The organism is Streptomyces sp. NPDC055400 (assembly GCF_053644375.1).
The window spans coordinates 145,644-202,300 of sequence record NZ_JBSHLM010000016.1 but is presented as its reverse complement, the minus strand read 5'-3'; the positions used below and the strand labels follow the sequence as shown (position 1 = coordinate 202,300).

General features: G+C 71.3%; 52 protein-coding genes, 1 tRNA gene and 1 pseudogene (2 of these 54 cut by a window edge). 23 read left to right on the top strand and 31 right to left on the bottom strand.

Annotated features, from left to right (window positions below; genetic code table 11):
• From ACWIGU_RS34995 to ACWIGU_RS34970, 6 genes are all read left to right on the top strand, one after another.
• Nucleotides 1-802, top strand: partial view of a thiamine pyrophosphate-binding protein gene (locus ACWIGU_RS34995; RefSeq protein WP_454405696.1) — the final stretch only. It extends 827 nt beyond the left edge of the window; the window shows 802 of its 1,629 coding nt (coding positions 828-1,629); its start codon lies beyond the left edge, outside the window; it ends in the stop codon at nt 800-802.
• Between the two features lie 15 nt (nt 803-817).
• Nucleotides 818-1,762, top strand: coding sequence for a PDR/VanB family oxidoreductase (locus ACWIGU_RS34990; protein WP_454405694.1), 945 nt, complete (start codon nt 818-820; stop codon nt 1,760-1,762).
• Between the two features lie 20 nt (nt 1,763-1,782).
• Nucleotides 1,783-2,007 (top strand): recombinase-like helix-turn-helix domain-containing protein, encoded by a 225-nt coding sequence (locus tag ACWIGU_RS34985; RefSeq protein ID WP_454405693.1) that lies wholly within the window; start codon nt 1,783-1,785, stop codon nt 2,005-2,007.
• A 4-nt stretch (nt 2,008-2,011) separates the two neighbouring features.
• Nucleotides 2,012-3,010 carry a Rieske 2Fe-2S domain-containing protein gene (locus ACWIGU_RS34980; RefSeq protein WP_454405692.1) on the top strand — a complete coding sequence of 333 codons (999 nt, stop codon included), beginning with the start codon at nt 2,012-2,014 and terminating at the stop codon, nt 3,008-3,010.
• A 135-nt stretch (nt 3,011-3,145) separates the two neighbouring features.
• Nucleotides 3,146-3,817 (top strand): FadR/GntR family transcriptional regulator, encoded by a 672-nt coding sequence (locus ACWIGU_RS34975; RefSeq protein ID WP_454405691.1) that lies wholly within the window; start codon nt 3,146-3,148, stop codon nt 3,815-3,817.
• A 183-nt stretch (nt 3,818-4,000) separates the two neighbouring features.
• A complete protein-coding gene (locus ACWIGU_RS34970; RefSeq protein ID WP_454405690.1) occupies nt 4,001-5,041 on the top strand; it encodes a PAC2 family protein in 1,041 nt (346 codons plus the stop codon).
• 166 nt (nt 5,042-5,207) lie between these two features.
• On the opposite strand, the gene mshC is transcribed toward ACWIGU_RS34970, so the two are convergent.
• From mshC to ACWIGU_RS34945, 5 genes are all read right to left on the bottom strand, one after another.
• Nucleotides 5,208-6,437 carry a cysteine--1-D-myo-inosityl 2-amino-2-deoxy-alpha-D-glucopyranoside ligase gene (gene mshC / locus ACWIGU_RS34965; RefSeq protein WP_454405689.1) on the bottom strand — a complete coding sequence of 410 codons (1,230 nt, stop codon included), beginning with the start codon at nt 6,435-6,437 and terminating at the stop codon, nt 5,208-5,210.
• 92 nt (nt 6,438-6,529) lie between these two features.
• Nucleotides 6,530-6,970: an SRPBCC domain-containing protein gene (locus ACWIGU_RS34960; RefSeq protein ID WP_454405688.1), complete on the bottom strand. Its 441-nt coding sequence runs from the start codon at nt 6,968-6,970 to the stop codon at nt 6,530-6,532.
• 135 nt (nt 6,971-7,105) lie between these two features.
• Nucleotides 7,106-7,942 (bottom strand): SCO1664 family protein, encoded by an 837-nt coding sequence (locus ACWIGU_RS34955; protein ID WP_454405687.1) that lies wholly within the window; start codon nt 7,940-7,942, stop codon nt 7,106-7,108.
• Entirely contained in the window at nt 7,906-8,496 is a 591-nt protein-coding gene (locus tag ACWIGU_RS34950) for a DUF3090 domain-containing protein (RefSeq protein ID WP_356289389.1), read from the bottom strand. The genes ACWIGU_RS34955 and ACWIGU_RS34950 overlap by 37 nt, the downstream gene beginning before the upstream one ends.
• A 100-nt stretch (nt 8,497-8,596) precedes the next feature.
• A complete protein-coding gene (locus tag ACWIGU_RS34945; protein WP_356289387.1) occupies nt 8,597-9,283 on the bottom strand; it encodes a histidine phosphatase family protein in 687 nt (228 codons plus the stop codon).
• Between the two features lie 137 nt (nt 9,284-9,420).
• Here ACWIGU_RS34945 and corA point away from each other — a divergent pair, with 137 nt between their 5' ends.
• Nucleotides 9,421-10,419, top strand: coding sequence for a magnesium/cobalt transporter CorA (gene corA, locus ACWIGU_RS34940; RefSeq protein ID WP_454405686.1), 999 nt, complete (start codon nt 9,421-9,423; stop codon nt 10,417-10,419).
• 18 nt (nt 10,420-10,437) lie between these two features.
• On the opposite strand, the gene ACWIGU_RS34935 is transcribed toward corA, so the two are convergent.
• On the bottom strand, nt 10,438-11,226 hold the full coding sequence (locus ACWIGU_RS34935) for a ferritin-like domain-containing protein (protein ID WP_454405685.1): 789 nt from the start codon (nt 11,224-11,226) through the stop codon (nt 10,438-10,440).
• Between the two features lie 234 nt (nt 11,227-11,460).
• Entirely contained in the window at nt 11,461-12,516 is a 1,056-nt protein-coding gene (locus ACWIGU_RS34930; RefSeq protein WP_356289381.1) for an LLM class F420-dependent oxidoreductase, read from the bottom strand.
• A 128-nt stretch (nt 12,517-12,644) separates the two neighbouring features.
• Between ACWIGU_RS34930 and ACWIGU_RS34925 the strand changes: the two genes are divergently transcribed.
• Together ACWIGU_RS34925 and ACWIGU_RS34920 are read left to right on the top strand one after the other, a co-directional pair.
• Complete coding sequence (locus tag ACWIGU_RS34925) at nt 12,645-13,628, top strand: aldo/keto reductase (protein ID WP_454405684.1); 984 nt, start codon at nt 12,645-12,647, stop codon at nt 13,626-13,628.
• On the top strand, nt 13,625-15,892 hold the full coding sequence (locus ACWIGU_RS34920; protein WP_454405683.1) for a helix-hairpin-helix domain-containing protein: 2,268 nt from the start codon (nt 13,625-13,627) through the stop codon (nt 15,890-15,892). Before ACWIGU_RS34925 ends, ACWIGU_RS34920 begins: the two co-directional genes overlap by 4 nt.
• A gap of 98 nt (nt 15,893-15,990) precedes the next feature.
• On the opposite strand, the gene ACWIGU_RS34915 is transcribed toward ACWIGU_RS34920, so the two are convergent.
• Complete coding sequence (locus tag ACWIGU_RS34915) at nt 15,991-16,689, bottom strand: hypothetical protein (protein WP_454405682.1); 699 nt, start codon at nt 16,687-16,689, stop codon at nt 15,991-15,993.
• A gap of 47 nt (nt 16,690-16,736) precedes the next feature.
• Between ACWIGU_RS34915 and ACWIGU_RS34910 the strand changes: the two genes are divergently transcribed.
• Nucleotides 16,737-16,925, top strand: coding sequence for a DUF5703 family protein (locus tag ACWIGU_RS34910; RefSeq protein WP_067429589.1), 189 nt, complete (start codon nt 16,737-16,739; stop codon nt 16,923-16,925).
• 76 nt (nt 16,926-17,001) lie between these two features.
• Here the strand turns inward: ACWIGU_RS34910 and ACWIGU_RS34905 are convergent, their stop codons facing one another.
• The 3 genes from ACWIGU_RS34905 to ACWIGU_RS34895 all read right to left on the bottom strand — a co-directional run bounded on the left by ACWIGU_RS34905 (nt 17,002) and on the right by ACWIGU_RS34895 (nt 19,571).
• The gene (locus ACWIGU_RS34905; RefSeq protein WP_454405681.1) at nt 17,002-17,718 is read right to left on the bottom strand and encodes a chaplin; all 717 of its coding nucleotides are present in this window, start codon (nt 17,716-17,718) and stop codon (nt 17,002-17,004) included.
• A 141-nt stretch (nt 17,719-17,859) separates the two neighbouring features.
• Nucleotides 17,860-18,093: a chaplin gene (locus tag ACWIGU_RS34900; protein WP_100599074.1), complete on the bottom strand. Its 234-nt coding sequence runs from the start codon at nt 18,091-18,093 to the stop codon at nt 17,860-17,862.
• Nucleotides 18,094-18,245: 152 nt separating this feature from the next.
• On the bottom strand, nt 18,246-19,571 hold the full coding sequence (locus ACWIGU_RS34895; RefSeq protein ID WP_389483617.1) for a M20/M25/M40 family metallo-hydrolase: 1,326 nt from the start codon (nt 19,569-19,571) through the stop codon (nt 18,246-18,248).
• Between the two features lie 188 nt (nt 19,572-19,759).
• Between ACWIGU_RS34895 and ACWIGU_RS34890 the strand changes: the two genes are divergently transcribed.
• Nucleotides 19,760-19,847: transfer RNA gene (locus tag ACWIGU_RS34890), tRNA-Leu, on the top strand.
• A gap of 67 nt (nt 19,848-19,914) precedes the next feature.
• Here the strand turns inward: ACWIGU_RS34890 and ACWIGU_RS34885 are convergent.
• From ACWIGU_RS34885 to tkt, 15 genes and pseudogenes are all read right to left on the bottom strand, one after another.
• Nucleotides 19,915-21,075, bottom strand: a pseudogene (locus ACWIGU_RS34885) (ROK family protein); the annotation flags it as partial.
• Nucleotides 21,072-22,058 (bottom strand): ABC transporter ATP-binding protein, encoded by a 987-nt coding sequence (locus tag ACWIGU_RS34880; protein ID WP_454405679.1) that lies wholly within the window; start codon nt 22,056-22,058, stop codon nt 21,072-21,074. The gene ACWIGU_RS34880 and the pseudogene ACWIGU_RS34885, both read right to left, overlap by 4 nt.
• The gene (locus tag ACWIGU_RS34875; RefSeq protein ID WP_454405678.1) at nt 22,055-23,026 is read right to left on the bottom strand and encodes an ABC transporter ATP-binding protein; all 972 of its coding nucleotides are present in this window, start codon (nt 23,024-23,026) and stop codon (nt 22,055-22,057) included. The genes ACWIGU_RS34880 and ACWIGU_RS34875 overlap by 4 nt, the downstream gene beginning before the upstream one ends.
• Nucleotides 23,019-23,942, bottom strand: coding sequence for an ABC transporter permease (locus ACWIGU_RS34870; protein WP_454405677.1), 924 nt, complete (start codon nt 23,940-23,942; stop codon nt 23,019-23,021). Before ACWIGU_RS34870 ends, ACWIGU_RS34875 begins: the two co-directional genes overlap by 8 nt.
• A 7-nt stretch (nt 23,943-23,949) precedes the next feature.
• Nucleotides 23,950-24,939 (bottom strand): ABC transporter permease, encoded by a 990-nt coding sequence (locus tag ACWIGU_RS34865; RefSeq protein ID WP_406107937.1) that lies wholly within the window; start codon nt 24,937-24,939, stop codon nt 23,950-23,952.
• A 10-nt stretch (nt 24,940-24,949) separates the two neighbouring features.
• Nucleotides 24,950-26,644 (bottom strand): ABC transporter substrate-binding protein, encoded by a 1,695-nt coding sequence (locus tag ACWIGU_RS34860; RefSeq protein WP_454405675.1) that lies wholly within the window; start codon nt 26,642-26,644, stop codon nt 24,950-24,952.
• A 31-nt stretch (nt 26,645-26,675) separates the two neighbouring features.
• Nucleotides 26,676-27,542, bottom strand: coding sequence for an ROK family protein (locus tag ACWIGU_RS34855; protein ID WP_454405674.1), 867 nt, complete (start codon nt 27,540-27,542; stop codon nt 26,676-26,678).
• Between the two features lie 218 nt (nt 27,543-27,760).
• A complete protein-coding gene (locus ACWIGU_RS34850; protein ID WP_454405673.1) occupies nt 27,761-29,452 on the bottom strand; it encodes a fibronectin type III domain-containing protein in 1,692 nt (563 codons plus the stop codon).
• A gap of 112 nt (nt 29,453-29,564) precedes the next feature.
• Entirely contained in the window at nt 29,565-30,164 is a 600-nt protein-coding gene (locus tag ACWIGU_RS34845) for a histidine phosphatase family protein (RefSeq protein WP_454405672.1), read from the bottom strand.
• A 19-nt stretch (nt 30,165-30,183) separates the two neighbouring features.
• Nucleotides 30,184-31,065 carry a phosphogluconate dehydrogenase (NAD(+)-dependent, decarboxylating) gene (gnd, locus tag ACWIGU_RS34840; protein WP_454405758.1) on the bottom strand — a complete coding sequence of 294 codons (882 nt, stop codon included), beginning with the start codon at nt 31,063-31,065 and terminating at the stop codon, nt 30,184-30,186.
• A 17-nt stretch (nt 31,066-31,082) separates the two neighbouring features.
• Nucleotides 31,083-32,729 carry a glucose-6-phosphate isomerase gene (gene pgi, locus ACWIGU_RS34835; RefSeq protein WP_454405671.1) on the bottom strand — a complete coding sequence of 549 codons (1,647 nt, stop codon included), beginning with the start codon at nt 32,727-32,729 and terminating at the stop codon, nt 31,083-31,085.
• Nucleotides 32,722-33,657, bottom strand: a complete 936-nt coding sequence (opcA, locus tag ACWIGU_RS34830) for a glucose-6-phosphate dehydrogenase assembly protein OpcA (protein ID WP_454405670.1) — start codon at nt 33,655-33,657, stop codon at nt 32,722-32,724. The genes pgi and opcA overlap by 8 nt, the downstream gene beginning before the upstream one ends.
• Nucleotides 33,654-35,186, bottom strand: coding sequence for a glucose-6-phosphate dehydrogenase (gene zwf / locus ACWIGU_RS34825; RefSeq protein ID WP_454405669.1), 1,533 nt, complete (start codon nt 35,184-35,186; stop codon nt 33,654-33,656). The genes opcA and zwf overlap by 4 nt, the downstream gene beginning before the upstream one ends.
• A complete protein-coding gene (gene tal / locus ACWIGU_RS34820; protein ID WP_454405668.1) occupies nt 35,183-36,319 on the bottom strand; it encodes a transaldolase in 1,137 nt (378 codons plus the stop codon). Before tal ends, zwf begins: the two co-directional genes overlap by 4 nt.
• 41 nt (nt 36,320-36,360) lie before the next feature.
• On the bottom strand, nt 36,361-38,445 hold the full coding sequence (gene tkt / locus ACWIGU_RS34815) for a transketolase (protein ID WP_454405667.1): 2,085 nt from the start codon (nt 38,443-38,445) through the stop codon (nt 36,361-36,363).
• A gap of 193 nt (nt 38,446-38,638) precedes the next feature.
• On the opposite strand from tkt, the gene ACWIGU_RS34810 reads away from it, so the two are divergent.
• The 8 genes from ACWIGU_RS34810 to ACWIGU_RS34775 all read left to right on the top strand — a co-directional run bounded on the left by ACWIGU_RS34810 (nt 38,639) and on the right by ACWIGU_RS34775 (nt 48,553).
• Nucleotides 38,639-39,553 (top strand): AraC family transcriptional regulator, encoded by a 915-nt coding sequence (locus ACWIGU_RS34810; RefSeq protein ID WP_454405666.1) that lies wholly within the window; start codon nt 38,639-38,641, stop codon nt 39,551-39,553.
• A 181-nt stretch (nt 39,554-39,734) separates the two neighbouring features.
• Nucleotides 39,735-41,012 carry an ABC transporter substrate-binding protein gene (locus tag ACWIGU_RS34805; protein ID WP_454405756.1) on the top strand — a complete coding sequence of 426 codons (1,278 nt, stop codon included), beginning with the start codon at nt 39,735-39,737 and terminating at the stop codon, nt 41,010-41,012.
• Between the two features lie 40 nt (nt 41,013-41,052).
• On the top strand, nt 41,053-41,991 hold the full coding sequence (locus ACWIGU_RS34800) for a carbohydrate ABC transporter permease (protein WP_454405664.1): 939 nt from the start codon (nt 41,053-41,055) through the stop codon (nt 41,989-41,991).
• 14 nt (nt 41,992-42,005) lie between these two features.
• Entirely contained in the window at nt 42,006-42,851 is an 846-nt protein-coding gene (locus ACWIGU_RS34795) for a carbohydrate ABC transporter permease (RefSeq protein WP_454405663.1), read from the top strand.
• Nucleotides 42,848-43,885 (top strand): LacI family DNA-binding transcriptional regulator, encoded by a 1,038-nt coding sequence (locus tag ACWIGU_RS34790; RefSeq protein WP_454405661.1) that lies wholly within the window; start codon nt 42,848-42,850, stop codon nt 43,883-43,885. The genes ACWIGU_RS34795 and ACWIGU_RS34790 overlap by 4 nt, the downstream gene beginning before the upstream one ends.
• Before the next feature lie 33 nt (nt 43,886-43,918).
• A complete protein-coding gene (locus ACWIGU_RS34785; RefSeq protein WP_454405660.1) occupies nt 43,919-45,853 on the top strand; it encodes a glycoside hydrolase 5 family protein in 1,935 nt (644 codons plus the stop codon).
• The gene (locus ACWIGU_RS34780; protein WP_454405659.1) at nt 45,850-48,111 is read left to right on the top strand and encodes a glycoside hydrolase family 3 N-terminal domain-containing protein; all 2,262 of its coding nucleotides are present in this window, start codon (nt 45,850-45,852) and stop codon (nt 48,109-48,111) included. Before ACWIGU_RS34785 ends, ACWIGU_RS34780 begins: the two co-directional genes overlap by 4 nt.
• 49 nt (nt 48,112-48,160) lie before the next feature.
• Nucleotides 48,161-48,553 (top strand): YchJ family protein, encoded by a 393-nt coding sequence (locus ACWIGU_RS34775; RefSeq protein ID WP_454405658.1) that lies wholly within the window; start codon nt 48,161-48,163, stop codon nt 48,551-48,553.
• Nucleotides 48,554-48,568: 15 nt separating this feature from the next.
• Here ACWIGU_RS34775 and ACWIGU_RS34770 read toward each other — a convergent pair whose 3' ends face one another.
• Nucleotides 48,569-49,270: a FadR/GntR family transcriptional regulator gene (locus tag ACWIGU_RS34770; RefSeq protein ID WP_454405657.1), complete on the bottom strand. Its 702-nt coding sequence runs from the start codon at nt 49,268-49,270 to the stop codon at nt 48,569-48,571.
• A 130-nt stretch (nt 49,271-49,400) separates the two neighbouring features.
• On the opposite strand from ACWIGU_RS34770, the gene ACWIGU_RS34765 reads away from it, so the two are divergent.
• Genes ACWIGU_RS34765 through ACWIGU_RS34750 form a run of 4 tightly spaced genes read left to right on the top strand, consistent with a single transcriptional unit; the run spans nt 49,401 to nt 53,262 of the window.
• A complete protein-coding gene (locus ACWIGU_RS34765) occupies nt 49,401-49,952 on the top strand; it encodes a gluconokinase (RefSeq protein ID WP_356280352.1) in 552 nt (183 codons plus the stop codon).
• 34 nt (nt 49,953-49,986) lie between these two features.
• Nucleotides 49,987-51,384: a GntT/GntP/DsdX family permease gene (locus tag ACWIGU_RS34760; protein ID WP_454405656.1), complete on the top strand. Its 1,398-nt coding sequence runs from the start codon at nt 49,987-49,989 to the stop codon at nt 51,382-51,384.
• 46 nt (nt 51,385-51,430) lie between these two features.
• On the top strand, nt 51,431-52,204 hold the full coding sequence (locus tag ACWIGU_RS34755) for an SDR family oxidoreductase (protein WP_454405655.1): 774 nt from the start codon (nt 51,431-51,433) through the stop codon (nt 52,202-52,204).
• Between the two features lie 26 nt (nt 52,205-52,230).
• On the top strand, nt 52,231-53,262 hold the full coding sequence (locus tag ACWIGU_RS34750) for an L-idonate 5-dehydrogenase (RefSeq protein WP_454405753.1): 1,032 nt from the start codon (nt 52,231-52,233) through the stop codon (nt 53,260-53,262).
• Between the two features lie 10 nt (nt 53,263-53,272).
• On the opposite strand, the gene ACWIGU_RS34745 is transcribed toward ACWIGU_RS34750, so the two are convergent.
• The 4 genes from ACWIGU_RS34745 to ACWIGU_RS34730 form a co-directional block, all read right to left on the bottom strand.
• Nucleotides 53,273-53,917 (bottom strand): cytochrome b/b6 domain-containing protein, encoded by a 645-nt coding sequence (locus tag ACWIGU_RS34745; protein WP_454405654.1) that lies wholly within the window; start codon nt 53,915-53,917, stop codon nt 53,273-53,275.
• Complete coding sequence (locus ACWIGU_RS34740) at nt 53,901-54,644, bottom strand: molybdopterin-dependent oxidoreductase (RefSeq protein ID WP_454405653.1); 744 nt, start codon at nt 54,642-54,644, stop codon at nt 53,901-53,903. Before ACWIGU_RS34740 ends, ACWIGU_RS34745 begins: the two co-directional genes overlap by 17 nt.
• A 63-nt stretch (nt 54,645-54,707) precedes the next feature.
• Entirely contained in the window at nt 54,708-56,270 is a 1,563-nt protein-coding gene (locus ACWIGU_RS34735; RefSeq protein WP_454405652.1) for an APC family permease, read from the bottom strand.
• A 71-nt stretch (nt 56,271-56,341) separates the two neighbouring features.
• Nucleotides 56,342-56,657, bottom strand: partial view of a hypothetical protein gene (locus tag ACWIGU_RS34730; protein ID WP_454405651.1) — the end only. Its footprint extends 644 nt past the window's final position; 316 of the gene's 960 nt are visible here — the last part of the coding sequence; its start codon lies off the right edge, out of view; it ends in the stop codon at nt 56,342-56,344.

The window sequence follows — 56,657 nt, the reverse complement described above, 5'->3', positions numbered from 1 at the left end:
GTCCAACGAGACAGCCGACTACGGCCTCCAGCTCCCCGCGGCCCACATCCAGATCGACCTGGACGCGGCCGCGCTCGGCCGCGTGTACCCGGCCCGGCACGCGCTCCACGGCGACGCCGCCGGCGTACTGGAGCGGCTCCTCCCGTACGCGAAGCCCGCCGAGCCGGGCTGGACGGCGCGGGTCACCGCTGTCCGCGACGACGTGCGTGCCACCCTGCACGACAACATCGGCCCGCAGGCCGCCATCTGCGACGCGATCCGGGCCGCGCTCCCGCGCGAGGCCGTCGTCGCCCGCGACGTCACCATCCCGTCGAGCAGCTGGGGCAACCGGCTCCTCGACATGTACGACCCGCGCGACAACGTCTTCCCGCGTGGGGGCGGCATCGGGCAGGGCCTCGGCATGGGCATCGGCGCCGCGCTCGCGAGGCCCGACGCGCCCACGGTCGTCATCGCCGGTGACGGCGGGCTCGCCGTGCACCTCGGCGAGCTGCTCACCCTCGCCCAGGAGCGCCCGCGCCTCACCCTCCTCGTGTTCAACGACGGCGGCTACGGCGTCCTGCGCAACATGCAGGACCGGCACAGCGACCGGCGCTCCGGCGTCGACCTCGCCACGCCCGACTTCGAACTCCTCGCCCGGGCCTGCGGGTTGCCGTATCTGCGGATCGCGGCTGCCGAGCACGCCGAGCCCGTCATCTGCGAGGCCGTCGCCTCCGAGGGGCCGACGCTCGTCGAGGTCGACCTCGCGTCGCTCGGCCCGATGAAGAACCCGTTCACCCCGCCCGTGAAGATCCCCACCGCGTAGGGAGGCCCCGCAGCCATGACCGCAACCGACGAGACCCTCCTGGACCTCCTCGTACACCGCATGACCTGGGAGGCCGACGGCGTCCTGTCCGTCGAACTGACCCACCCGGACGGCAAGCCCCTGCCCGCGTGGGAGCCCGGCGCGCACCTCGATGTCCACGTGGGCGGGCAGGTCCGCCAGTACAGCCTGTGCTCGGACCCCCGCACCCCGGCGTCGTACCGCATCGGTGTCCTCGACGAGCCGTCGTCACGCGGGGGTTCGCGCCATGTGCACACGAAGCTGCGTCCCGGCGGGCGGGTCACCGTGTCGGCGCCGCGCAACCACTTCGCGCTCGAGGACGCGCCGGGCTACGTCTTCGTCGCGGGCGGCATCGGTGTGACGCCGATCCTCGCCATGGCCCGTGAGGCCGCGCGCCGGGGCGCCGCGTGGCGCATGGTGTACGGAGGTCGCAGCCGTGCGTCGATGGCGTTCGTCGACGAACTCACCGCGCTGGGCGGCGATCTGACGGTGGTGCCGCAGGACGAGCAGGGCCACATCGACCTCGCGTCCGCTCTCGCCGGGCTGCCGGACGGGACGCTCGTCTACTGCTGCGGTCCCGAGCCGCTGCTCGCCGCCGTCGAGGCCCTCTGTCCCGCGGACCGGCTGCGCGTCGAGCGGTTCGCGGCCCCGGTCGTCGAGCGCTCCGCGGACGACGAGGGCTTCGAGGTCGAGTGCCGCACCTCCGGGCTCACTCTCACGGTCGGCGCCGACACCTCGATCCTGGAGGCGGCGGAGGCGGCAGGTCTGGACGTGACCAGCTCCTGCCGCGACGGGATCTGCGGGTCCTGCGAGACCCGGGTCCTCGACGGCACGCCCGACCACCGCGACTTCCTGCTCTCCGATGCCGAGCGGGCCGCGGGCGCCTCGATGATGATCTGCGTCTCGCGCTGCGCCTCCGGCCGCCTGGCCCTCGACCTGTAACCCCTTCCCTGGAGGCACGTGTGACCACCACCTGGCCGTACCTGGACGTCCACCAGTCCCGTACGCACGAACCCACCCCCTACGAGTACAAGCTGGCCGCCACCCTCGAAGAGGTCTTCACCAAGGACGGCCACGAACTCACCGATGTCATCCACGGGCTGAACGCCCGTCAGGTCCACGCCCCCGACGGCGCCCCGTGGACCGAGGACTCGTTCCGCGCCGAGATGCAGCGACTGGGAGCGTGACCTGATGACCGCCGACCACATCTACGCGACGGGCCTGCGCAACCAGTGGCACCCCGTCGTGCCGTCCTCGTTCGTCGCGCCCGGCGCCATGCGCAAGGTGACCGCACTCGGCGAGCAGTGGCTGCTGTTCCGCCGCTCCGACGGCACGCTGTCCATGCTCGCGGACCGCTGTCCGCACCGCGGCGCGCCCCTGTCGCTCGGCAAGCACCTCGGCGACCGGGTGGCGTGCTGGTACCACGGCGTCGAGGTCGAGGGCGACGGCACCGTCTCCTCGGTGCCCGGCCTGCCCGGCTGCAATCTGGAGGGCAAGAAGCTCGTCAGGTCGCTGCCGGTGCGCGAGGCCGGCGGCGCGATCCTCGCCTACTTCGGCGACGAACAGCACCCGGAACCGGCCGAGTTGACGCTCCCCGAGCCGCTCACCGACCCCGGCACCGACGCGATCCTGTGCTACGCGGAGTGGGACGTGCCGTGGCGCTACGCCGTCGAGAACCTCCTCGACCCGATGCACGGCGCCTTCCTGCACCACGACTCGCACACCATGTACGACGGTGACACCACCGCCAAGTTCCGCATCCGGGAGACCGACCGGGGCTACTTCTTCGAGAAGACCGACCAGCGGGGCGTCAACTTCGACTGGGTCGAGCTGTGCCACACCGGCATCGACTGGGTCGACCTGTCGATCCCGTACCCGCCGTCGGCCGGCCCCGGCGGCCCGTTCGGCATCGTCGGCATGGTCTGCCCGGTCGACGAGCAGCGCTGCGGCGTCTTCTTCTGGCGCTACCGCCGGGTCGAGGGCTGGCAGCGCGACACCTGGCGTTTCCTCTACAGGACCCTCATCGAGGAGCGCCACTGGGAGGTGCTCGAACAGGACCGCGTGATGCTGGAGGCCATGCCGGCGGACGCCGACCAGCGCGAGAACCTCTACCAGCACGACCTGGGCGTGGTGCGCCTGCGCCGGATGTACCGGGCGGCCGCGCAGGCCCAGGCGGGCACCGCGGGCTGACGTCCGGGCGCGGTGCCGGTCCGAGTACGCCGGCCCCGGCACCGCGCGCCCCTCACTACCCACATAATGGGCCGATACATCGGAGGTATCGGTGCTCCAGACGGTGGCGCTCCGACCGAGGACAGGGAGGCCGCCATGGCTGTCACCGACGAGGCCATCGAGAAGATCAAAGGCATGATCGTCTCCGGCGCCCTGCGCCCGGGCGACCGCCTCCCGAAGGAGAGCGAACTCGCCGCCGACCTCGGCCTCTCCCGCAACTCCCTGCGCGAGGCCGTCCGCGCCCTGTCCCTCATCCGCATCCTCGACGTGCGGCAGGGCGACGGGACGTACGTCACGAGCCTCGACCCCCAACTCCTCCTCGAAGCCCTGAGTTTCGTCGTGGACTTCCACCGCGACGACACCGTCCTCGAATTCCTCGCGGTGCGCCGCATCCTGGAGCCGGCCGCGACCGCGATGGCCGCGACGCGGATCGACGAGGCGCGGCTCGACACGCTCGCGGCCCAGCTCGACGCGCTCGGGCCCGCGCCCTCGGTGGAGGAACTCGTCGCCTCCGACCTGGAGTTCCACCGCGGAATCGTGCAGAGCTCGGGCAACTCGGTCCTGTGCTCGCTCCTCGACGGCCTGTCCGGCCCGACGACCCGGGCCCGCGTCTGGCGTGGCCTGACGCAGGAGGACGCGGTCAGCCGGACCCTGCACGAGCACCGGGCGATCCTGGCGGCGCTGCGCGACGGTGACGCGGAGGCGGCCCGGTCGTGGGCGACGGTGCACATCGCGAGCGTGGAGCAGTGGCTGCGCTCGACGCTCTGACACGGGTTCCGCTACGGGCGTGAAAGGGGAGTGCGAGGGCGGATCGTGGGGCAGTGATCCGGTCACTCCCCCGTACAAGGGGGCTGCGGATGGCCCTCTCGGACGCCGTAAGGTGGGCAGGTACGCGATGGGGGTACCTCCCAGGCCGTCAGGGCACTGGGGGACGTCGGAAGGAGGCGCTGGGTGATCGAGCTCGAGGGGGTTCCCGAGCTGGTCGACCCGGTCATGGTGGCCGCGTTCGAAGGCTGGAACGATGCCGGTGACGCCGCCTCCGCCGCGGTCGCGCATCTCGACAAGGAGTGGAAGGGCGAGGTGTTCGCGGCACTCGACGCCGAGGACTACTACGACTTCCAGGTCAACCGGCCGACGGTGTGGCTCGACGGCGGCGTGCGCAAGATCACCTGGCCGACGACCCGGCTCTCCGTGGTCAGGGTCGGCGGCGACAAGCCGCGCGACCTGGTCCTGGTCCGGGGCATCGAGCCGTCGATGCGGTGGCGTTCGTTCTGCAACGAGCTGCTCGGGTTCGCGCACGAGCTGGGCGTCGAGCTGGTCGTCATCCTGGGCGCGCTGCTCGGCGACACCCCGCACACACGGCCCGTACCGGTCAGCGGCGTCACGTCCGACGCGGACCTGGCGCGCACCATGGACCTGGAGGAGACCAAGTACGAGGGTCCGACGGGCATCGTCGGCATCCTCCAGGAGGCCTGCACACACGCGGGCGTCCCCGCGGTCTCCCTGTGGGCGGCGGTGCCGCACTACGTGTCGCAGCCGCCGAACCCGAAGGCGACGCTGGCGCTGCTCAACCGGCTGGAGGACCTGATCGACCTGCGCATCCCGCTGGGCGAGCTGGCCGAGGACTCCCGGGCGTGGCAGCTGGGCGTGGACCAGCTGGCGGCGGAGGACAGCGAGGTCGCCGAGTACGTGCAGTCGCTGGAGGAGGCCCGGGACACGGCGGAGCTTCCCGAGGCGTCCGGCGAGGCGATCGCCCGTGAGTTCGAGCGCTATCTGCGGCGCAGGGACGGCGGCGGCCCTCCGGGCGGTCCGGCCGGCCACGCGACGGACGGCGGCGACACGGCGCCGTACCTGCGGGACACCCCGAGCGAGCGCACCCGGCCGCCGCGGCCCCCGCGCCCCGATCCGGGCACGGACACCCCCGGCGGGACGGGGGACACGGACACGTCCCCGGACTCCGGGGACGATTCCTCCGAGGACTCGCCGGAGTAGGGCGACGACGGCTCAGCAGGGGCGGTGCACACGCGGTGTGCACCGCCCCTTCGCCGTGCGGCCGCCAGGGCCCGGGGCAAAGGTGACCGCCCCCGAACTCCGTGGAGTTCGGGGGCGGTTGAGGTTGTCTGCGTCCCGGGGCGGGCCGGGCCCGGGACCCGGGTCTCTAGAGCGCCACTCCGAGCAGGGCGTCGACCGCGCGGGACACCACGCCGGGCGCCCCCTCGTCCTCGCCGCCCCGCTCCGCCTGAAGGGCGGCCCAGCGGTCCACGGCGAGCAGCGCCGCCGGTGCGTCGAGGTCGCTCGACAGCGCCTCGCGGATCTCCTCGACGAGCGCCGCGGCGGACGGTCCGTCGGGCCGGGAGACGGCGGCACGCCACCGGCCGAGCCGCTCGACAGCGTCGCTCAGGACCTGGTCGGTCCACTCCCAGTCGGCCCGGTAGTGGTGCGCGAGGAGCGCGAGGCGGATCGCGGCCGGGTCGATCCCGTCGCGCCGCAGCTTCGAGACGAAGACGAGGTTGCCCTTGGACTTGGACATCTTCTCGCCGTCGAGCGCCACCATGCCCGCGTGGACGTACGCCTTGGCCATCGGGAACTCGCCGGTGAGCACCTGCGCGTGCGAGGCGCCCATCTCGTGGTGCGGAAAGGCCAGATCGGACCCTCCGCCCTGGACGTCGAAGCCCATGCCGAGGTGGTCGAGGGCGATGGCGACACATTCGATGTGCCAGCCGGGACGCCCCTGGCCCAGCGAGCCGCCGTCCCAGCTGGGCTCGCCCTCACGGGCGGCCATCCACAGCATCGGGTCGAGCGGGTTCTTCTTGCCCGGGCGGTCCGGGTCGCCGCCGCGCTCGGCGGACAGCAGCCGCATCGCCGCGGCGTCCAGGCGGGAGACCTGGCCGAAGTGGGGGTCGGACTCGACGGAGAAGTAGACGTCGCCCTCGAGTTCGTAGGCGGCGCCCATGTCCCGGAGCCGTTCGACGAGCGGCACGATGCCGGGTATCGCCTCGACGGCTCCGATGTAGTGCCGCGGCGGCAGCATCCGCAGGGCGGTCATGTCCTCGCGGAAGAGGGCGGTCTCGCGCTCCGCGAGTCCGGTCCAGTCGACGCCGTCACGGATCGCGCGCTCGAGCAGCGGATCGTCGACGTCCGTCACGTTCTGGACGTAATGAACCTGCCGCTTGGTGTCGAGCCACACGCGCTGAACGAGGTCGAACGCGTTGTAGGTCGCCGCGTGACCCATATGGGTCGCGTCGTACGGGGTGATCCCGCAGACGTAGATACGGGCGACGGGACCGGGCTCGAGGGTGACGAGGCCATCGGTCGCGGTGTCGTGGATCCTCAGGTCGCGGCCCTTGCCAGGCAGGACGGGGACCTCAGAAGCGGGCCAGGCATGCATGCCATGAGCCTAACCGGACGGAGCTTCCGCATACGAACCGGACCTGGTCCGGTGGCCGGGAAGGCCCTCTTGCGGTCCGCCGGGGTGCCATGTCAGGCCTCGACGGTGGCACGGATGGATCCCGAGAGTCCGAAGTGGCGGATGCCGTGCAGCAGATGGGCTCTGAGCCCCGTCACGAAGTATGTCCACCCCTGGGTCTGCCCGACGGCCCGCGCGGCGCCCTCCAGGCCCTCGCCCATGGGCTGCTCGGTGATCGTGAGCAGCGTGGCCGCGCCGTCGTCGGCCCTCTCCAGCTCGATCGTCACGTCTCCCCCGGGCCAGCTCCACGAGATCAGCCGGTCCGTCTCCACGGGCCCGACCTCGACGTCGATCGTCGCGTCGGCATGGCCGAAACGCCAGGTCACCGTGGTGCCGGGGATCATCGGGGCGGATGCGTCCGCCGTGAAGAAGCTGGACAGCGCCTCCGGGCTCACGATGGAGTTGAACACGTCCTTCACGGGCCGGTCGATCCGGTCCTCGACGATCAGTTTCACGGCGTGGCCTCCGTTCCGGGATCCCCTGAGGGGTCTCTTCGAACCTAGCCCCAGCCACTGACATGCGCCCCCGGACAGCGCGGACCGGCGGGCTCGGAAGGACGGGCTCGGAAGGTCAGGCCCGGAAGGGCCGGCTCAGACCGGTGGCCACGGGATGGCGGGCCACTCCCCGCTCGGCTCACGATGCTTCCCGCTCGCGAGCAGCGCGCCGACCCGTGCCCGTACGGCGTCCAGCTCGGCCTCGGTGATCAGCTCGGCGAGCCGCAGCGCGAGGGGTTCCCCGGCCCCCAGAGCGCCCGTGAGCGCCTTCAGGGCCTCGGTCGCCTCCCCGGTCAGCGGCTCCCCCGCCCAGCCCCACAGGAGCGTGCGCAGCTTGTCCTCGGTGTTGAAGGAGACACCGTGGTCGATGCCGAACAGGCGCCCTTCGGCGTCGACGAGGAGGTGGCCGCCCTTGCGGTCGCCGTTGTTGATCACCGCGTCGAGCACGGCGAGGCGCCGCAGCCGCACGTCGTCGGAGTGCACGAGCAGCGCGGTGCGCCCCTCTCCGACCTCCGCGAACCCGACGGCCTTCCAGCCGTCGCCCGGCTCCTCGCCCTCCACGAGAGCAAGCAGCTCACCGCCCTCGGCGGGCTCCTCGGGCTGGTCGACCCACAGCTGGCACATGCCTTCGCCGTACGGCCCGTCGCGCAGGACGGTCGGCGGTACGAGGCGCCAGCCGAGCGCCTCGGACACCTCGTAGGCGGCGACCTCGCGCCGGGCGAGATTGCCGTCGGGGAAGTCCCACAGGGGACGCTCACCGGCGACGGGCTTGTACACGCAGGACGCCTCGCGGCCCTCGTGGGTGACGGTGCACAGGAGCACCGCGTTCGACGCCTCGCGGATGCGCCCCTGGACCGCCAGCTCGCCCCTGGTGAGCAGGTCCGTGTCCGAGACGGTCACGCTCCTCGCCGGTATCCGTTCTGACGCGGGCATACGTGTCCCTCCGGGTCGAGCGGCAGACTGCACAGGGGGCACGGCGGACGCCCTGCGTTCACGACGTCCAGGGCGCGCTTGGCGAACGCGCGCGCCTGTACGCCGGTGAGCCGGACCCGCAGCATCGGGGGGCCGTTCTCCTCGTCCTGGAGCAGCCGTTCCTCGGCCTCCGCGAGGTCCTCGTCGGAGTCCGCGTCGAGCTCGACGAGCGCCTGCGCCTCGACGATCATCCGCTCCTCCTCGCCGTCCCAGGCGAGGGCCATCGTGCCGACCCGGAACTCCTCGTCGACGGGCGACTCCAGGGGCGCGGTGTCGTGGATCTCCGTGGGCACGACGGCGGGCACCGGCGCGTTCCCGCCGCTCCGGCGCACGACCTCGTCGAGGAGCTCGTCCATGCGCTCGGCCAGCGCGGCGACCTGGGTCTTCTCCAGGGCCACACTCGTCACACGGGCGCCGTCCGAGGCCTGGAGGAAGAAGGTGCGGCGCCCGGGGAGCCCGACCGTGCCGGCCACGAAGCGTTCCGGGGGGTCGTAGAGGAACACCTGACGGGACACGTCCTGTCTCCATTGGAATCGACTGCTGGGACCGACCGCTTGATCGGGCGCGGCAACAACTGCAGTTACTGCGACGGCTTCACCCTACTGCGGCGGACGATCACGGGGCGCCCGCACCGCCCCCGACCGGTGCGTCCCCCTCGGGGGGCTTCTCGCGCGGGGCGAGCGACGCGAAGTCGCCGGTGTCGCCGAGACGTACGAGATAGGGGCGGAGCCGGGTGTAACGGATCGCGGTGACGGAGCAGGGCTCCACGGAGATGCGCTGGAAGAGGTCCAGATGAAGCCCCAGGGCGTCTGCGACGAGCGACTTGATGATGTCGCCGTGCGAGCACATCAGATAGGTGGCGTCGGGGCCGTGGTCGCGCTCCACGCGCGCGTTCCACTCGCGTACGGCCTCCGCGGCCCGGTGCTGCATGGCCCGCATGGACTCGCCGCCGGGAAACGCGGCGGCCGACGGGTGCTGCTGGACGACCTCCATCAGCGGGTCGTCGACGAGCTCGGCGAGCTTGCGGCCCGACCAGTCGCCGTAGTGGCACTCGCCGATGCGGTCCTCGGTGTGCGGGGTGAGTTCCGGGCGGGCGGCGAGGAGCGGGGCCAGGGTCTCCTGACAGCGCTGGAGGGGGCTGGTGACGATCTCGGCGAGGGGCACCGCGGCCAGCCGCCCCGGCAGCGCGGCGGCCTGCGCGGCGCCGCGCTCGTCGAGGGACACACCGGGGGTCCACCCGGCGAGCAGGCCCGCGGTGTTGGCGGTGGAGCGTCCGTGCCGGACGAGAATCAGCGTGGGCATGCGGGCCAGCCTAAGCGGTGTCCGAAAGTTCCCCGCGGCGTCCCCACGACCGGCACTCCTCGCTCCACGGGGAACCTGTCGGACTCCCCTCGCCTCGCGACATGCGGCCCCGCCGCCCCCTGGGAAGAATACGAAGCGTGATCGTCGACTGCGGCATCTATCGCGACGGGCGCAGGACCGAGGGGCCCGCGGACTTCTCCCACGCGCTCGCCGAGGCCAGGGCCGAGGGCCACTCCTTCGTCTGGATCGGCCTGCACGAGCCGGCGGCGGACGAGTTCGCGCGGGTCAGCGAGGCGTTCGGGCTGCATCCGCTGGCCGTCGAGGACGCGCTCAAGGCGCATCAGCGGCCGAAGCTGGAGGTGTACGACGACTCGGTGTTCGTGGTGCTCAAGCCGGTCGTGTACGAGCCGGACAGCGACAAGGTCTCCTCCGGTGAGGTCATGCTCTTCATGGGCGACTCCTTCGTGGTCACCGTCCGGCACGGAGAGGGAGCGGCCCTGAAGGCCGTACGCAAGCGGCTCGAAGGCGATCCCGACGTGCTGCGGCACGGGCCCACCGCGGTCCTGTACTCGATCGCCGACGCGACCGTCGACCACTACCTGGAGGTCGCGACCGAGCTCCAGACCGACATGGAGGAGCTGGAGGCGGAGGTGTTCTCGCCGGAGGGGGGCGGCTCGCGCAACACGGCGTCCAGGATCTACACGTTCAAGCGCCAGATCCTGGAGTTCCGCCGGGCCACGGGCCCGCTGCTGCTCCCGCTCGCCCGGCTTTCCGGCACCGGTCAGTTCGTGGGCTCCGTGCCCTTCGTGAACGACTCGGCGCGGCCGTTCTTCCGCGACGTCAGCGACCACCTCCTGCGCGTCAACGAGTCGGTGGACGCCCTCGACCGGCTCGTCTCGGACATCCTGTCGGCGCATCTGGCGCAGATGGGCGTGCGGCAGAACGACGACATGCGCAAGATCTCGGCGTACGCCGCCATGGCCGCGGTCCCGACGCTGATCGCGGGCGTCTACGGCATGAACTTCGACCACATGCCGGAGCTGCACTGGACGTGGTCGTATCCGCTGGTGATCCTCCTGATGATCTCCCTGGAACTGCTGCTGTTCCGTACGTTCAAGCGGCGCGGCTGGCTGTAGCGCGCCTCCCGCGGGGGCCTACGCGAACTCGACCGCGCTCGTCGCGGGCCCGCCCAGCGCGTTGCGCCGCTCCGGCATCTCCAGGGACACCATCCGCCGCCAGCCGACCAGACGTTCGTACGCGTAGATGGCGTGGATACCCGCCGCGAGCAGAGCCGCCTTGGGCTTCGGCCAGCGCAGGATGTGCCCCATGTGGTCCATCACGGCGAGGCTGACGTCGCGGTAGACGCGGATCTCCTCCAGGGCGCACTCGCGCAGGATGCGCTGGATGTCGCGGCCGTGACCGGCGTACGCGAAGCGCAGCAGCTCCTCGTGGCAGTACGCGAGGTGGTTGTCCTCGTCGGCCGAGATCATCTTCACCGCGCGGCCGATGCCGGGGTCGTCCGCGAAGTACTTGCGCAGCAGGTCCATCTGCTCGGAGGCCCGCTGCTCGGTGACCCGGCTGTGGGCGAGATACGTGACGATGTCCCGCACGGTGAGCGGTTCGTCGGCCTTGAGCTGCTGGTGCGCGAGGCCGATGCCGTGCTTCTCCAGGAGCATCGTGTAGTCGGTCTCCGGCGGTACGTCCACGGGTTGCAGGCCGCGCTTCTTCAGCAGGGCGTGGAAGATCCGCCCGTGCTTGTCCTCGTCGGCGCCGTGCCGCGCCACCTTGGGCGCGAGGTCACGCTCGCTGAGGGGGACGAGGGCGGCGATACGGCCGTTCTCCCAGCCTCCCTGCGACTCGCCGCTCGCCGCGATGGAGCAGAAGAGCCGGAAGGACTCGTCGTCGTCGAGGATCTCCTGGAACAGGCTCTTGGCCGACAGCATCTCTGGCACCTCCGTGCGCGCCGCGCGTTCCGTGCGTAGTTCCGCAGAAAACGAGTCAAATACGGCATGCCGGACCGGGCAACAGCTGTAGGAGGCCACTCGGCCGAAGGAAGGGCCCCGGGAGAGGGTCCTTGGGCGTAACCACGTGCCCGATGAGGCGTTGTTACCCGTGACGGCCGTGGCGGGGAAGACCCCCGAGCCCCCACCACGGCCGCAGAACTTTCCTCCCCGCGGTTACGCCAGTCCGGCCCGCTCCAGGGCCTCGGTGCCGGCCCGCAGGGCCGCGATCCGCTCGTCGAGCGTGAAGCCGGCGGGGGCCAGCGTCAGTGTCGTCACCCCGGCAGCCGCGTAAGCCTGCATCCGCTCGGCGATCCGCTCCACGGAGCCGAGCAGTGTCGTCGAGTCGATCAGCTGGTGCGGCACCGCGGCACCCGCACCCTCCTTGTCGCCGCCCAGGTACTTGTCCTGGATCTCGGCGGCTTCCTTCTCGTAGCCCATGCGCTGGGCGAGCTGGTTGTAGAAGTTCTGCTTCCGGCTGCCCATGCCGCCGACGTACAGGGCGGTGTACGGGCGGAACATGTCGGCGAGCGCGGGCACGTCCTTGTCGGCGCCGAGCGCGAGGGGCAGCGTCGGGACGACGTCGAAGCCCTCCAGCGTCTTGCCGGCCTTCTCGCGCCCCGCCCGCAGGTGCGTCAGGGCGGTCTCCTCCAGGTGCTCGGCGGCCGGGAAGATCAGCAGGGCGCCGTCGGCGATCTCGCCCGTCTGCTCCAGGTTCTTCGGGCCGATCGCCGCGATGTAGAGCGGGATGTGCTCGCGCTCGGGGTGCACGGTCAGCTTGAGCGGCTTGCCCGGGCCGCCCGGCAGCGGCAGCGTCCAGTGCTCGCCCTCGTACGACAGCCGCTCGCGGCTCATCGCGCGGCGCACGATGTCGACGTACTCGCGGGTGCGGGCGAGCGGCTTGTCGAACTTCACGCCGTACCAGCCCTCGGAGACCTGCGGACCCGAGACGCCGAGGCCGAGGCGGAAGCGGCCGCCGGACAGGGAGTCGAGGGTCGCGGCCGTCATCGCGGTCATCGCGGGCTGGCGGGCGGGGATCTGCATGATCGCGGAGCCGATGTCGATGCGCTCGGTCTGCGCGGCGACGTAGGAGAGCACCGTGGGCGCGTCCGAGCCGTAGGCCTCCGCGGCCCAGCAGACGGCGTAGCCGAGCTTGTCGGCCTCCCGCGCGACGGCCAGGTTGTCCGCGTCCATTCCGGCGCCCCAGTAGCCGAGGTTGATGCCGAGCTCCATGGCCGATCCCCTTACTCCTCAGTAACGTCCTGTGTCCGGGCACCCTAGCGCGCCGGTTCGGCGGTCGGCGCAGGCCGGTTGTCCACAGGCCCCCAATAACCGACTTCCGGCCAGTAATCTCAGCGCCCATGGAGCAGAGGCATCTCGGCCGCACCGGCCTGCGCGTGTCCCGGATCGGGCTCGGCACCCTCACATGGGGCCGCGACACCGACGAGCACGACGCCGCGGACCTGTTGAAGACCTTCTGGGAAGCGGGCGGCACACTCGTCGACACGGCCGATGTCTACGGGGGCGGTGAGGCCGAGTATCTCCTCGGGCAGCTCGTCGAGGGCCTCGTGCCGCGGCGCGATCTGGTCATCTCGACGAAGGCGGGCAGCGTGCCCGACCCGGACCGCCGCTTCGACGGCTCTCGCGGCCATCTCCTCGCCGCCCTCGACGCGTCCCTCGCCCGCCTCGGCACGGACTACGTCGACCTGTGGCAGGTCCACGCCTTCGATACGGCCACCCCGCTCGACGAGACGCTCCAGGCCCTCGACATCGCCGTGAGCAGCGGCCGTGTCCGGTACGCGGGCGTCTCCAACTTCTGCGGCTGGCAGCTGGCCAAGGCCGGCACGTGGCAGCTCGCCGCACCGGGGATACGCACCCGGCTCGCCAGTACGCAGATGGAGTACTCGCTGCTCCAGCGCGGCGTCGAACGGGAAGTGCTGCCGGCCGCGCTCGACCTCGGCATCGGCCTGCTCCCGTCGTCGCCGCTCGGCCGCGGGGTTCTCACGGGCAAGTACCGCAAGGCCACGCCGGCCGACTCACGGGGCGCGTCCGACCACATGGCGCCCTTCGTCGCGCCGTACCTCGACGACGCCGCGACCCGCATCGTCGACGCGGTCACCACGGCGGCGGACGGCCTCGCGGTGACGCCGCTCCAGGTCGCCCTCGCATGGGTCCGCGACCGGCCGGGCGTGGCCGCCCCCATCATCGGCGCGCGCAACTCGCAGCAGCTCACGGCGGCATTGTCAGTGGAGGCCCTTAGTCTTCCTGACGAGATCTGCCAGGCGCTCGACGACGTGTCGGCGCCCGTGCACCGATATCCCGATCAGGACTGGAGCACGCTGTGAGTACGGAGCCCGCTGCCGCGGAGGGCCACCCGGGCCCGGCCGACACCGACGCGCCCCGCGCCGGGCAAGGCGCGGAGGCCACCGGCCCCGAGGAAACCGGCCCCGGGGAAGGGACCGGCACACCTGATCCGGACGGGACGGACGAAGACTCCGGCGCCGCCACGGATCAGGACGGAGCCACCGCCGAAGGCAAGGACGAGGGCGCGTCCGAGGCCGCCGCCGAGATCGCCGCGCAGCGTGAGCTGCAGGAGCGGATCGCCCAGCGGAAGGCGGCCAAGGAAGGGCCCATCGCGGCCGGGGGGAAGCTCAGCGGTACGGCCGCCGATCTCCTCGCCGCGGTCCGGGCCGTCGAGAGCGGCGAGCGGCCCGCCGCCGTGTTCGGCGACCCGGCACCGGCTCCCCGCAAGGTCGTCGCCGAGCCCGTCCGCCGTGCACCGGCCGCCGCGCCCGCGGGGCCTGCCGAACCGGCCGTGGCGGCCGTCGACGCCGTGCGGGCCGTCCTGACCGAGGGCGGCGCCCCCGTCTCGCTCGCCGCTCCCGCCGCCGCGACGCTCGGCGAGGGCGCGGACAGCGCGCTCCGGGACGACCCCTGGCAGCTTCTGCGGATCCCTGGCGTGCGCCCCGAGCAGGCGGACGGGTTCGCCCGCGCGCTGCTCGGCGCCGAGTGCGGCCCCGACGACGAGCGCAGGGGCCGCGCCGTCACCGTATGGCTGCTGGAACAGGCCGCGGTCGCGGGGCACACCGCCCTGGACGCGCCTCTGCTCGCTGAGGCGCTGGGCAAGCGCGCCGTGCCCGATCCGGACGAGGCGGTGCAGAGCGCCATCGCGGAGGGCGACGCTCTCGTGTTCCAGGACGCACTGGAGGAGCCGCCCGGCTCTCCGGCCCGCGCCACGGAGCGCGCCCGGGAGACCGCCGCGGAGGACGGGGCCGAGGACGGCCCGCAGGACGGTGAGGAAGCCGAGCGGCCGGTCCGGGTGCTCGTCGGCCTCGAGCGGTACGCGCTCGCCGAGGAGAGCCTCGCCGACGGGCTCGCCCGCCTGGTCAACTCCCTCTCCAAGGAAGACAGTTCACAGGCCCTCGCGGACTGGGAGCCTGCCGCGGCCGCCGCGGCCGGTTCCACCGCCGAGCTGATCAGGGCGTCCGCCGGACACGGCCTCGTCCTGCACACGGGCGCCGAGGCGGCCCGCGCCGAACCCGCCGCGCTCGTCCAGGCCGCGGCCCGCCTCGGCCTGCGCGTGTGCGCCGCGGCACACACCGTCGACGGGCGGCACCGCCTCGCCGAGCACTTCGGCCCCGGCGCCCCGCAGGGCACGGCGGTCACCGTGTCCGGCCTGCTGTCCGGCGCCGAGGGCCCCGGCCGGGACCGCGACGGCGCGCTCGCGGTGGACCTCCTGGTCGTCCTGGACGCGCCGCAGCTGGACGTGGAGACGGCCGCGATGCTCGCCGAGTCGCTCCCGGACGGCGCGCGGCTCGTCCTGAGCGGCGACCCGTCCGTCCTGTGGTCCGCGGGCCCCGGCCGGGTCTTCGCGGACCTCCTCGCGGCCCGGGTGTGCCCTCAGATCGCTTCCCGCACCCCGGACCCCGGCCCGGTCGGCGAGCTGGTCTCCGGCATCGGCGTGGGCGAGCTGAACCAGGTGGAGGCCCCCGGCAAGGAGGTGGTGATCGTGCCGGTGCACGACGCCGCCGAGGCGATCCACCGTGCCGTACAGCTGGTCGCCGACTCGGTGCCGCGCGCGATCGGTGTGCCCTCCGAGCAGACCCAGGTCATCACTCCGGGCCACGGGGGCGCCGCCGGGACGCGCGCGCTGAACGCGGCCCTCAAGGAGCGCCTCAACCCCGGCCCCGGCCGCTTCGGCGGCTTCGACCCGGACGACCGGATCGCGTACGTACCGGCCCCTGGCCGCACCGTGCCCGGCCGGGTCGTGCGGGCCGACGCGGAGGGCCTGCACCTGGACTGCGCCGGGACCCCGGTCGTCGTACCGCAGGACGCGGTGGAGCGGACCGTGCGGCACGCGTGGGCGCTGACCGCGCACCAGGCGGTGGGGCTGCGGTGGCCCGCGGCGGTGGTCGTGCTGCCGGGCGACGCGACGCAGGCCCTGAGCCGCCCGTGGGTGTACACGGCGTTCGGCCGCGGTGAGCGGCATCTGTCGGTGGTGCACGGCGCTGACGCGGCCCTGTCGCGCGCCGTGGCCGAGGTCCCGGCCAAGCCGCGTACGACGCGCCTGCAGACCCTGCTGCGCGCTCAGGTCCCTGCGGCGCAGTAGGCACACAGCGGCAAGCGGGAGGGGCGGGCGGACCGAAGTCCGCCCGCCCCTTCCGCTCACTCGCTCACACCGTCACCGGCCCGCGTGTGCGGACCGCGTCAGGTCGGTTCCAGCTCGTCCTCCGCCGCGCCCGACGCGCCGGGCCCGTCGTCCGCGAGGTCGCCGTCCAGCTCGTCGTCGAAGACGGCGCTCACGTCGAAGCGGCAGACGACCCGCTGCGGATCGGCCTGGTCGAACGGCGCATCCAGCCACTCCCCCGGCTCAGCCGGTTCGTCCGAGGCCGTCACCCACAGTGTGGAGTCGCCCTCCTCCAGGCCGAACTCCTTGTGCCGGGAGGCGATTTCGTCGGGTTCGAACTCTCCGAAGAGGACACCGAGAGCAGCGTGCACGCTGGTCCCGATGGTCCCGACGGCCGCCGCGGCTCCGTCGACGAGGTCCGAGTCGGCCTCCACATCGGCGACCCGCTGGGCCTGCGCGAGCAGTCGCTGCGGCTCCACCACGGCGTAGTCGCGGCGGATGAGCACGCTCAGGGCGTTCGGATCCTCGGGGCCGGTGTACGGGGGCAGCGAGTCCTCCGTACCGGGAATCTCGAAGGGGGTGACCTCGTCGTAGCGGTCGTAGAGGAGCTCGTCGTACTCCTCCGCCGCCGCGGCCAGTTCGTTGAACGCTTCGTAGACGGCCGGATCGTCCTCACCCGACCTGCGCTCGACAGCCGCCAGGTGGCGGTCGAGCGCAGCCTTGACCGCCTCGGCGGCGGCCCGTACCTCGGCAGCGGTGGGCTGCGCAGCATCAGACATAGTGCAGACGCTATCCGTACACGGCCCGTGCCCGCACAATAGATGCGATGCCGGAATACGAATTTGTCGACGTGTACGTCCCGCGCGGGGTCTCCCGCAAGGACGCCACACGCCTGCTGACCGACCATGCCGAGTACGGACACTGGGAGTTGGACCGCCTGAGCCTGTTGCGCGACGGCAGCCGCAGGGTGCGGTTGCGCCGGCGGATCATCCGCCAGCTGCGCGCCACGTGGTGAGTGAGCGGAGCGGGCCCCGTCACTGCTGGGCCCGCTCCGTTCCGCACCTGCTCAGTCGCGCCGTGTCACACGGCGGTCACACGCCTGCCCGCGCCCGGCGGTAGAGGAGCGCGCCCGCGAGCAGCGCGCCCGCACTGGCCGGAAGGACCGTTCCCAGCGGCATCGAGCTGCCGGTCTCGGCGAGCTGCTCCGAGCCCTTGGGCTGGGTGACGGTCTGCGTCCCCGGGTGGTTCGGGGTGCTGGGGGTCACCGGCTTCGGCGGAGCCGGCGTGCTCGGCTCCGGCTGCGTCGGCGGCTTGGTCGGCGGGGTCGTCGGGGTCGTCGGCTCGTCGCCTCCCGGTGAGTTCACGCAGTCGTTGCCCCCCGCGGGGTTGAGCAGCCCGATGACCGAGACGCTGTTGCCGCAGGCGTTGACCGGCACGTGGACCGGGACCTGCACGTGGTTGCCGGAGCCGACACCGGGCGAATCGCTCGTGCCCCCCTCGGCCGTGGCGCCGCCGCCGTGGTGACTCCCACCGTGGCTCCCACCGGGGTGGCCGCCTCCCGGCTTCGACGTGTTGGCACAGTCGTTGCCCGCCGCGGGGTTGAGCAGCCCGACGACGTTCACGGTGTTGCCGCACGCGTTGACCGGGACGTCCACGGGGAGCTGGATCGTATTGCCGGAGAGGACGCCGGGCGATCCCGACGAGCCTCCCTCGGCACCGGAGTTTGCGTGTGCGTAGCCCCCGGACACGGCGAGTACGCCGGTCGCGGCCGCCACGGTGATCAGGCCTTTGCGCGTGACCTGTCGCATAGCTTTTAACCTGCCTTATACCTTGCGGAATGCGCACGGGCATCCATACGCGTGCGCGGAATGCCCAAGCGGCCCCGGAGCGCATGGCGTGCACTCCGGGGCCGATGGACTCAGGCCCTCAAGGGGCGATGCACAACGACGTCACTTGTTGACGCAGGCGTTGCCGAAGGCGGGGTTCAGCAGCCCGATCACGGACACCGTGTTGCCACAGGCGTTCACCGGGATGTGGACCGGAACCTGGATGACGTTGCCCGAGATGACACCGGGAGACTTCACGGCGGCACCCTGAGCCCCGGCGTCGGCAGCGGCGATGCCCGCACCAGCGAGCACGAGACCACCAGTGGCAGCCGCAGCAGCGACGACCTTCTTGATCATTATTCCTCCTTGTTGGCAATGCAGTCCCAGCCGCAGACTGCACCCCCTGTAACGAGGAGGGACTGATGAGGCTACGAGCCTATGTTTCCTTTCACTCTTCTCAGTTCAGTACGTACGCGCGGCCGAATTTCCGGCGGCGCGGGCCCGTCGGGTCAGGACGCGTCGATGAACCGGTCGAGCACACGCACACCGAACTTGAGCCCGTCGACCGGAACCCGCTCGTCAACGCCGTGGAACATGCCGGCGAAGTCCAGCTCCGGCGGCAGCTTCAGCGGAGCGAAGCCGAACCCGCGGATGCCGAGGTCGTCGAAGGACTTGGCGTCGGTGCCGGCGGAGAGCATGTACGGCACCGCGCGGGCGATCGGGTCCTCGGCCTGGAGCGCCGTCTGCATGGCGTCGACGAGCGCGCCGTCGAAGGTGGTCTCCAGGGCCTTGTCCGCGTGCACGTCCTCGCGCCGGACGTTCGGGCCGAGGATGCGGTCGAGGTCGGCGAGGAACTCCTCCTCGTAGCCCGGCAGATAACGGCCGTCGACGTGCGCGGTGGCCTGCCCGGGGATCACGTTCACCTTGTAGCCGGCGCCGAGCTGGGTCGGGTTGGCCGTGTTCTGCAGCGAGGCGCCGATCAGCTTGGCGATGCCGCCGAGCTTGGCGAGCGTCTCGTCCATGTTCTCCGGGTCGAGCTCGGTGCCGAGCGCGTCGCCGAGCTCGTCGAGGAAGTGCCGCAGCGTCTTGGTGACCCGCACCGGGAACTTGTGACGCCCCAGGCGACCGACGGCCTCGGACAGCTCGGTGATCGCGTTGTCCTTGTGGATCATCGAACCGTGGCCGGCGGTGCCGTCCACGGTCAGCTTCATCCAGTGCATGCCCTTCTGGGCCGTCTCGACGAGGTAGAGGCGTAGCTTCTCGTTGACGGTGAAGGAGAAACCTCCGACCTCGCTGATCGCCTCCGTGCACCCCTCGAAGAGGTCCGGGTGCTTGTCGACGAGGTGCCGCGCGCCGTACGTGCCCCCCGCCTCCTCGTCGGCGAGGAAGGCCAGGACGATGTCGCGCGGGGGCTTGCGGCCGCTGCGCAGCCGGTCGCGGACGACCGCGAGGGTCATCGCGTCCATGTCCTTCATGTCGACGGCGCCGCGGCCCCAGACGCACCCGTCGGCGATCTCGCCGGAGAACGGGTGGTGGGTCCAGTCCGCCGCGTTGGCCGGTACGACGTCGGTGTGGCCGTGGATCAGGAGCGCGGGCCGCGAGGGGTCCTCGCCCTGGATGCGGGCGACCGTCGAGGCCCGGCCCGGGTGCGACTCGAAGATCTTGGGCTCGAGGCCCACCTCGGCGAGCTTCTCCGCCACGTACTCGGCGGCCTTGCGCTCGCCGGGGCCCGAGTGGTCGCCGTAGTTGCTGGTGTCGATCTGGATCAGCTCACGACAGAGGTCGACGACCTCGTCCTCGCCCGAGACCGTCCTGCCCGTGCTCGACTCACTCACGCCTGTTCCTCCCACTGTCGTTGCTGGTGGTCCCCCTCATCCTCTCTCTCCGCGGGCCTCGGCCCAAGGGCGGGCGGGGGTCGTCATCCGCCGTTCACAGCGGAGACATGGCGGGATCTGGCACCCCTTCGGGCCTGGTAATGTTCTCTCTGTCGCCGCGGGGAACACCCCGCGAAGACAGACACCTTGTCCGGGTGGCGGAATGGCAGACGCGCTAGCTTGAGGTGCTAGTGCCCTTTATCGGGCGTGGGGGTTCAAGTCCCCCCTCGGACACCAGCTGAGACCCCAGTTCACCTGGGGTCTTTTGCGTTTCCGGAACTCTCGCAGGCCCTCTCCCCGTCAGCCGCTCGAAGAGCAGCGGGCGGGCCGCGCGCAGGGCCGTGGTGATCGCTCCGAGAAGCACCGCTTCCGCTCCTGTCCTGCTGGGTTCGACGCGGGGGCGCAGCGGGGTGAGCCGGTGCAGGGTCTCGCCGACCGTGGCCAGCAGGAGGTCCGCGCCCCGGCCGACGCCGCCGCCGAGTACCACCAGATCGGGGTCGAGGACGGCGGTCACGGAGGCGACGGCGAGGGCGAGGCGCTCGCCTTCCTGGCGCACGGCGGCGAGGGCGGCACTGTCGCCGGTGCGGGCGGTGTCGAAGACGCGCTTGGCGGTGAGCGGGCCGGTCATGCCCAGGGTGCGGGCGGCGCGGACGACGGCGTCGGCGGAGACCGCGTCCTCCAGCATGCCGCGCCGGGGTGCCGCCCCCGACGCCGGTATGCCGTCCAGCGGCAGGAAGCCGATCTCACCGGCGGCGCCGTGTGCGCCGAGGAAGAGTTCGCCGTCGGCGACGACGCCCATGCCGAGGCCGGTCCCGATCAGGACGTAGACGAAGAGGTGGCTGTCGGCGCCCACGCCGAAGGTGTATTCGCCGAGCGCGGCGAGGTTGGCGTCGTTGTGGACGGAGAGCGGGGTGCCGAGGCGGTCGCGCATGCGCTCGATGAGGCCGGGGCGGCCCCAGCCGGGCAGGTTGACGGCGTAGAGGACCCGGCCGGTGTGGCGGTCGAAGACTCCGGGGGTGCCCACGGCGGTGTGCACGATGTCGGCCTGGCTCAGCCCGGCGTCCGCGAGGGCCTGTTCGGCGCAGGTGACGGCGGCGTCGGCGACCGCTCCCGCGCTGCGGCCGCTGTTGCGTACCTCCGTACGGGAGACGATCGCGCCCGTCAGGTCGGCCACCGCCGTGCGCAGGCGGGCGCGGCCGATGTCGATGCCGAGGACGTGTCCGGCGCGCGGGTCGGGTTCGTAGAGGACGGCGACGCGTCCCCGGCTCTGGGCGTGGGTGCCGGCCTCGCGGACCAGGCCGGCACGTTCCAGGGCGGCTAGGGCGGAGGAGACGGTGGGTTTGGACAGGCCGCTGTCGCGGGCGAGCTGGGCGCGGGAGGCGGGGCCTTCGAGGCGCAGGCGTTCCAGGAGCAGCCATTCGTTGTTGCTGCGCAGGCGCAGGCGGTTCCAGGGGGGTGTGGTCACTGGGCGCCCTCGGGCGGGGCGGTGACGTGGCAGGCTGCCGTGTGGCCCTCGGCGACCGGCCGCAGGCGCGGGGTGACGTGGTGGCACGCGTCGACGGCGAGCGGGCAGCGGGTGCGGAAGCGGCAGCTGGGGGTGGGGTCGATGACGACGGGCGGGTCGGTCCTGGCGGCGGCCGCGTCGACGTCGAGGGGGGCGCGCGGGTCGGGGACGGCGGACAGGAGCAGCTCGGTGTAGGGGTGGCGGGGGCGGGCGAGGACGTCCTCGGTGGGGCCGGTCTCGACGACGTGGCCTCCGTACATGACGGCGATCCGGTCGGAGAGGTAGCGGGCGCCGGCGATGTCGTGGGTGATGTAGAGGATGGAGACGCCCTCGGTCTCGCGCAGGTCGGCCATGACGTTGAGCAGGCCGATGCGGATGGAGACGTCGAGCATGGAGACGGGTTCGTCGGCGAGGATCAGTTTGGGGCGGTGGGCGAGGGCCTGGGCGAAGCCGATGCGCTGGCGCTGGCCGCCGGAGAGTTCGTGCGGGAAGCGGGACAGGACGTCGGCTGCGGGGATGAGGCCGACCGCTTCGACGACGCGCTCGGCCTCCGCCTGGCGCTCGGCGCCGCTCAGTTCGGGGCGGTGCAGCTTGAGACCGCGCAGGATGCCGTGGGAGACGCGGTAGGCGGGGTTGAGGGAGGCGAAGGGGTCCTGGAAGACCATGGGGACGTGGCCTCGGTACGCGAGCTTCGCCTTGCGGCCTCGCTGGGAGGTCAGCGGCTGTCCCTCGTACCGGATCTCGCCGCTGGTGGGCTTGTGGACCTGGGCTACCAGGCGGGCGAGTGTGGACTTGCCGCTGCCGCTCTCGCCGACGAGGGCGACGATCTCGCGTGCGCCGATGGTGAGGTCGACGTCGTCGACGGCGTGCAGGACGCGGCGGGTGAGCCCGGTGCCGACCTTGAAGTGGCGGGTGAGGCCGATCGTTTCGAGCAGAGGGCTCATGAGACGGCCTCCGTGAGGTGCAGCAGGCAGCGGGAGCGGGCCGCGCCGACTTCGTACAGGGCGGGCTCGGTGTCGTGGCACCCCTCGTGGACGAGGGGGCAGCGCGGGTTGAAGCGGCAGCCAGCGGGCGGTGCGGCGAGGTCGGGCGGGCTGCCGGGGATGCCCTTCAGGGGGACGCGGGGGCCGCGGATCGAGGGGAACGCTTCGAGGAGCCCGCGGCTGTAGGGGTGGGAGGGGTGGTCGAAAACGGTGCGGGTGGGGCCCTGCTCGACGACCTGGCCCGCGTACATGACGAGGAGCTGGTCGGAGAAGTGGCTGACGAGGGACATGTCGTGGGTGACGAACACGACGGCGAAGCCGAGGAGTTGCTGGAGTTCCTTGATCTGGACCATGAGAGAGCGCTGGGCTACGACGTCGAGCGCCGAGGTCGGTTCGTCCATGATGACCAGGTCCGGGGTGAGCAGCAGCGCCATGGCGATCATGGCGCGCTGGCGCATGCCGCCGGACAGCTGGTGCGGGTAGCTGTACAGATGGACCGGGTCGATGCCGACGAGGTCGAGGACCTCGGTGGAGCGGGCGCGGATCTCGTCGTTGGTGTAGGTGCCGTGCGCCGCCATGGCGTCCTTGTACTGGGCGGCGAGGGTGGCCACCGGGTTCAGGGCGTTCATGGCGGACTGCAGGACGACGGAGTAGTCGCGCCAGCGCAGGGCGTTGAGTTCGCGTTCGCCGAGGGTGACGAGGTTCTCGCCGCGGAAGCGGACAGCACCGCCGGCGATGCGGGCGGGCGGGTTGAGCAGCCGCGCGACGGCGAACATCAGGGTGGACTTGCCGCAGCCGGATTCGCCGACGACGGCAGTGAACTGCCCTTTTTCTACGGTGAGTTCGACGTCGTCGACGGCTGTGACGGGTCCGCGCGCGGTGTCGTAGACGACGGTCAGGCCGGTGACACTCAGCAGGGGTTCAGGCACCTTTGCGCCTCCTTCGTACGGGGCGCAGGGCCGGGTTGCCGATCTCGTCGAAGGCGTAGTTGACGAGGGCGAACGCGACGCCGAGCAGGGCGACGCAGAGGCCGGGGGCGATGGACCACAGGGGAGTGCCGGTCTGCAGGGCCTGCTGGTTCTGGGCCCAGTAGAGCATCGTGCCCCAGCTCTGCGAGTTCGGGTCGCCGAGGCCGAGGAACTGCAGGCCGGCCGCGCTCAGCACCGAATAGAGCGCGGCGCCGAGGAAGTTGGCGACGATCAGGGACGTCATCGTCGGCAGGACTTCGAAGACGATGATGTACGAGCGTCGCTCGCCGCGCACCCGGGCCGATTCGAGGAAGTCCCGGTTGCGCAGCGACAGGGCCTGGGCGCGCAGTTGGTTGGCGCCGTAGGACCAGCCGGTGAGGACGAGGACGGCGAGGATCACGGTGAGCGAGCCCTTGCCGGCGTACTTGGCGAGGATGATCACCAGGGGGAACGCGGGGATGACGAGGACGACGTTCGTCAGGAGGGACAGGAGGTCGTCGGCGATGCCTCCGAGGTACGCGGCGGAGACGCCGATGATCACGGACAGGACGGTGGCGAGCGCGCCGGCCACGACGGCGATGACGAGTGATTCCCGTGTGCCGTGGATGAGTTGGGAGTAGATGTCCTGGCCGAGCGCCGTCGTGCCGAGGAGATGGGCGGTGGACGGGTCGAGGCGCGGGGCGAAGTTCGCCTCGTCGGGGTGGTCGACGGAGGTGAACAGGCCCGGGAACGCGGCGACGACGGTGAAGACCAGCAGGATCACCGCACCGGCCATGGCCTTGCGGTTGCCGCGGACCGCCCTCCACAGGCCGCCTCCCGCCCGGGTGCGGGCGGAGGCCTTCTCGGGCGGCGGGGCGGTGATGGCAGTGGTGGTCATCGGGCGCTCACCCCTTCGCCCTGGCTCGTGGATCGAGCCACACGGTCGCGATGTCCACGGCCAGCAGCGCCACCAGCACCGCGACGGTGAACAGCATGAACAGGGCCTGCATCAGCGGGTAGTCGACGTTCTGGACGGCGTTGTAGAGGAGGTAGCCGATCCCGGGGTAGTTGAAGACGTACTCGATGAGGATCGCGCCCGAGATGACGAAGCCGAGCGACATGGCGAAGCCGGCCAGGTTGGGCAGGATCGCGTTGCGGGCCGCGTAGCCGTACATGATGCGGCGGGAGCCGAGGCCCTTGGCGCGGGCCATCCGGACGTAGTCCTCGGCGAGCGTGGTGATCATGTTGTTGCGCATGGTGAGGATCCAGCCGCCGATCGTGGTGATGAGCAGCGTCGCCGCCGGGAGTACGGCATGGGAGAGCACGCTCCCGACGAAGCCCGGGGAGAAGCCGGGCACGATCGTGGTGTCGTAGTTGAAGTTGGCGGGGAGCCAGCCGCCGGTGCCCTGCGAGAAGACCAGGATCAGCAGCAGGCCCACCCAGAAGTACGGCAGCGCCGACGTGATCACGAAGATCGGCGGGAGGATCGCGTCGAGGGCGCCGCCGCGGCGCCAGCCCGAGACCGTGCCGATGAGCGTGCCCAGCACGAACGCGAGGACCGTGGTGATGCCGACGAGGCCCAGGGTCCAGGGCAGGGCGCCGCCGATCAGCTTGGTGACCGGCTCGCCCAGTGTCTGGCCGATGGAGCGGCCCCAGTTGCCGGTGAACATGTGGCCCAGGTAGTCGAAGTACTGGACCGCCACGTTCTGGTCGGGCTTGAAGCCGAACGACGTCAGCATCTGTTCGAGCGCGTCCCGGGAGACCCGGCCGCGGGTGCGCACGACGAGCGCGTCGACGGGGTCGCCCGGCATGAAGCGCGGGATGAAGAAGTTCAGGGTGAGGGCCGCCCAGAGCGTGAGGAGGAAGAACCCCAGGCGGCGCAGTATGAAGCGCACAGGTCACCGCCTACTGGGCCGACTTGGAGTACAGGTGGGTGAGCACCTGGCCCGTGTCGGGGAAGTTGTAGGCCGCGGGCTGGGCGTAGGGGTTGTCCTCGGTGGGCCAGCCGGCGATGTCCTTGGTGTTGTACTGGAACCAGTCCACCGCCTCGACGACGGGGATCACCGGGACGTCGTCGATCATGTACTGGGCGACCTGCTTGACGATCTCGACCTGCTTGGTCTCGTCCGCCGACGCGTAGTCGTTGAGGAGCTGGTCGACCTTCGGGTTCTTGTAGCGCTCCCAGTTGCTGGCGGCGTTCTTGCCGAGCGGAGCGGTGTTCGCGGAGTGCAGCATCTGGCGCAGCTCGTAGTACGGGCTGGGGCCGCTGGTCTGCTGGCTGTAGTAGGCCAGGTCGTAGTCGCCGGTGTAGAGCTTGCCCACCATGGTCTGCTGGGCGAGGTCCTGGACGGTGAGGTCGATGCCGACGGCCTTCAGGTTCTGCTTGATGACGTTGAGCGAGGCGTCCCAGTCGGTGTAGCCGGTGATCGTGATGATCTTCAGCTTGAGCGGCTTGGACGGGGAGTAGCCGAGGCCGGACATGAGCTTCTTCGCGCGGGCCGGGTCGGGCCGGTCGAAGCCGGCCTTCTCGACGGCCGCCTTGTCGTAGTACTTGTCGAACGTCGGGGTGACGATGCCCGACTGGTTGGCGGCCGGTTCCTGGCCGCCCACGCCGATCTTGGAGACCTTGTCCCGGTCGATGGCGAGGGAGATCGCCTGGCGGACCTTGAGGTTGCTGGTCATCTTGTGGGACGGGTCGAGGTTCGGGTGGATGCTGACGTTCTGGACCGGCGGCGACCACGTGTGGTTGTCGGCCGACTTGTCCAGGTAGAACTGCTTGATGCCCGGGATGAACTGGCTGCCCCACTGCGCCTTGCCGTTGGCGAGGTCGAGGTTGGCGGGGCCGTTGTCGAGGTACGCCGGGTACTCGACCTTCTGGATGTACGGCTTGCCCGGCTGCCAGTAGCCGGGGTTGGCCGTGTACTGGATGTTGTTCGGCGAGCAGGGGTCGACCTCGAAGGGGCCGGTGCCGACGGGCTTCTTGTCCACCCATGTGTCGGGGTGGGCGGCGGCCGCGCCGGTGCCGAAGACGTGCTCGGGCACGATGGCGACCTGGTGGGCGAAGGCGTAGAAGTAGGGCTGCGCCGCCTTCTCGAACTTGAGGGTGACCTTGTCGCCGGAGGCGGTGGCCGACTGGAGTCCTGCCGTGGTCCACAGGGCGTACAGGTCGGTGGACTTGACGCGCTTCATGAGGTTGAAGGTGAACGCGACGTCCTTGGCGGTGAACGCCTTGCCGTCGTTCCACTTCACGCCGGAGCGGACGCGGAAGTCGATCTGCGTCTTGTCGGCGTTCCACTGGTAGCTCTTGGCGAGCATCGGCGTCTCGGCCTGGTCCTTGAGCGTGTTGACGAAGATCAGGGGTTCGTAGACGAAGCCGATGGACGTGTTGTAGACGGCCGGGTTGAACGGATTGAAGTTGCAGGTCCAGGTCTGCCCCGCCGTGTTGGCGATGGTGACCGTGCCGCCCTTCTTCTTGGGGCCGCTGCTCTGTGTGGCGTTGTTGCCGTCGGAGTCGCCTTTGTGCTTGGTCTCCGAACAGGCCGTCGCCGTCACGGCGAGCGCGCCGATGACCGCTGCGGCGAGAATGCGCGTGGGCCTCATGTCCTGCCAGTCCCTTCGTGGGCCGGGTGCGTCAGGTTCCGGTGCGCGCGGCCTCGACGGCCAGCGCGAGTGCCCCGAGCAGGGGCGCGTCGTACGGATGCGCTGCGGGTACGAGCTGGGGCGGATAGGGCACGGCCGCGTCCAGGGCGTGGCGCAGCCTGTCGTGCAGCGCCTCCCAGGAGCGGACCATGCCGCCGCCGATGACGATCCGCTCGGGATCGACGGCGATGGCGAGGTTGACGAGGTGGAAGGCCAGCTCGTCGATGAACTCACCGATGTGACCGGCGAGTTCGGCGGATCCTTGCGCCTGCGCGGCCTGGCTGAGGGCCTTGCCGCTGACGACGTCCTCCAGCGGGATCCGGTCCGAGGAGGCCAGGCCGACATCGGCGGATGCCCGCAGGTTGTAGCCGATCTCGCCGGACGCGCCGTGCCGTCCGGTCAGGACCGTGCCGCCGGTCACGATGGCGACGGCGAGGCCGGTGCCGAGGTTGACGTACAGGCCCGGGTCGCAGCCCTTCAGCGCTCCGGCATCGCACTCGTAGCGGGCCGCGGCCTTCACGTCGGTGGCCAGGCGCAGCTCCGACTCCGGGAATTCCAGGGCGAGTTCACGGCCCAGTGCGAGGTCTTCCCAGCCGGGGATGTTCGGGGAGAGCGCGACACCGTCGGCGCCGGGGATGCCGATGGTGGACACCCCGACGGCGACGGGTACGCGGCCGTCGAGGAGGGTGCGGGCGGCGCCCACGGCCCTTTTGAGGCCTGCCTGTGCGCCGTGCTCCGCCGCGGTCCCGACGGTGAGGTCGCGCAACCGGGTGCCGTGCTGGTCTGCGACGGTCAGGGCCGTCTTGGTGCCGCCGAAATCGAGGGCGAGGACGACGGGCGTGGAGGGAGGCACGTTCACATGGAGCTCCTCACTCGGGAGGGAGGCGCCAGTAAAGTTACGTAACTAAACGAGGTGGCCCGGACTGTACGCGCGATGCGCCTCGCGCGTAAGTCCCCTCGCTCACGACGGAGTTGATGATCTTTCGGGCCTCCGGAGCGTTCGGAGATTTCGGAGTTCCGGGCAACGACAAGGCCCCCGGGAGATCCCGGGGGCCTGCCGTTCCGGTGCGCGCGTGGTCAGCCGGTGAATCCGGCGGTGATCTTCGTGAACTGCCAGTTGTCCTGGCTGATGCCGGAGCAGTTCTCCGCCACTCCCCCGCCCGCGCACGGCCGGTCGCGGTTGACCGACCAGAAGGCGAGGCGTGCGATGTGGTGGCTGTTGGACCAGTCCTTGACCTGGGTCCAGATCGCCGGCGTCGTGATCTCCTGCTGGTCGCTGACGCCGTTCATGCCGGAGATGCCGATGTGCGCGTACGCCGTCGTGTCGTCCCAGCCGAAGACCGACTTGAGTTTGGTCTTGAGGCCCTCGGCGGCGTTCACGGTGTTGCCGTACATGTCGGAGCCGCCGCCGAAGTCGAACGGCATGATCGTGAAGACGTCGATGTCCGCGTTCAGGGCCTTGGACTGCTCGATGAGGCGGTTGCCGTAGTACGTCGGTCCGGTCGTCGAGGTGCCGAAGGTGAGGATCGTGCGCAGGCCCGGGTTGTTGGCCTTGACGATCTTCAGGGCACCCAGGATGCGGTCCTGGACGGCTTCGTTCTCGAATTCGTCGGAATTCTCGATGTCGACGTCGATGGCCTTGAGCCCGTACGCGTCGATGACCTTCTGGTAGGCGCCCGCGAGGGCTTCGGGGGTCGAGCAGTTGGGGCCGAGCTTGTTGCCGCTCCAGCCGCCGATGGACGGGACGACGTCGCCGCCCGCGGAGCGGATGGCGTTGATCGCGGTCTGGTCCTGGCCGCCGGTGAGGGCGCGCTGGCCGTCCCACGCGGGGTTGCAGCCGCCGGAGGAGAGGATGAACGCCATCGTGAACCACTTGACGCCGGTCGCGTTCATGACCGTGGCCGGGCTCGGCGGGTCACCCCAGCCCGTGTAGAAGTACGGGGCCGCCTGCTTGAATCCGGTGCCGCCGCCGGAGCCCTGATCGGTGGTCACGGAGACCGAGTTGGAGGCGGCCGAGGCGTTGCCGGCCGCGTCATGGGCCTTGACCGTGAAGGTGTACGCGGTGCTCGGGGAGAGGCCGCTGACGGTGGCGCTCGTGCCCGAGACCGTCAGGAGCTTGTTGCTGCCGCCGCTGTAGATGTCGTAGCCGGTGACGCCGACGTTGTCGCTCGCCCCGGTCCAGGACAGGGAGACGCTCGTCGAGGTCTTGCCGGTGGACTTCAGGGCCGTCGGGGCGGTGGGTGCCTGGGTGTCGCCGCCCCCGCCGCCGGGCCCGTCGAGGCTGATGTCGTCGGCGTAGTAGGTCCCCTGCGCGTACCAGCCCTGGGTGTAGACGGTGGCGCTGGTCTGGGAGGCGCCGGTCGTGAACTGCACGGACAGCTGGCTGTACGCGGTAGGCGACTGCGTCCAGGTCGAGGCCCCGCCGTCCACGCCGAGGTAGACGTAGTTGCCGCGCAACCAGCCGGAGAGGGTGTACGCGGTGTTCGGCTGGACGGAGACGGTCTGGCTGCACTTCGCGTTGTCGCTGGAACTGGCCGCCCCCGACAGCGCTTTGGTGCCGCCGTGAACCGGGCTCGACACGACCGAGCCGAGCCCGCCGGAGCAGGTCCACGGGCTCGTGCCGCCGCTCTCGAAGCCCGCATTGGACAGCACGTTCGCCGCCTGTGCGGTGGTGGGGAGGGCGACCGCGCCGGCCACGGCGAGTGCGGCGGATCCGATGAGGGCGAGAAGGCGGGGCCTTGAGGAGCGTCTCTTGCGTCTGGAGAACACATGAACTCCCGGTGGGGGCAAGGGGATTGGACCGGACACCAGCGGCGCGCGAGGCGCGACCACCAAGTTGGTATGGACCAATCCCCTTGTCAAGACCCCGCGTTCACTCCACTCACTCGTGTCCGGGCGTCCGCACGTTCCACTCCGCGATCACCGGTCGCCCGTGCTCCGTCGAAAGACGGCTCACCGTCCCCGTCGCCAGCTGGAACAGGCGGCCGTCCGCCGGGGCGAGGCCCAGGCGGCGGGCCGTGAGGACGCGCAGGACGTGGGCGTGGGCCACGAGGACCACATCGCCCTGCGCGAGCGCGGGCGCCACACGGGCCAGGACGCGGTCGGCCCGCGCGCCCACCGCCTCCGGGGACTCACCGGGCCCGCCTTCAGGGCCCTGCGGGACACCTTGGGTCCACAGGTCCCAGTCGGGGCGGGTGCGGTGGATCTCGCGGGTGGTGACGCCTTCGTAGGCGCCGTAGTGCCACTCGTGGAGGTCCGGTTCGGGCCTGGCCCCGCTCAGGCCCGCGAGGTCGGCGGTGCGGACCGCGCGGGCGAGAGGGCTGGTGAGGACTAGTGCGTACGGACGTCCGGCGAGAAGCGGGGCGAGGGACTTGGCCTGTTCCTCGCCGTGCTGGGTGAGGGGCTTGTCCGTCCAGCTGGTGTGCCGGCCGGACAGGCTCCACTCCGTTTCGCCGTGGCGGACCAGCAGGAGGTCGCCCATGGCTGTCGTCTCCCCCTGGTTACTTCTGGGTGGTCTCGACGGCGTGGCCGCCGAACTGGTTGCGCAGGGCGGCGATCATCTTCATCTGCGGCGAGTCGTCCTGGCGCGAGGCGAAGCGCGCGAAGAGGGAAGCGGTGATCGCGGGCAGCGGCACCGCGTTGTCGATGGCCGCCTCGACCGTCCAGCGGCCCTCACCGGAGTCGGCGGCGAAGCCGCGCAGCTTGTCCAGGTGCTCGTCGTCGTCCAGCGCGTTGACCGCAAGGTCGAGCAGCCAGGAACGGATGACCGTGCCCTCCTGCCAGGAGCGGAAGACCTCACGCACGTCGGTGACGGAGTCGACCTTCTCCAGGAGCTCCCAGCCCTCGGCGTAGGCCTGCATCATGGCGTACTCGATGCCGTTGTGGACCATCTTGGAGAAGTGCCCGGCGCCGACCTTGCCGGCGTGGACGTAGCCGAAGTCGCCTTCGGGCTTGAGGGCGTCGAAGACCGGCTGAACGCGGGCGATGTGCTCCTTGTCGCCGCCGACCATGAGGGCGTAGCCGTTCTCCAGGCCCCAGACTCCGCCGGAGACACCGGCGTCGACGAAGCCGATGCCCTTGATGGCGAGCTCGGCGGCGTGCTTCTCGTCGTCGGTCCAGCGGGAGTTGCCGCCGTCCACGACGATGTCGCCGGGCGAGAGCAGTTCCTTCAGCTCGTCGATCGTCGACTGGGTGGCGGCGCCCGCGGGGACCATCACCCAGACCACGCGCGGGCCTTCGAGCTTCTCGACGAGCTCGGCGAGGGAGTCGACGTCGGAGACCTCGGGGTTGCGGTCGTAGCCGATGACGGTGTGGCCGGCGCGGCGGATGCGCTCGCGCATGTTGCCGCCCATCTTGCCGAGGCCGATGAGTCCGAGCTGTATCGCGGTCATGTCTGTCTTCACTTCTTCCGGAGCGTGCGGTAGGTGGCGACGAGCGCCTGGGTGGAGGCGTCGAGGCCGGGGACGTCGGCGCCGTGGGTGAGGGCGGGCTCGACGCGCTTGGCGAGGACCTTGCCGAGCTCGACGCCCCACTGGTCGAAGGAGTCGATGTTCCAGACGGCGCCCTGGACGAACACCTTGTGCTCGTAGAGGGCGATGAGCTGGCCCAGCACGGAGGGCGTGAGTTCCTTCGCCAGGACGGTGGTCGTGGGGTGGTTGCCCTCGAAGGTGCGGTGGGGCACCTGCGCCTCGGGGACGCCTTCGGCCCGGACCTCGTCGGCGGTCTTGCCGAAGGCGAGGGCCTGGCCCTGCGCGAACAGGTTGGCCATCAACAGGTCGTGCTGGTCCGCCAGTCGGGCCGGGAGCTCGCCGACCGGGCGGGCGAAGCCGATCAGGTCGGCCGGGATGAGCTTCGTGCCCTGGTGGATGAGCTGGTAGTAGGCGTGCTGCCCGTTGGTGCCGGGGGTGCCCCAGACGACGGGACCCGTCTGCCAGTCCACCGGGCGGCCCTCGCGGTCCACGGACTTGCCGTTGGACTCCATGTCGAGCTGCTGAAGGTAGGCCGTGAACTTGGACAGGTAGTGCGAGTACGGCAGGACCGCGTGCGACTGGGCGCCGTGGAAGTTGCCGTACCAGATGCCCAGAAGGCCCATCAGGAGAGGGGCGTTCGCCTCGGCGGGGGCGGTGCGGAAGTGCTCGTCGACGAGGTGGAAGCCGTCGAGCATCTCGCGAAAGGCGTCCGGGCCGATCGCGATCATCAGCGAGAGGCCGATGGCCGAGTCGTACGAGTAACGCCCGCCGACCCAGTCCCAGAACTCGAACATGTTGGCCGTGTCGATGCCGAAGCCGGCCACCTTCTCGGCATTCGTCGACAGGGCGACAAAGTGCTTCGCGACCGCGGAGTCGTCGCCGAGCGCGTCGAGCAGCCAGCCGCGCGCGGAGGTCGCGTTGGTGATCGTCTCGATCGTCGTGAACGTCTTCGAGGCGATGATGAACAGCGTCTCGGCCGGGTCGAGATCCCGCACGGCCTCGTGCAGGTCCGCACCGTCCACGTTCGACACGAATCGGACCGTCAGGTCCCGGTCCGTGAAGGAGCGCAGCACCTCGTACGCCATCGCGGGACCCAGGTCGGAGCCGCCGATGCCGATGTTCACGACGTTCTTGATGCGCTTGCCGGTGTGGCCCGTCCACTCGCCCGAACGGACCCGGTCCGCGAAGGCGGCCATCTTGTCCAGCACGGCGTGGACCTCGGGGACGACGTTCTCACCGTCGACCTCGGCCACCGCGTCACGCGGGGCCCGCAGCGCCGTGTGCAGCACGGCCCGGTCCTCCGTCGTGTTGATCTTCTCGCCGCGGAACATGGCGTCGCGCTGCCCGAACACGTCGGTGGCAGTGGCCAGTTCCTGGAGCAGGGCGAGCGTCTCGTCCGTGATCAGGTGCTTGGAGTAGTCGATGTGCAGGTCGCCGACCTGGACCGTGTAGCGCGCGGCGCGGTCCGGGTCGGTGGTGAACAGATCCCGCAGATGGACCTGGCGCTGCTTCGCGCGGTGGTCCGAAAGGGCCGTCCACTGGGGGCGGACCGTGAGGTGCGGGGTGGTGTCAGGCATGTTGAACGCGCTCCTTGGTGCCGTCGCCGCGCAGGGCGACGGCGTACATCTCGTCCGCGTCGAGGCGGCGGAGTTCTTCGGCGATCAGCTCGGAGGTGGTGCGGACCTTGAGGGCCAGGGTGCGCTGCGGCTGGCCGGGCAGGGTGAGCTGCGCCAGGGGGCCCTCGGGGCGGTCGATGCGGATCTCGCCGCCGGCCGTGCCGAGGCGGACGGCCGTGACGACCGGGCCCGCGGTGGTGACGCGCTCGACGGGCACGCCGAGGCGGGCGCCCAGCCAGCGGGCGAGCAGCTCGGCGCTGGGGTTCTCGGCCTCGCTCTCGACGGCCGCCGAGGTGATCTCGGCGCCGGCCTGGTCGAGGGCTGCGGCGAGCATGGAGCGCCACGGGGTGAGGCGGGTCCAGGCGAGGTCGGTGTCGCCGGGGGCGTACGAGGCGGCGCGGGCGGCCAGCGCGGACAGCGGGTCCTCGACGGCGTAGGCGTCGGTGATACGGCGCTGCGCGAGCGCGCCCAGGGGGTCCTTGGCGGGAACCTCGGGGGCGTCGACGGGCCACCAGACGACGACGGGCGCGTCCGGGAGCAGCAGCGGCAGGACGACGGAGTCGGCGTGCTGGCCGACCTCGCCGTACAGGCGCAGCAGGACGGTCTCGCCGGTGCCGGCGTCCGCGCCGACGCGCACCTCGGCGTCGAGGCGGTTGCCCTGGCGGTCGCGCGGCGAGCGGGCGTGCCGCTTGATCACGACGAGGGTGCGCGAGGGGTGCTCGCGGGAGGCCTCCTCGGCGGCCTTGATGGAGTCGTAGGCGTTCTCCTCGTCGGTCACGATGACCATCGTGAGGACCATGCCCACGGCCGGTGTGCCGATCGCCCTGCGGCCTTCCACCAGGGCCTTGTTGACCTTGCTTGCCGTCGTGTCGGTGAGGTCGATCTTCATGGCCTGCGCCAGCTCCGTCCGTCTCGTGCGAGCATCTCGTCCGCTTCCTTCGGGCCCCAGCTTCCCGAGGCGTACTGCGCGGGCCGGCCGTGGGCGTCCCAGTGGCCCTCGATCGGGTCGAGGAGCTTCCAGGACTCCTCCACCTCCTCCGTGCGGGGGAAGAGGTTGGCGTCGCCGAGCAGGACGTCCAGGATGAGCCGTTCGTACGCCTCCGGGCTGGACTCGGTGAAGGACTCGCCGTAGGCGAAGTCCATCGACACGTCCCGGATCTCCATCGACGTACCCGGGACCTTCGAGCCGAAGCGTACGGTCATGCCCTCGTCGGGCTGGACGCGGATGACCACGGCGTTCTGGCCGAGTTCCTCCGTGGCGGTGGAGTCGAACGGGGAGTGCGGGGCGCGCTGGAAGACGACGGCGATCTCGGTGACACGGCGGCCCAGGCGCTTGCCGGTGCGCAGGTAGAACGGGACGCCCGCCCAGCGGCGGTTGTCGACCTCCAGCTTGATGGCCGCGTAGGTGTCGGTCTTCGACTCGGGGTCGATGCCGTCTTCCTGGAGGTAGCCGGGGACCTTCTCGCCGCCCTGCCAGCCGGCCGCGTACTGGGCGCGGACGGTGTGCTCTGCGAGGTTCTCGGGCAGCCGCACGGACTTGAGGACCTTGAGCTTCTCGGTGAGGAGCGACTCGGCGTCGAAGGAGGCCGGCTCCTCCATGGCGGTGAGGGCCATGAGCTGGAGGAGGTGGTTCTGGATGACGTCGCGGGCGGCGCCGATGCCGTCGTAGTAGCCGGCCCGGCCACCGATGCCGATGTCCTCGGCCATCGTGATCTGCACGTGGTCGACGTAACTCCGGTTCCAGACGGGTTCGTACATCTGGTTGGCGAAGCGGAGGGCCAGGATGTTCTGGACGGTCTCCTTGCCGAGGTAGTGGTCGATGCGGAAGACCTGGTCGGGGGCGAAGACGTCGTGCACGATCGCGTTGAGTTCGCGGGCGCTGGCCAGGTCGTGGCCGAACGGCTTCTCGATGACGGCGCGGCGCCAGGAGCCCTCGGGTCCGTCGGCGAGGCCGTGCTTCTTGAGCTGCTGCACGACCTGCGGGAAGAACTTCGGCGGCACGGAGAGGTAGAAGGCGTAGTTGCCGCTGGTGCCGCGCTTCTCGTCGAGGTCGTCGACGGCCTCGCGCAGCTGCTTGAACGCCGTGTCGTCGTCGAAGTCGCCGGGGATGAAGCGCATGCCTTCGACGAGCTGCTGCCAGACCTCCTCGCGGAACTCGGTGCGGGAGTGCTCGCGCACCGCGTCGTGGACGACCTGGGCGAAGTCCTGGTCCTCCCACTCGCGGCGGGCGAAGCCGACGAGCGAGAAGCCCGGCGGCAGCAGTCCGCGGTTGGCGAGGTCGTAGACGGCCGGCATCAGCTTCTTGCGGGACAGGTCACCGGTGACGCCGAAGATGACGAGCCCGGAGGGGCCCGCGATGCGCGGCAGGCGGCGGTCGCGGGGGTCCCTCAGCGGGTTCTGCCAAGCGGTGATGCTCACTTGGCCTGCGCCTCCTTTGCGGTGAGGCGGTTCGCGACGGCGCCGAGCAGGTCGTTCCAGGCCACCTCGAACTTGTCGACGGCCTCGTCCTCGAGCTGCTGGACGACCTCGTCGTAGGAGATGCCGAGCTTCTCGACGGCGGCGATCTCGGCGCGCGAGGCGTCGTACGTGCCGGAGACGGCGTCACCATGGATGTCGCCGTGGTCGGCGGTGGCGAGGAGGGTGCCTTCCGGCATGGTGTTCACGGTGCTGGGGGCGACGAGCTCGTCGACGTACAGGGTGTCCTTGTACGAGGGGTCCTTGACGCCGGTGGAGGCCCACAGCGGGCGCTGCTTGTTGGCTCCCGCGGCCTCCAGGCGCGTGGCGCGCTCGGTGGCGAAGACCTGCTCGTACGCCTCGTAGGCGAGGCGGGCGTTGGCGAGGGCGGCCTTGCCCTTGAGCGCGAGCGCCTCGTCGGTGCCCACCTTGCTCAGGCGCTTGTCGATCTCGGCGTCGACGCGCGAGACGAAGAACGACGCGACGGAGTGGATGACCGACAGGTCGAGGCCCGCGGCCTTCGCCTTCTCCAGGCCGGCGAGGTAGGCGTCCATGACCTCGCGGTAGCGCTCCAGGGAGAAGATCAGGGTGACGTTGACGCTGATGCCGAGGCCGATGACCTCGGTGATGGCGGGGAGGCCCGCCTTCGTCGCCGGGATCTTGATCATGACGTTGGGGCGGTCGACCAGCCAGGCCAGCTGCTTGGCCTCGGCGATCGTGGCCGCGGTGTCGTGGGCCAGGCGCGGGTCGACCTCGATGGAGACGCGGCCGTCACGGCCGTCCGTCGTGTCGTACACGGGACGCAGGATGTCGGCGGCGGCGCGGACGTCGGCGGTCGTCATCATGCGGACGGCCTCGTCGACGGTGACCTTGCGGGTGGCGAGGTCGGCGAGCTGCTCCTCGTAGCCCTCGCCGGAGCCGATGGCCGCCTGGAAGATCGAGGGGTTCGTGGTGACACCCACGACGTGGCTCTTCTCGATGAGTTCGGCGAGGTTGCCGGACTCGATGCGCTTGCGGGACAGGTCGTCCAGCCAGATGGAGACGCCTTCGGCGGAGAGGGACTTGAGGATCGGCGAGGCGGGGGTGGCGTTGCTCATGTTCTTCTTCATCTTCTTTCGAAATGCTTGACGCGTACGGATCAACGGCGGGCGGCGGCGAGCGATTCCCGGGCCTTCGCGGCGACGTTCTCGGCGGTGAAGCCGTACTCGGCGAAGAGCGTGGCGGCGTCGGCGGAGGCGCCGAAGTGCTCCAGGGAGACGATGCGGCCGGCGTCGCCGACGTAGCGGTACCAGGTCAGGCCGATGCCGGCCTCGACGGCGACGCGCGCCTTCACGGACGAGGGCAGGACGCTGTCCTTGTAGTCCTGCGACTGCTCCTCGAACCACTCGACGGACGGCATCGACACGACGCGCGTGCCGATCCCCTCGGCCTCCAGCTGCTCGCGGGCGGCCACGGCGAGGTGCACCTCGGAGCCGGTCGCGATCAGGATGAGGTCGGGCGTCGCGGTGGACGCCTCACGCAGCACGTAACCGCCCTTCGCCGCCCGCTCGTCGAGCTCGTACGTGGGCACGCCCTGGCGGGTCAGCGCGAGGCCGTGCGGGGCGGGCTTCGTGGTGCCGCGGCGCAGGATCTCGCGCCAGGCGACGGCGGTCTCGTTGGCGTCGGCCGGGCGGACGATGTTCAGACCCGGGATGGCGCGCAGGGAGGCGAGGTGTTCGACGGGCTGGTGCGTGGGGCCGTCCTCGCCCAGGCCGATGGAGTCGTGGGTCCACACGTACGTGACGGGGAGCTGCATCAGCGCGGAGAGGCGGACGGCGTTGCGCATGTAGTCCGAGAAGACGAGGAACGTGCCGCCGTAGATACGGGTGTTGCCGTGCAGCGCGATGCCGTTCATCTCGGCGGCCATCGAGTGCTCGCGGATGCCGAAGTGGATCGTGCGGCCGTACGGGTCGGCCTCCGGCAGCGGGTTGCCCTTCGGCAGGAACGAACTGGCCTTGTCGATGGTCGTGTTGTTCGAGCCCGCGAGGTCGGCCGAGCCGCCCCACAGCTCCGGGATGACCGGGCCGAGCGCCTGGAGTACCTTGCCGGACGCGGCCCGCGTCGCGACCTTCGTGCCCTCGTCGAAGGACGGGAGCGCCTGCTCCCAGCCCTCGGGGAGACGGCCGGCGACGATGCGGTCGAGGAGGGCGGAGCGCTCGGGCTCGGCCGTGCGCCACTCGCCGAGCCGCTTGTCCCACTCGGCGTGCGCGTCGGCGCCGCGGTCGAGGGCCCCGCGGGTGTGGGCGATGACGTCGTCGGCGACCTCGAAGGTCCGCTCCGGGTCGAAGCCGAGGACGCGCTTGGTGGCGGCGATCTCCTCGGCGCCGAGCGCGGAGCCGTGGGAGGCCTCGGTGTTCTGCGCGTTCGGGGCGGGCCAGGCGATGATCGTGCGCATCGCGATGATGGACGGGCGGCCGGTGTCGGCCTTCGCCGCGGCCAGGGCCTCGTACAGGGCGTGCACGTCGGTGTCGCCGTCGGCCTTGGGCTCGATGCGCTGGACGTGCCAGCCGTAGGCCTCGTAGCGCCCCAGGACGTCCTCGGAGAACGCGGTGGCGGTGTCGCCCTCGATGGAGATGTGGTTGTCGTCGTAGACGAAGACGAGGTTGCCGAGCTTCTGGTGGCCGGCGAGGGAGGACGCCTCGGCGGAGATGCCCTCCTCCAGGTCGCCGTCGGAGACGATCGCCCAGATGGTGTGGTCGAAGGGGGATTCGCCCTCGGGGGCCTCGGGGTCGAAGAGGCCGCGCTCGTAGCGGGCGGCCATCGCCATGCCGACGGCGTTGGCGACTCCCTGGCCGAGCGGGCCGGTCGTCGTCTCGACACCGGCGGTGTGGCCGTACTCGGGGTGGCCGGGCGTCTTCGAGCCGTGGGTGCGGAAAGCCTTCAGGTCGTCGAGCTCCAGCTCGTAGCCGGAGAGGAAGAGCTGCGTGTAGAGGGTGAGACTGGTGTGGCCCGGAGAGAGGACGAAGCGGTCGCGGCCGGTCCACTCGGGGTCGGCCGGGTCGTGGCGCATGACCTTCTGGAAGAGGGTGTACGCGGCGGGGGCCAGGCTCATCGCCGTGCCGGGGTGGCCGTTGCCGACCTGCTGCACGGCGTCGGCCGCGAGCAGGCGCGCGGTGTCGACGGCACGCCGGTCGAGGTCACTCCACTCGAAGGGGCCGAGGGCGTCCGGTGTCTGCGTGCTCATCTGTACGACTTCCTTCGCATCCGTTGTGCATCCGAGGTACCGAAAGGCACCGCCCGACCGGGGCTAAAGCCCTGGTCGAACCACCTACGAATTTAAAGGTCATACTTTTGGCGCGGCAGGTGCCCCCGTGCCAGCGTTCGGTGAAAATGGGACACCTACCAGAGGCCGAGTCGGTTTGAGCCAAGGAAAGTGGATGACGGAGCAGGGCGGCGCACATCCGAGCGCACATATGGGAGACGGGGAGCACATCCGTACGTATCCCTTCGACCCCAGCGCCAGTGTGTCCGGGGTCGGGATACAGATCGGCCCGATGGGCACGGAGGGCCCCTGGGCGGGCGGCGTCGGCCTGTCGCGCCGCGTGCACCGGATCGACTTCCACGTCCTGCTCTTCTTCCGCGAGGGCCCGGTCCACCACATGATCGACTTCACGGAGTACGAGGTCGGCGCCGGCGACATCCTGTGGATCCGGCCCGGCCAGGTGCACGGCTTCTCGACGAGCGAGCGCTACGTCGGCACGGCGCTCACCATGCAGCCCGGCTTCCTGCCGCGCGCGATCGTCGAGGCGACGGGCCTGTACCGCTACGACCGGCCGCCCCTGCTCCACCCCGACGAGGCCCAGCTCACCGCCCTGGACGCCTCGCTGGACCAGCTCCAGCGCGAGTACCTGGACACGGCGACGCTCCCGCTCAGCCTGCACACATCGGTCCTGCGGCATTCCCTTACGGCCTTCATGCTGCGGGTCGCCCATGTGTCGGCGCAGGCGGCGGCGGACGAGTGCAGGCCGCAGCCGGACACGACGTTCAGCCGCTTCCGCACGGCGGTCGAGCAGGGCTTCACCACGAACCACAGCGTGAGCGCGTACGCGGACGAGCTCGGCTACTCCCGGCGCACCCTCGTCCGCGCGGTGCGGGCGGCGACGGGCCAGACCCCGAAGGCGTTCATCGACCGCCGGGTGACCCTGGAGGCGAAGCGCCTGCTCGCCCACACGGACCTGCCGGTGGGCCGCATCGGCGTGGCCGTCGGCATCGGCGACTCGGCGAACTTCTCGAAGTACTTCCAGCAGCACACGGGCGTCACACCGGCGGCGTTCCGGGCCGAGCAGGCCTGATACGGGCCCTTTCTCCCTGGTATGCACGGGCCTGCGGCGGCCCCATTTCACCCTGCGCAACGGGGGGTTGACCGCTCCCCTGCCGCCCCTTACGGTGCTGGCACCTCCCACAGGTATATCGATTAACCATCCTCGGCCCCCATGGGTCCACCCCGGTTGGAGACATACCCCTGTGCCCTCTGTGCCCTCGACGATGAGTCGGCGCGGATTCCTCGCCGCCGGTGGCGCGCTCGCCGCCGCTTCCGCCCTGTCCGGCTGCTCCGCCCTCGCCGCTGCCGACGACGACCCCGACACGCTCGTGGTGCACAGCCAGCTCGGCACCACGGCCCCCGGCTCCCCCACCTATCTCGCGGCCCTGGACCGGTTCCGCAAGGAGACCGGCCTCAAGGTGCGCAACCTCGTCAACGGCGACGACCTCGCGCAGGTCTACGAGACCTCGCGACTGGCCCGCAAGGAGCCGGACGTCGTCATGGTGAACCTCTACGACAAGACGCTGGCGTGGACCGATGTCGGCGCCACCGTGGACGTGAAGGGTTACCTGGACGACTGGGGGCTGCGCGAGCGCGTGCTGCCCGTGGCCCTGGACGCGTGGACCGACGGCAAGGGACGGCTGCGCGCGTTCCCGTACTTCGCCACGAACTGGCCGGTCGCCTTCAACCGGGCGCTCCTCGACAAGGCGGGGGTCGGCGAGATCCCCGCCACCGGGGACCAGCTCATCGCCGCCGCACGGAAGCTGCGCAGGAAGAACATCGCGCCGGTGACCGTCGGCGGGAACGACTGGACCGGGCAGAAGCTGCTCGCGCAGATCATCCAGACGTTCCTGACCGAGGACGAGGCCAAGCACGTCTACGCGACCGGGGACTTCGGCAGCCGGGGCGCACGGCAGGGCATCGACTACTTCGTCGAGCTGCGCGACGCCGGGGTGTTCGCCGACAAGGCCCAGGGCCTCACCTCGGACTCGATGACCACGCAGTTCAACACGCAGGCCGCGGCGATGCAGTCGGCGATGTCGTCGGCGCTCGCGAAGGTTCCGGAGCCGGTGGCACGCCACACGGACGTGGGCGGCTGGCCGCTGGCGCCGGGCGCCGCGCACGACAAGCCGACGATCCTGCGCACGTACACGCTGATCGGCTTCTGGATCAGCCCGAACGGCACGAAGAAGATCGACGCCGTCGAGAAGTTCCTGCGGTTCATGTACCGCGCGGACACCGTCTCCCGCTTCATCAAGGAGGCCGGGCGCGACATGGCGCTGCGGTCCGACGCGGTCAGCTCGGACTTCCCGCTGGTGGCGGCGGCGCAGGGGCTCGGCGGCGATGTGGGCCAGGTCCTGCTGCCCGACCTGTTCGTCCCGCCGGCCGCGACGCAGCCGCTGATCACGGCGACCAGTACGTCCTTCACACGCGGCACGAGCGCGGCCGAGGTCCGCTCGGTGCTCGAGTCCGCGTACCGCGGCGTCTGACCGCCCGCCCCCTCTCTCCTCATCCGTAAGGGAGTTGCTCATGACGACGATGACGTCGACAGCGGGCGGGACCGCGGTCCGCCGCCCCACCCCGTCTTCCCCGGACACCGCCCGCCGGCCGCGCCGCCAGGGCGGCACGATCCTCGCGCTGCCCGCGCTCGTCTGGTACCTCGTGTTCATGGTCGGCCCGCTGGCCGCCATCTTCGTGGTGGCGGCGCTGCACTGGCCGGGCATGCTGCAGCCGGTGTCGTTCGCCGGGTTCGACAACGTGCGCACGGTCTTCGACGACCCGGTGTTCTGGGACGCGGTGAGCAACACGGCGATCCAGCTCGTCGTCGCCATCCCGGTGATGGTGGTGTGCGCGTACATGCTGGGCTACTACGTCGCGCAGAAGCCGCCCGGCCACCAGGTCATCCGGTATCTGCTGTTCATCCCCGGGCTGATCTCGACCCCGGCGAAGGCCATGGTCTTCTACGCGGCCCTCTCCCCCGACGGCCTGGTCAACGGCGGCCTGAAGGCGGTCGGTCTCGGCTCGCTCGCCGACGCGTGGCTCGCCTCGCCCTCGACCGCCCTCGCGTGTCTGATCGCGCTGGACATCTGGGCGGGGATCGGGTTCACGGCGGTGCTGTTCGCGGCGCGGCTCGGCAGTGTGCCGGACGAGCTGGGCGAGGCGGCGCAGCTGGACGGGGCCGGGCACTGGCGGACCATGTGGCGCATCCACTTCCCGGTGATCAAGGACTATGTGGGCGTCGTGACGATGCTCCAGTTCCTCTGGACGCTGTTCGGCTCGGCGCAGCACGTGCTGCTGCTGACGCAGGGCGGCCCGGGCAGCTCGTCGACAACGCTGTCATTCCTCGTGTACCAGAAGGCGTTCATCGCGGCGGACCTCGGCTACAGCCAGACCGTCGGTGTCTTCCTCTTCCTCGCCGGACTCGTCGGACTGCTCGCCATCCGGCGCGCGTTCCGCCAGAACCACTGATCGGAGCCGTCGCCATGAAGTCCGCCAAGCACAGCCGCCTCGGCAGGTCCTGGCTGCCCGCGCACATCCTCGTCTGGCTGTACGCGGTACTCCTGGTCATCCCCCTGTACTACTTCGTCGCCTCGGCGTTCAAGACGAACGAGGAGATCTTCGCCAGCCCGTTCGCGCTGCCGTCGTCGTTCGGCCTCGGCAACTTCAGTACCGCCTTCCACAGCGCCGACCTCGGGCTCGCCGTCGTCAACTCGGGCCTGGTGACGGTGTTCTCGCTCGTCCTGACGCTCGCGCTCGCGATACCGGCGGCGTTCGCACTGGCCCGCTCGACGGGCCGGCTCGCCTCCGTGGTCGAGAGTGTCTTCTCGCTGGGGTTCCTGATCCCGACGTTCGCGGCGCTCTTCCCGACGTTCCTGCTCGCCGCGGCCACCGGCCTGTTCCACACCCGCACGTTCATGATCCTGTTCCTGCCGGCCACGGCGATGCCGCTCTCGGTGGTGATCCTGGTCCAGTTCATGCGGACCGTCCCCAGGGAGATGGAGGAGGCGGCCCGCATGGACGGCGCCTCGACCTTCGCGGTGCTCCGGCACGTGTACACGCCGATGTGCCTGCCCGGCATCGCGACCGTGCTGCTCCTGAACTTCCTGACGTTCTGGAACGAATACCTGTACTCGCTCGTGATCATCGGCCCAGACCCCGCTCAGCGCACGGTCCAAGTGGCGCTGCCCACGCTGAAGTCGATCACCGGGACGGATTACGGCGTCCTGACCGCGGGGACCGTCCTCACCCTCGTACCGGTGTGGATCGTCTATACGGTGCTCCAGAAGCGGATGCAGCAGGCACTCGTCAGTGGGGCGGTGAAGATGTGAGCAAGGCCCGTACCGGAAGCCGGCCGACCATCAAGGCGGTGGCGGCCGCGGCCGGTGTGTCGACGGCGGCGGTGTCGCAGGCGTTCAACGACAAGGGGCGCCTCGCCGAGCCGACCAGGCGGCGGATCCTCGACGCGGCGGCGGAGCTCGGCTGGTCGCCGAGCGCGCCGGCGGCGGCGCTGCGCAGCGCCCGTACCCGTACGCTCGCGCTCGTCGTGCGCAGGCCCACCGACGTGCTCGGGGCCGACCCGCACTTCAGTGAGCTGATCACGGGCATAGAGGGCGAGTTGGCGCCGCGCGGCTACGGTCTGCTGCTGCATCTGGTCGCCGGTGTCGACGAGGAGAGTGCCCTGTACGAGCGGCTCGCCGCGGAGGGCCGGGTCGACGGGGCCGTCCTCACGGACGCGCGGGCCGACGACCCGCGCCCGGCCCTGCTGCGCCGCATCGGGCTTCCGTCGGTACTGCTCGGCGCACCCGACCCGGAGGCCACCGTGCCGACCGTCGGCCTCGGCGACCAGGGGTCGGGCGTCCACGAGGCGGTCGACCACCTGCTCGGGCTCGGCCACCGGCGCATCGCGTACGTCTGCGGGCCCGCCGAGCTCCAGCACACCCGGCTGCGGCGCACGGTCTTCGAGGAGAGGCTCGGCGTCGCCGGGCTCCGGCCCGTCGCCGTCCTGAGCACCGACTTCTCGGAGGGGGCCGCCGTCGCCGCGACCGAGGAGCTCATCGGGCGCACCGAGCGGCCCACCGCGATCGTGTACGCCAACGACTCGATGGCCGTGTGCGGCATCGGCACCGCCCAGCGCGCCGGCCTGCGCGTGCCCGACGACCTGTCCGTCGTCGGCTACGACAACCTCCCGCTCGGCAGCTGGCTGCACCCGCGCCTGACAACCGTCGACCAGCAGGTGCAGCGGGTCGGCGCGGCCGCCGCGCGCGTGCTGCTCGCCCGGTGCGGCGAGGACGTCCCCGAGACACCGCTCGAAGGGCGCCCGCACCTGGTCGTCCGCGAGTCGACCGGCCCCGCGACCCCCTGACAGATCCCGCATTTCAACGGACTAGGTACCACCATGCGACGCCACAGCGCCCACCTCACCCACGACTCCGCCGTCCTGCCCTGGCTCGGCGCCAACTTCTGGTCCCGCACCGGCGGTCCCCTGATGTGGCGCGACTACGAGCCGAAGACGGTGCGCGAGGAACTGGCGGTGCTGCGCGAGCACGGTCTGAACATGACCCGCTCGTTCTTCTACTGGCCCGACTTCCACCCCGAACCGCACCGGATCGACGAGGAGTTGTGCGAACGCTTCCGCGACTTCCTCGAGGCGCACGCCGAGGCGGGCATGGGCACCGTACCGACGTTCATCGTCGGCCACATGTCCGGCGAGAACTGGGATCCGGCCTGGCGCGGGGGCCGGGACCTGTACGAGGACGTGTGGATGGTCGGCCGCCAGGCGTGGTTCGTGGCGCAGATGACGCGCCGTTTCAAGGACCACCCGGCGGTCACGGGCTGGCTGATCACCAACGAGATGCCGGGCTACGGGCGGATCTACCAGGTCGACCCGCCCTCCAGTGACGTCGTCACGGCGTGGGCGCAGGCCATGTGCAACGCGGTGCGCGCGGCCGGCGGCACCCAGCCCGTCTCCCTGGGCGACGGCGCGTGGGGCATCGAGGTGACGGGCCGCGACAACGGTTTCTCGCTGCGGGACACCGCCGAGTACGTCGACTTCGTGGGCCCGCACGTCTACCGCTCCGACACGGACCGGCCGCGCCAGCACTACCGTGCCGCGTTCGAGTGCGAGCTCGCGGCCGTCACCGGGCAGCCGGTGGTCCTGGAGGAGTTCGGCCTGTCTACGGACACGGTCTCCGCCGAGAACGCGGGCGTGTACTACCGCCAGACCCTGCACAACTCACTGCTGGGCGGCGCGACGGGCTGGGTCGCCTGGAACAACACGGACTACGACGACCTGTGGGACCGGTCCCCCTACGACCACCACCCCTTCGAGATGCACTTCGGCATCACGGACAGCGCGGGCGCCCCGAAGGCCCCGCTCGTCGAACTCGCCGCGTTCGCGAAGGTGTTGGAGCAGGTCGACTTCGCGCGCTGCCGCCGCTCGGACGCCGGGGCCGCGCTCGTCGTGCCCGCGTTCCTGGAGCGCGGCTACCCGTACAGCCGCCCGGCCGACCGCCCGCTCATCTTCACCTCGCTCCACCAGGGGTACGTCGCGGCGCGCGCCGCCGACCTGGCGGTGGGCCTCACCCGGGAGGCGGACGGCCTCAGCGAGGACGCACAGCTCTATCTCCTCCCCGCGACACGGCAGTTGACGACCCGCACCCGGCGCGCGCTGGCACGGCGGGCCACCGAGGGAGCCACGGTCTACCTGTCGTTCTGCTCGGGCGAGCACCCCGGGACGCGCGGGCCGTGGTTCGACGACCTGGACGGGCTGTTCGGCGTCGAGATGCAGCTGTCGTACGGGGTGGCCGAGCCGATCGAGGACGACGTCCTGGAGATGACGTTCACGACGGACTTCGGGGGCATCAGGGCCGGTGAGACCCTGCGCTTCCCGGTCGCGGGCAACGAGGACAGCCGGGCGTACCTGCCGGTCGAGGCGCGCGACGCGGAGGTCGTCGCCGTCGACGCGCACGGCCGCCCCGCGCTGCTTTCGCGCGCCACGGGCCTCGGCCGCACCGTCCTCGCGACGTATCCGCTGGAGCACATGGCCGCCCGCACGGCGCACGTCAACCCGGAGCAGACGCACCGGCTGTACGCGGCGCTCGCCGAAGTCGCCGGCGTGGCTCGGCCCGTGACGGTCGAGAGCCCGTACGTGTCGGCCGATGTGCTGGTCCATGAGGACGGGCGGCGGTTCGTGTGGCTGGTGAGCCAGTCCGGGCAGGAGGTGGCGGTGCGTCCGGAGGCGGACGGAACGCTGCACGACGCGGGGTCGGGCGAGCCCGTCACGGACGTCGCCCTGGACCCGTACGGCGTGCGCATCCTGGAACTGCGATGAGCGAGCCGCTGTACCGCGACCCGGCGGCCCCGGTGCCCGCGCGCGTGCGGGACCTGCTCGGCCGGATGACCCTCACCGAGAAGGCCGGGCAGCTCAACCAGCGGATGTACGGCTGGCACGCGTACGAGCGCACCGGCCCGGGCCACCGGCTCACGGACGCGTTCCGCTCCGAGGTCGCCGCGTACGACGGCATGGGCGCCCTGTACGGGCTCCAGCGCGCGGACCCGTGGTCCGGGGTGACGTTCGCCGACGGGATCACGGCGGCGGACGCGGCGGGCGTCGCGGACGCGGTACAGCGGCACATGGTCGAGCAGACGCGCCTCGGCATCCCGGTGCTCCTGGTCGAGGAGGTCCCGCACGGCCACCAGGCGCTCGACGGCACCGTCCTGCCGGTGAACCTGGCCGTCGGCTCGACGTGGGACCCGGACCTCTACGAGGAGGCGGCGGCCGCGGCCGGGGCCGAACTGCGGGCCAGGGGCGGCCATCTGGCCCTGGTGTCGGCGCTCGACCTCGTGCGCGACCCGCGCTGGGGCCGGGCCGAGGAGTGCTTCGGCGAGGACCCGTATCTGGCGGCCCGGTTCACCGAGGCGCTCGTACGGGGCATGCGGCGGGCCGGGGTCGGGGTGGTGCTGAAGCACTTCGCGGGCCAGGGTTCCTCGGTGGGCGGGCGCAACAGCGCGGCGACCGAGCTCGGCGTCCGCGAACTGCACGAGATCCATCTGGCGGCGGCGCGGGCGGGGGTCCGTGCGGGCGCCGCGGGCGTGATGGCGGCGTACAACGAGTTCGACGGTCTGCCGTGCGCCGCGAGCCGGTATCTCCTGACCGAACTCCTGCGGGAGCGCTGGGGGTTCGACGGCATCGTGATGGCCGACGGGGGCGCGCTCGACCGGCTGACACGCCTGGCCGGCGATCCCGCGGCGGCGGGCGCGCTCGCCCTGGCGGCGGGCACGGATCTGAGCCTGTGGGACGACTGCTTCCCGCGACTGGGCGATGCCGTCGAGCGGGGGCTCGTGGCGGAAGAGACCGTGGACAGGGCGGTGGAGCGCGTCCTCGCGCTCAAGTTCCGGCTCGGCCTCTTCGAGCGGCCGTACGTCGGGAGGACTGAACAGCCTTCCGGCGTCCGGGAGTTGAGCGAGCGCCTGGCGCGTGAGTCGATCGTGCTCCTGGAGCACGACGGGGTGACGCTGCCGCTCGGCCCTTCCCTGCGCCGCATCGCGGTCATGGGTCCCGGCGCGGACTCCGTTCCCGGCCAGATCGGTGACTACACCGCGCCGCAGCGGCCCGGCTCGGGTGTCACCGTGCTCGACGGGATCCGGGCGGGGGCCGCGCCCGGCGCCGAAGTGACGTACGCGCGCGGGTGCGGACTCGTCGGCGGCGACGTGTCCGGCGTGCCGGAGGCGGTCGCTCTGGCCGCGTCGGCGGACGTGGCCGTGCTCGTCCTCGGCGGGTCGAGCGCCCGCGAGGACGACACGCGCTTCGAGGCCAACGGGGCGGCCGTCGTCTCCTCGGGGAACCCGGTGGGCATGACCTGCGGTGAAGGCGTCGACCTGGCCGATCTGCGCCTGCCGGTAGGGCAGTTGGCGCTGCTCGACGCGGTGGCGGCGACGGGCACCCCGGTCGTCGTGGTCCTGGTCCAGGGCCGCCCGCACGCGCTGCCCGACCTCACGGGGAAGGCGAAGGGCGTGCTGTGCGCCTGGTATCCGGGGCCGTGGGGCGGACGGGCGGTGGCCGACGTGCTGTTCGGGGCCGCGTCGCCGACGGGCCGGCTCCCCGTGTCGGTGCCGCGCTCCGCCGCGCAGCTGCCGGTGTTCTACAACGCCAAGGACCATGGCTACGGCGGCTACGTGGACCAGAGCGCCACCGCGCGGCACCCCTTCGGCCACGGCCTGTCCTACTCCACGGTCGAGTACGGGGCACCCCGCCTGGCGCGCTCCGAAGTCAGGGCCGATGACCCCGGCACCACCTGCTCCGTCACCGTGACCAACACCGGGACGCGGCCCGTGCGCGAGACGGTGCAGCTGTATGTGCGCCGGGTGTCGGGCGGCACGTCGTGGCCGCGGGCGCGGGAACTGCGCGGGTTCGTACGGCTCGACCTGGAGCCCGGCGCGAGCGCCGAGGCCGTGTTCACCGTCGACGCCGAGGTGCTCGCCTCGGTCACCCGCGATCTGGACCTCGCCGTGGAGCCCGGCGAGTTCTCGATCGAGACGGGACCCTCGTCGGACCGCACGCGGGGCACGGCACTGACCGTGACGCCGTGACAGGGGTGGGGGCCGGGTGATCGGCTGCGGAGCTGGTTGAATCATCCGTATGTCACGCCCCGCCCCCACCTGCCCCTGCGGGCTCCCCTCCGCGTATGACGCCTGTTGCGGCCGGTATCACTCCGGAGCGGCGAACGCGCCCACCGCCGAGGCCCTGATGCGGTCCCGCTACTGCGCCTTCGCCCTCAAGGACGCCGCGTATCTGCTGCGGACCTGGCACCCGGCCACCCGGCCCCCGGCCGTCACCTTCGAGCCGGGGACGAAGTGGACCGGTCTGGAGATCCTGGGGACGAGTGAGGGGTCGGCCTTCCACACCACCGGCACCGTGACGTTCCGGGCCCGCTACACCGACGGCGGGCGGCCCGGCTCCCTGCACGAGCGCAGCCGGTTCACACGGCTCGACGGCGCCTGGGTGTACGTGGACGGCGACTTCATCGAGTAGGGCCCGGCTCTGCGATCAGGGCGCGAGGATGTCCAGTTCCTGGAGCGCGCCCACCGCGATCTCGCGCGTGAGCGCCTCCGCGCGGATCGCGTCCCCCTCGCGGACGGCCTCGGCGACGTGCACATGCAGCGACACGGCCACCGGGTCCGGGTCCTCGAACATCACCTGGTGGTGCGTGCGGCCCGCGAGGACCTCCGCGACCACGTCACCGAGCCGGGCGAACATCTCGTTGCCCGACGCGTTCAGGACGACCCGGTGGAACTCGATGTCGTGGACGAGGTACGCCTCCAGCTGATGGCCGCGTGACGTGGCGACCATGCCGAGCGCGCACTCGGTGAGCGCCGCGCACTGCTCGGCCGTGGCGTGCTTCGCGGCGAGCCCGGCCGCGACCGGCTCGACCGCGGAACGCAGCACCGTGAGGGAGCGCAGCTGCCGCGGCCGGTCCGCGCCGGCCAGCCGCCAGCGGATGACCTGCGGGTCGTAGACGTTCCACTCCTGCGTGGGCCGTACGGTCACGCCGACCCGGCGCCGGGACTCCACGAGGTGCATCGACTCGAGCACCCGTACGGCCTCCCGCATGACCGAGCGCGACACCTCGTAGCGCTGGGCCAGCTCGTCCGTGCGCAGCACGCTGCCCGGTGGGTACTCCCCCGCGGTGATGGCGGGGCCGAGGTTCTCCAGTACATGGGCGTGCAGCCCCCGGCCCTGTGTGGTCATGACGTCAGCGTACGAGGCGGGTCGACGGAATAAAAAGTCAGACTTTTGTGTCACAGACTCTTGAATTTGTCCGACCATTTAGGTTTCAGTGGCGTGACACAGCGATGTCGAAGAAGACAGCGAGGACGCGATGAAGACACGACGCACCCCCCACGTCGTCGTAGTCATGGGCGTAGCAGGGACCGGCAAGACCACGATCGGCCCCCTGCTCGCAGACAGGCTCGGCGTTCCGTACGCCGAGGGCGACGACTTCCACCCGCCGGCGAACATCGCCAAGATGTCGGCCGGCACCCCCCTGACCGACGACGACCGGTGGCCGTGGCTCGACGCCATCGGCGCCTGGGCACACGGACGGGCGGGACTCGGCGGCGTCGTCAGCAGCTCCGCCCTCAAGCGGAGCTATCGCGACCGGCTCAGGGCCGAGGCCCCCGGAGTCGTGTTCGTCCACCTCACGGGTGACCGCGCCCTCATCGAGGACCGGATGTCGCACCGCCAGGGCCACTTCATGCCCACGGCCCTCCTTGACTCGCAGTTCGCCACGCTCCAGCCGCTCGCGGCGGACGAGGCGGGCGTCGACGTCGATGTGTCGGGCAGCCCCGAAGAGATCACGGAGCGGGCCGTCGCGGCCCTCGCCGACCTCGAGGGACAGTCCCCGTCCCCTCAGCGCCCGGCGCTGAAGTAGTCCCAGAAGTCCCCACCCACCCCAAGGAAAAACCGTGACCAGTCTCAGCGTCGAGACGCTGGCAGCGGATGCCGTCGAACCGATCACCTCGGCGGGCCACGCCCAGCTGGGGATCGCCGTCCTCGCGGGCATCGCTGTCATCGTTCTGCTCATCACGAAGTTCCGGGTCCACGCCTTCCTGGCGCTGACCATCGGTTCTCTGGCCCTGGGAGCCTTCGCGGGCGCCCCCCTCGACAAGACCATCGTCAGCTTCACCACGGGCCTTGGTTCCACGGTGGCCGGTGTGGGTGTGCTGATCGCGCTCGGCGCGATCCTGGGCAAGCTGCTCGCCGACTCCGGCGGCGCCGACCAGATCGTCGACACGATCCTCGCCAAGGCGGGCGGGCGCGCCATGCCGTGGGCGATGGTCCTGATCGCCTCGGTGATCGGTCTGCCGCTGTTCTTCGAGGTCGGCATCGTGCTGCTGATCCCGGTCGTCCTGATGGTCGCCAAGCGCGGCAACTACTCGCTGATGCGCATCGGCATCCCGGCCCTCGCCGGCCTGTCGGTCATGCACGGCCTGATCCCGCCGCACCCCGGCCCGCTCGTCGCGATCGACGCCGTCGGCGCCAACCTCGGCGTCACGCTCGCCCTGGGTGTCCTCGTCGCCATCCCGACGGTGATCATCGCGGGCCCCGTGTTCTCGAAGTTCGCCGCCCGCTGGGTGGACGTCCAGGCCCCGGACAAGATGACCCCGGCGCGCGCCACCGACGACCTGGAGAAGCGCCCGAGCTTCCGCGCGGCCGTCGCCACGATCCTGCTCCCCGTCGTCCTGATGCTCGCCAAGGCGCTCGTCGACATCGTCGTGGACAAGCCCGAGCACACCGTGCAGCGCGTCTTCGACGTCATCGGCTCGCCGCTGATCGCCCTGCTCGCCGCCGTGATCGTCGGCATGTTCACGCTGGGCCGCGCGGCCGGGTTCACCAAGGACCGGCTGTCCTCCACCGTCGAGAAGTCGCTCGCCCCGATCGCGGGCGTCCTCCTCATCGTCGGCGCGGGCGGCGGCTTCAAGCAGACCCTCATCGACTCCGGCGTGGGCCAGATGGTCCTCGACATCTCCAAGGACTGGTCGATCCCGGCCCTGCTGCTCGCCTGGCTGATCGCGGTCGTCATACGCCTCGCCACGGGCTCCGCCACCGTCGCGACCATCTCGGCGGCCGGTCTCGTGGCGCCGCTCGCGGCCGACATGTCGACCGCGCACACGGCCCTGCTGGTCCTCGCGATCGGCGCCGGCTCGCTCTTCTTCAGCCACGTGAACGACGCGGGCTTCTGGCTGGTGAAGGAGTACTTCGGCCTGAACGTCGGGCAGACCATCAAGACCTGGTCCGTCATGGAGACGATCATCTCGGTCGTCGCCGGTGGACTGGTCCTGCTGCTGTCCCTGGTCATTTAGCGACCTTGTGATCTGGCTCCCTTCGGAGCGACTGGAGTACTGAGCGATGACCCACCCCCTCTTCGACATCAGCGGCCGCACGGCCCTGGTGACCGGTTCCAGCCGCGGGATCGGGTTCGCCCTGGCCCGCGGCCTCCTGGAGGCCGGCGCGACCGTCGTCCTCAACGGACGCGACGAGTCCGCCCTCGCGGACGCGGCCGGGCGGCTGTCGGGGCAGACAGGACGCAGCCCGGTCCACACCGCGGCGTTCGACGTCACGGACGGACCGTCCGTGGCCGCCGGAGTCGCCGGGGTCGAGGAGCGGGTGGGTCCGCTCGACATCCTCGTGAACAACGCGGGCATGCAACTGCGCGCCCCGCTCCTGGAGTTCACCGACGCCGACTGGCACCGGGTGCTCGACACCAATCTGACGAGCGCGTTCCTGGTGGGCCGTGAGGCGGCCCGCGGCATGGTCGAACGCGGCCACGGAAAGATCATCAACATCTGCTCGCTGCAGAGCGAGGTCGTGCGGCCCGGCATCGCGCCCTACGCCGCCACCAAGGGCGCCCTGAAGATGCTCACCAAGGGCATGTGCGCCGACTGGGGCCCCTCCGGGGTCCAGGTCAACGGGCTCGGCCCCGGCTACATCGAGACCGAGCTGACCCAGCCGCTCGTCCGCGACGAGGAGTTCAGCGCCTGGGTCCGCCGCAGGACCCCGGCCGGCCGCTGGGGCCGCACCGATGACCTCGTCGGCGGCACCCTGTTCCTGGCCTCCCCCGCGTCCGACTTCGTCAGCGGGCAGATCCTCTACGTCGACGGCGGCATGACGAGCGTTCTCTAGAAGACCTCATGGCTCAAGGAGACCTGATGCTGGGCTGCGTGATCCACGGCGCGGGAGATCTGCGCGTCGACGAACTCCCCTCCCCCGAACCCGGCCCGGGCCAGGCGCTCGTCGCCGTCCGCTACGGCGGCGTGTGCGGCTCCGACCTGCACTACTGGCGCCACGGCGGTGTCGGCGACTTCCGGCTCCAGGAACCCATGCTGCTCGGCCACGAGGTCGTGGGCACGGTCGTCTCGTACGGGGACGGTGCCACCGGCCCCGCGCCCGGCACGGCCGTCGCCGTGCACCCCGCCACTCCCTGCGGGATCTGCCCCGAGTGCGTGGACGGGCGGCGCAATGTGTGCCGCGACACCCGCTACCTCGGCAGCGCGGCCCGCACCCCCCACGTCCAGGGCGGCTTCGCCGCGCGGATCGCCGTCCCCGCCGGCCAGTTGAGGGCCGTGCCCGACGGGCTTCCGCTCGACCGGGCCGCCCTCGCCGAACCCCTCGCGGTGGCGCTGCACGCGGTGCGCCGGGCGGGACCGGTCGCGGGCCGGCACGTGCTCGTGACCGGCGCGGGCCCCATCGGCTGCCTCGTCGTCGCCGCGGCCAAGGCGGCCGGGGCGGCCCACGTGACCGCCACCGATCTCCTCCCCGAGGCCCTCCGGTACGCGGAACTCGCCGGCGCCGACACCCTCGTACGCGCGGACGACCCGGCCGACAAGGGCTGGCCCGACGAGGCCCACGCGGCCGTCGAGGCGTCGGGCGTGGCCGCCGGGCTCGACAGCTGCCTGCGCCATGTGCGGCGCGGCGGTGTGGTCGTACAGCTCGGGATGCTGCCGCCGGGGCAGAGCCCGTTCGCGGGGAACCTCGTGGTCAGCCGGGAGATCGAGCTGCGCGGGGCGTTCCGCTTCGACACGGAGTTCGACGACGCGCTGCGCCTGCTCGCCGAGCAGCCGGGACTCGCGGAACTGATCAGCGCGGTGGTCCCGGTGGCGGAGGCGGAGTCGGCGTTCGCGCTGGCCGCGGACCGCGCACGGGCGTGCAAGGTCCTCCTGGACTTCGGCCCGGGCGCGTAATACGGCGTCTTCAAGGCAGCCACTCGCCGTGCTCGCGTTCGGCCCAGTCCCTCCCCACGAAGCCGGTCCGCATCCCGAGCCGCGCCTCGGGATCCGCCCACGCCTTCGCGATGTGCCCGGCGACCACGATGCCGAGGGCGAGGGACAGCCAGTCGTGCACGAAGGTGCTGCCCGTGCGCCAGGTGAGGGGCGCGATGGGGGTCCCCCCTGCTCGAGCGAAGCCGAGAGCTTGGGGGAGGGTGAACCACATGAGCAGGCCCGTGCCGAGCATCACCAGGACCGCTCCCCCGAGCCAGCCCGCGTACAGCTTCTGGCCCGCGTTGAACTTGCCCGCGGGCCTCGGGCCCGAGCGGCGCAGGGCGGAGCGCAGCCAGGTGCGGTCGTGCGGGACGAAGCGGTTCAGGCGGCGCAGGTCGGCGCGGAAGGCGCGGGACGCGAGGCCGGCGAGGTAGGGCGCGGGCAGCAGGAGACCGGACCACTCGTGGAGCCTGACCACGAGTTCCCGGCGGCCGACGAGCTCCGCGAGCTGGGGCACGTACAGGCAGGCCGCCGTCAGGACGCACAGGCCCATGAGGGCCGCCGTGGACCGGTGGATCCAGGTCTCGGTGCGGGTGAAGCGCCTTACGCGCGCGGTGAGTTCACTGGGTGGGTTCATCGTCGCGTCCGTTCGAGCGGCCGACCCACGCGTCCACGTCGTAGCCGCGCTCTTCCCAGTAGCCGGGTTCGACACGGTCGGTGACGGTGATGCCGGACAGCCATTTCGCCGACTTGTAGAAGTACATGGGGCCGACGTAGAGGCGGACCGGCCCGCCGTGGGAGTGGCCGAGGGGCTTGTCCTGCATCCGCAGCGCGACGAGCACGTCGGCGCGGCGGGCCTGGGACAGCGTGAGGCTCTCGCTGTACGTGCCGTCGAAGCAGGTCAGCCGCAGCGCCTTGGCGGAGGGCCGGACCCCGGCCGCGTCCAGGACGGTGGAGAGGCGTACGCCCTCGAAGGGGGTCTGAGGCACGCGCCACCCGGTGACGCACTGGACGTCGCGCACGAGGCGGGTCTGCGGCAGCGCCCGCAGCGCGGGGAGCGTGTAGGTGGTGGGCCGGTCGACGAGGCCGTCGACGGTGAGGCGGTAGTCGGCGGCCGATCTGTGCGGGACGGAGGAGGCGACCGAGTAGTAGCGGAAGCCGCCGCCGTTCGGCAGGAGGTCCGTCAGGCCGGTGGGGTCCTTGTCCGCGGCGCTGCCGAGGAAAGATTCGAGGCCGCGCTGAAGGGTGGGCGCGGCGGCGACGCCGAGGGCGCCGAGTCCGAGCATGCCGAGGACGAGACGGCGGCCGACGGGCGCGCCTCGCTGCTCGCCCGGCTCGGGCGGTACGAGTTCTTCCGGGTTCACACACTGATTCGAGCACCCGTGGCCGCCGGTGACCAGTGGCCACGGGTGTTCGTCAGCGTTCTGTCACTTCTGGGCGGGCACGCCGGCCGCCTTCTCCAGCTGGAACGCCTCGTTGCCGAGACCGATCCTGGCGTGCGCCTCGGGGTTCCTGCCGCGCAGGACGACGCCGTGGACGAAGCCGATGACGGCGGCCAGCGCGATGATGCCGGGCAGCACCCAGTTGAGGGAGGAGCCGGGGCCCGAGCCGACGAGGACGTCGAAGTCCTTGACCGTGTAGAAGGCGATGACGAGCAGCGAGATCCCGGCGATCCCCGACGCGATCAGGCGCCAGATCTGAGCGCCCGCGGCGCCGCGCCTGACGAAGAAGACGATCACGGCCAGCGAGGCGGTGGCCATCAGCAGGATGATGCCGAGGGCGCCGACGTTGCCGCCCCAGGTGAAGAGCTTGAGCACCGGCGCCGTCGGGTCGCCCGCCTTGCCGTCGTCGGTGACCGCGAAGGCCACGACGATGATCAGGGAGAGGGCGGTCTGGAGCAGGGAGCCGGTGCCGGGCGCGCCGCTGGAGCTGTTGGTGCGGCCGAAGGCGGCGGGCAGCAGTCCCTCGCGGCCCATGGCGAAGGCGTAGCGCGAGACGACGTTGTGGAAGCTGAGGAGCGCCGCGAACATGCCGGTGACGAACAGGACATGGACGATGTCCGTGAACGTGCCGCCGAGCCTGCTCTCCGTCAGGAAGAACATCAGGCCCGCGCTCTGCTTCTGCGCGGTCGGGATGATCGCGGAGGGTCCCGCGGCGACGGTGAGCGCCCAGGAGCTGATGGCGAAGAAGACGGCGACGAAGCCGACCGCCAGGAACATCACGCGCGGCACGAGGATGTGCGGGCGGCTGGTCTCCTCCGCGTACACGGGCGCCTGCTCGAAGCCGGTGAAGGCGGCGATGCAGAAGCACAGGGCGGTGCCGACGCCCGCGCCGGTGAGGGTGTCCGGGTTGAAGGCGTGCAGCGACAGGCCCTCCCTGGCCGGGTCGCCGATCGCCGCGATGTCGAAGACGACGACCAGCGCGACCTCCACGAGCAGGAGTACGCCGAGCACGCGCGCGTTCACGTCGATCTTCAGCAGGGCGAGCGCGCCGACGGCGAGCACGGCGACCAGCGCCGGGATCCACCAGGCGATGCTGAGGTCTAGGTAGGTGGCGAGGAGGTTGGACACCTCGAACCCGAACATCCCGTAGATGCCGACCTGGAGGACGCTGTAGGCGACGAGCGCGACCAGGGCGGCGCCCGCACCGGCGGTCGGGCCGAGGCCGCGGGATATGTACGCGTAGAAGGCGCCGGCGTTGTGGACGTGCCGGCTCATCTCGGCGTAGCCGACGCTGAAGAGGGCGAGGACGACGCCCAGGATGAGGAAGAGCAGCGGCTGCCCGACGACGCCCATCACGGCGAACGTGGTGGGCATGACGCCGGCGACCACCATGAGCGGGCCCGTCGCGGCCAGCACGGAGAGCAGCAGGCCCGCCGTGCCGAGTCGGCCGGCGCGCAGAGCGCTCTCCTGTCCCTTGAAGGTGCTGATCCCCGCGTCGGACGCGGGGGGTGGTGCCGTGTCGCTCGTGCTCGAACTGCCCGTCGTCATGGCGGGGTTGTCCCTTCCCTGTGGATGAGCGCTGCTGGTGCGGGTGTCTGTGGGATGCCTGGGGCGTCGTCCTAGGCCGTGCCGAGCGCGGCGCGGCGCGCGGCGCCGAACGCTTCGTGCGGATCCCGGTCCGGGTACGACCAGGGGGCCGCGGTGGCATGCCGGCCGATGCGGTGGAACAGGGCGGCGGCCTCCGCGGACCTGCCCTCGCAGGATTTGGCGTGGGCGAGGAAGTTCAGGTCGACGCGGCCGCGCGGATGAGCGGGGCTCTCCGGAGAGCCCCATTCGAGCCACCAGTCGAAGGCGGCCTTCATCACGACGCGAGCGCGGCGGCCCGTCCAGTGTCCGGACGCCTTGGGGTCGGGCGGTTCACTGCCGGCGGTGGCG

Bases quoted from the DNA above. Each gene is read 5' to 3' on its own strand.
- tal (WP_454405668.1), bottom strand. From the start codon at position 36,319: ATGAGCAACGCCACCCCCGCCTCGCCGATCCTCAAGTCCCTCTCCGCC.
- mshC (WP_454405689.1), bottom strand. From the start codon at position 6,437: ATGCATGCCTGGCCCGCTTCTGAGGTCCCCGTCCTGCCTGGCAAGGGC.
- ACWIGU_RS34955 (WP_454405687.1), bottom strand. From the start codon at position 7,942: ATGCCCGCGTCAGAACGGATACCGGCGAGGAGCGTGACCGTCTCGGAC.
- ACWIGU_RS34755 (WP_454405655.1), top strand. From the start codon at position 51,431: ATGACCCACCCCCTCTTCGACATCAGCGGCCGCACGGCCCTGGTGACC.
- ACWIGU_RS34930 (WP_356289381.1), bottom strand. From the start codon at position 12,516: ATGGAGCTCGGCATCAACCTCGGCTACTGGGGCGCCGGAATGGACGCG.
- ACWIGU_RS34910 (WP_067429589.1), top strand. From the start codon at position 16,737: ATGCCGGAATACGAATTTGTCGACGTGTACGTCCCGCGCGGGGTCTCC.
- ACWIGU_RS34780 (WP_454405659.1), top strand. From the start codon at position 45,850: ATGAGCGAGCCGCTGTACCGCGACCCGGCGGCCCCGGTGCCCGCGCGC.
- ACWIGU_RS34800 (WP_454405664.1), top strand. From the start codon at position 41,053: ATGACGACGATGACGTCGACAGCGGGCGGGACCGCGGTCCGCCGCCCC.
- ACWIGU_RS34750 (WP_454405753.1), top strand. From the start codon at position 52,231: ATGCTGGGCTGCGTGATCCACGGCGCGGGAGATCTGCGCGTCGACGAA.
- ACWIGU_RS34785 (WP_454405660.1), top strand. From the start codon at position 43,919: ATGCGACGCCACAGCGCCCACCTCACCCACGACTCCGCCGTCCTGCCC.
- opcA (WP_454405670.1), bottom strand. From the start codon at position 33,657: ATGAAGATCGACCTCACCGACACGACGGCAAGCAAGGTCAACAAGGCC.
- ACWIGU_RS34990 (WP_454405694.1), top strand. From the start codon at position 818: ATGACCGCAACCGACGAGACCCTCCTGGACCTCCTCGTACACCGCATG.
- ACWIGU_RS34860 (WP_454405675.1), bottom strand. From the start codon at position 26,644: ATGAGGCCCACGCGCATTCTCGCCGCAGCGGTCATCGGCGCGCTCGCC.
- ACWIGU_RS34870 (WP_454405677.1), bottom strand. From the start codon at position 23,942: ATGACCACCACTGCCATCACCGCCCCGCCGCCCGAGAAGGCCTCCGCC.
- ACWIGU_RS34905 (WP_454405681.1), bottom strand. From the start codon at position 17,718: ATGCGACAGGTCACGCGCAAAGGCCTGATCACCGTGGCGGCCGCGACC.
- ACWIGU_RS34765 (WP_356280352.1), top strand. From the start codon at position 49,401: ATGAAGACACGACGCACCCCCCACGTCGTCGTAGTCATGGGCGTAGCA.
- ACWIGU_RS34915 (WP_454405682.1), bottom strand. From the start codon at position 16,689: ATGTCTGATGCTGCGCAGCCCACCGCTGCCGAGGTACGGGCCGCCGCC.
- ACWIGU_RS34980 (WP_454405692.1), top strand. From the start codon at position 2,012: ATGACCGCCGACCACATCTACGCGACGGGCCTGCGCAACCAGTGGCAC.
- pgi (WP_454405671.1), bottom strand. From the start codon at position 32,729: ATGCCTGACACCACCCCGCACCTCACGGTCCGCCCCCAGTGGACGGCC.
- ACWIGU_RS34735 (WP_454405652.1), bottom strand. From the start codon at position 56,270: ATGACGACGGGCAGTTCGAGCACGAGCGACACGGCACCACCCCCCGCG.
- ACWIGU_RS34975 (WP_454405691.1), top strand. From the start codon at position 3,146: ATGGCTGTCACCGACGAGGCCATCGAGAAGATCAAAGGCATGATCGTC.
- ACWIGU_RS34935 (WP_454405685.1), bottom strand. From the start codon at position 11,226: ATGCTGTCGGCCAAGAGCCTGTTCCAGGAGATCCTCGACGACGACGAG.
- ACWIGU_RS34845 (WP_454405672.1), bottom strand. From the start codon at position 30,164: ATGGGCGACCTCCTGCTGGTCCGCCACGGCGAAACGGAGTGGAGCCTG.
- ACWIGU_RS34745 (WP_454405654.1), bottom strand. From the start codon at position 53,917: ATGAACCCACCCAGTGAACTCACCGCGCGCGTAAGGCGCTTCACCCGC.
- tkt (WP_454405667.1), bottom strand. From the start codon at position 38,445: ATGAGCACGCAGACACCGGACGCCCTCGGCCCCTTCGAGTGGAGTGAC.
- ACWIGU_RS34775 (WP_454405658.1), top strand. From the start codon at position 48,161: ATGTCACGCCCCGCCCCCACCTGCCCCTGCGGGCTCCCCTCCGCGTAT.
- ACWIGU_RS34900 (WP_100599074.1), bottom strand. From the start codon at position 18,093: ATGATCAAGAAGGTCGTCGCTGCTGCGGCTGCCACTGGTGGTCTCGTG.
- ACWIGU_RS34810 (WP_454405666.1), top strand. From the start codon at position 38,639: ATGACGGAGCAGGGCGGCGCACATCCGAGCGCACATATGGGAGACGGG.
- ACWIGU_RS34795 (WP_454405663.1), top strand. From the start codon at position 42,006: ATGAAGTCCGCCAAGCACAGCCGCCTCGGCAGGTCCTGGCTGCCCGCG.
- ACWIGU_RS34880 (WP_454405679.1), bottom strand. From the start codon at position 22,058: ATGAGCCCTCTGCTCGAAACGATCGGCCTCACCCGCCACTTCAAGGTC.
- ACWIGU_RS34945 (WP_356289387.1), bottom strand. From the start codon at position 9,283: ATGCCCACGCTGATTCTCGTCCGGCACGGACGCTCCACCGCCAACACC.
- ACWIGU_RS34925 (WP_454405684.1), top strand. From the start codon at position 12,645: ATGGAGCAGAGGCATCTCGGCCGCACCGGCCTGCGCGTGTCCCGGATC.
- ACWIGU_RS34770 (WP_454405657.1), bottom strand. From the start codon at position 49,270: ATGACCACACAGGGCCGGGGGCTGCACGCCCATGTACTGGAGAACCTC.